This is a genomic window from Streptomyces sp. NPDC001492 (assembly GCF_053597275.1).
Genome location: NZ_JBSFHW010000024.1, coordinates 56,141 through 113,811, shown reverse-complemented (window position 1 = coordinate 113,811; position 57,671 = coordinate 56,141). Strand labels below are relative to the sequence as shown.

Below are 57,671 nucleotides of genomic sequence, written 5' to 3'. Positions count from 1 at the left end.
CACCTATCTGGCACTGATCCTGCCGAGCGCCATCAGTGTCTTCAACATCCTGGTGCTGCGCGGCTTCTTCATGGAGATCTCGCCGGAGCTCATCGACAGCGCGCGCATCGACGGCGCCGGGGACCTGCGGATCCTCTGGCGGATCGTCATGCCGCTGTCGCGGGCCGTCCTCGCGGTGATCACGCTCTTCTACGCCGTCGGCTACTGGAGCGCCTGGTTCAACGCGTCGCTCTATCTGAACGACCAGGACATGATGCCGCTGCAGAACGTCATGATCCAGCTCGTGCAGAAGCAGGAAGCGCCGGTCGGCCTGAGCCAGGCCATCAGGACCGGTCAGCTGTCCGGGCTCGCCATCCAGATGGCGGTCATGGTGATGGCCTTGCTGCCCGTGGCCGTGCTGTCGCCCTTCGTCCAGAAGCATTTCAGGAAGGGCATGCTCACCGGCGCCATCAAGGGCTGAGCCACACCTTTCGACTCCGCCGTGGCCGACCTGCCGCCATCAGCGGTCGGCCGCGGCGGTCCCAAACCTCCCGTTGCTCCCCACCCGCACAGAACGAGGTAGGTCATGCCCGCGTTCACTCCGAGCCGACGTGCCGTTCTCGCCGGTACCGCGGCGACCGCCGCGCTCACCGCCGTTCCGCTGCTCCCCGGGCGGGCGCTGGCCGCCACGCCGGCCGCCACCGCCACGCCGGCCTACCGCTGGCGCAACGCCGTCATAGGCGGCACCGGTTTCGTCACCGGCGTCCTCTTCCACCCCTCGGTCCGCGGCCTCGCCTACGCCCGTACCGACATCGGCGGTGCCTACCGCTGGGAGGACCGCACCGCCCGCTGGACCCCGCTGACCGACCATCTCGGCGCGGACGACTGGAACCTCCTCGGCGTCGAGGCCATCGCCGTCGACCCCGCCCACCCCGACCGCGTCTACCTCGCCCTCGGCACCTACACCCAGTCCTGGGCCGGCAACGGGGCCGTCCTGCGCTCCGAGGACCGCGGTGCCACCTGGACCCGCACCGACCTCGGCGTCAAGCTCGGCGCCAACGAGGACGGGCGGGGCACGGGTGAGCGGCTGCTCGTCGATCCCTGGGACAGCGACACTCTGTGGCTGGGCACCCGGCACGACGGGCTGCTCAAGTCGACCGACCGGGGGGCCACCTGGGCCGCTGCCGGCGGCTTCCCGGGCTCCCCGAGCGCCTCCGGGCAGGGCGTCACCTTCCTCGTCGCCGCCGGGCGCACCCGCTACGCCGGCTGGGGCGACTCCGACGGCAGCACCGCCCACCTCTTCCGCACCACCGACGGCACGATCTGGGAAGCCGTCCCCGGCGGGCCCACCGGCACGGCCGCCAAGGTGCCGATCCGTGCCGCGTACGACCGGTACACCCGCGAGCTGTACGTGACGTACGCGGACGCGCCCGGCCCCAACGGCCAGTCCGACGGCAGTGTGCACAAGCTGTGCACCACCAGCGGGAAGTGGACCGACGTGACCCCCGTGAGACCGGGCGGCACCACGTCCGACGGGTCCGCCGACACCTTCGGGTACGGCGGCGTCGCCGTCGACGCCCGCCGCCCCGGCACCGTCGTCGTCTCCACCAACAACCGGTGGGCCGAGATCGACACCCTCTACCGGACCACCGACGGCGGCCGCACCTGGACGTCCCTCAAGGACTCCGCCGTCCTCGACGTGTCCGAGACCCCTTATCTCAAGTGGGGCGCCGACAAGCCCAAGTTCGGATGGTGGATCCAGACGCTCGCCCTCGACCCGTACGACTCCCGGCACATCGTCTACGGCACCGGCGCCACCCTCTACGGCACCCGGGACCTGAGGAACTGGGCCCCGCAGATCCGCGGTCTGGAGGAGACGGCCGTGCGCCTGCTGATCTCGCCCCCGGCCGGGGAGGCGCATCTGATCAGCGGCTGCGGTGACATCGGCGTGCTGTACCACGAGCGGCTCACGGCGTCTCCGTCCCGAGGCATGGCGACCAACCCCGTGTTCGGGTCGGCGATGGGGCTCGCCCAGGCCGCGAACAAGCCGGCGTACGTCGTCCGTACCGGCTGGGGCGACCACGGCAACGGCGCATACTCGAACGACGGTGGGCAGACCTGGGCGCCCTTCGAGGCCCAGCCCGCCATCGCCAAGGACGGGCCGGGGCCGATCGCCGTGAGTGCCGACGGCAGCGTGCTGCTGTGGGTCTTCGTGCACTCGGACGGCACCAAGTACCCCGCCCACCGCTCCACGGACCACGGCGCCACCTGGTCCGAGGTCTCCTCCTTCCCGAAGGGCGCCACGCCGGTCGCCGACCCGGCCGACCCGACGCTCTTCTACGCGTACGACACCGACACGGGAACGCTGTACGCCAGCACCGACAGTGGCCGGACCTTCACGGCCCGGGCGATGGGACTGCCCTCCGGGGACAGTCAGTTCCAGCTGGTCGCCGCACCGGGCAGGTCCGGCGATCTGTGGCTGAGCGCCAAGGGGCAGGGCCTGCACCGGTCCACCGACGGCGGCGCGAGCTTCTCGAAGACCGCCGGCGTCGGCGCCTCGGAGTGCCTGGGTTTCGGCAGGGCCGCGAAGGGCGCCGACTACCCCGCCGTCTACCAGGTCGGCACGATCGGGACCGTCACCGGCGTCCACCGCTCCGACGACGAGGCGAAGACCTGGGTGCGGATCAACGACGACCGGCACCAGTGGGGCTGGATCGGCACGGCCGTCACCGGTGACCCGCGCATCCACGGCCGCGTCTACCTCGCCACCAACGGGCGCGGGATCCAGTACGGGGAGCCCGTCTGATGCCGGCGCTCAGCGACGCCACCCGCGGCCGCATCCTCTTCGGCGGCGACTACAACCCCGAGCAGTGGCCCGAGGAGACCTGGACCGAGGACGTACGGCTCATGCGGGAGGCCGGCGTCAACTCCGTCACCCTCGGTGTCTTCTCCTGGGCGAAGCTCGAACCCCGGCCGGGGGAGCGGGAGTTCGGCTGGCTCGACCGGCTGATGGACCTCTTGCACGCGGGCGGCATCGGTGTCGTGCTCGCCACTCCCACCTCCTCGCCGCCGCCCTGGCTCGGCCGGCTGCACCCCGAGACGCTGCCCCGCGACGAGGACGGCCGCACCGAATGGTGGGGCGGCCGCCAGCACTTCTCGCACTCCAGCGCCGCCTACCGCCGCTACGCGGCAGCCATCACCGAGGACCTCGCCGCCCGCTACGGCGGCCACCCCGCCCTCACCATGTGGCACATCAACAACGAGTACTGCACCTACGACTGGGGCGACGAGGCCGCCGCCCGCTTCCGCCGCTGGCTGCAGCAGAAGTACGGCACGCTCGGCGCCCTCAACTCCGCCTGGGGCACGGCCTTCTGGAGCCAGGGCTACGGCGACTGGAGCGAGGTCCTGCCGCCCCGCCACGCCCACTACCTGAAGAACCCGGGCCAGGTCCTGGACTTCAAGCGGTTCACCTCCGACATGCTCCTGGAGTGCTACATCGCCGAGCGTGACATCGTCCGCCGGCACACCCCCGCCCACATCCCGGTCACCACCAACTTCATGGCGCTGTGGGCCGGGCTGGACGCCTGGCGGTGGGCCGAGGAGGAGGACGTCGTCTCCGTCGACCTCTATCCCGATCCGCGCGATCCCTTCGGCGCGCAGCACGGCGCCCTCGTCCAGGACCTGACCCGCTCGCAGGCCCGCGGCCCCTGGATGCTGATGGAGCAGGCGGCGGGCCCGGTCAACTGGCGCGGCGTCAACCACCCCAAGCCGCGCGGCCTGGGCCGCCTCTGGTCCTTCCAGGCCGTGGCCCGCGGGGCCGACGCCGTCTGCTACTTCCAGTGGCGCCAGTCCCGGCAGGGCGCGGAGAAGTTCCACTCCGGGATGGTCAGCCATGCGGGGCCGGAGGGCCGTACGTATCAGGAGGTCGGACAACTCGGCGCCGAACTCGCCCGGATCGGCCCGGAGGTGACGGGCCGTCACAGCCGGAACGACATCGCGATCCTGCACGACTGGCACTCCTGGTGGGCCGGAGCCCACGAGGGCCGGCTCTCGACGCGGGTCGACCACACGCAGATCCTCACCGCCTGGCACCGCGCTTTGTGGCAGGCCCACCTCACCACCGACTTCGCCCACCCCGAGCACGACCTCACCGCCTACAAGCTGGTCGTCGTCCCCCAGCTGTACGCCCTCACGGACGCGGCGGTCGACAACCTCCTCGCCCACGTCCGCGGCGGCGGCACCCTCGTCTGCGGGTTCCTGACCGGTGTCACCGACGAGGACGACCGCGTGCGCCCCGGCGGCATGGACCCCCGGCTGCGCGAGCTGTTCGGCATCCGCACCCTGCACGAGTGGTGGCCGCTGGACGCGGACGAGACCGCCGAGACCGACGAGTTCCACGGGACTCTCTGGTCGGAGGAGATCGAGACCGCCGAGGACGCCTCGGTCGAGGCCAGGTACAAGGGCGGCGAGCTCGACGGCCTGCCCGCCGTGCTGCGCAAGGGCCGCGCCTGGTACGTCTCCACGCTTCCCGAGCCGCACGCGCTGCGCGACCTGCTGGCCCGGATCGCGGCCGGGGCGGGCGCCCGCCCCGTCCTCGACGGCCTGCCCGACCGGGTGGAGGCGGTCCGCCGCGGCGACCTGCTCTTCCTGCTCAACCACGGGCGGGAACCGGTGACCGTGCAGGTGCCGGGGACCCACCGCGACCTGCTCACCGGCGCGACAGTGGAGGGCGAGGTCACTCTCGGCCGGTACGGCGTGATGGTGTTGCGCTCATGAACACACCCATGAGCAAGCCGATGAACATCGTCCACGGAACCTGGGAGCCCGTCCCCGCCACCCGCTGGGAGGACGGCTTCCTGAGCGGCAACGGCCACCACGGCGCACTTGTGTTCGGTGATCCGAACGACGAACAGGTTGTCGTCACCCACCACACCCTCGTCCGCCCCAACGGCGCCGAGAAGGCCCGTCCACCCCGCCTCGCCGAGCAGCTACCGCTCCTCCAGGACAAGCTGCTCGCGGGCGAGCTGCACGCCGCCGAGACCTTCACCGACGGACGCGACCTCCAGTGGGTCCAGCCCTTCCACCCCGCCTTCCAGGTCCGGCTGCGCAGACCGGCCGGCGAGGAGCCGCGTCGCTACCGCCGCGCCGTCGACTTCACCACCGGCGTGGTGGAGGCGGTCTGCGAGGGCTGGAGCAGCCGGGTCTTCGTGTCCCGCGCCGACGACGTGATCGTCCAGCACATCACGGCCACCGACCTCGACATCGCCCTGGACCACCGCCTCCCGGGGGCGCCCCCGGACCTCGCCGTCGGCGACGGCGCGGTCCTCACCCCCGAAGGGGCCCTGCTCACCCTGCGCGTCCGCTACCCCGGCAGCGACACGGCGTACACCGGCGTCACGCTCGTCGTGGTCATGGGCGGCCGTACGACGCTCACGCCTCCCGGCGCACACGTCGCGGACGCGGAGTCGGTCCTGCTGCTGACCAGGGTGCTGCGCCACACCGGTGAGCTGGACACGACACCCCACGCCCAGGCCCTGCGCGCACTGCTGCCGGGCGGCGAGGACCCGTACGCCCTCCTCCTGGACCGCCACACGACCCTGCACCGCACGGCCTACGAACGCGTCCGTCTCGATCTGGACGCGGACCCGGCCGAGCGGGCCCTGCCCGGCTCGGAGCTGCTCGCCCGCCCCGACAGCCCCGCCCTCCTGGAGCGCCTCTTCGCCGCGGGGCGCTACCACCTGCTGTCCGCGAGCGGTCTGCTCCCGCCCCGCCTGGTCGGCCTGTGGACCGGCGACTGGAACACCGCCTGGTCGGGGGCGTTCACCAACGACGCCAACCTCAACCTCCAGACCGCGTCCGCAGCGGCCGGCGCGCTCCCCGAAGTCACCGAAGCCCTCGCTTCCCTGATCCATCGTCAGCTGCCCGACTGGGCGGAGAACGCCCGCGCGGTCTTCGGCGCCCGTGGCGTCGTCGCCCCCGCCCACACCGACGGCGAGTCCGGGCTGTCGTACCACTTCAGCCGCGAATACCCCCTGCACCTGTGGACCGCGGGCGCCGACTGGCTGCTCAAACCGCTCGTCGACCACGACGAGACGAACGGCACCCGGGACCCCCGTACCGCCCACGCCCTCGCCCAGGTCGCCCTGTTCTACGAGGACTTCCTCACCCGCACCGACAACGACGGGCATCTCGTCGTCGTCCCGTCCTACTCGCCGGAGAACCGCCCCGCGAACGCCAGTTGGGGCGCGATCAACGCGGCCATGGACCTGTCCGCCGCCCGGCACGCGCTGCTGACGGCGGCCGACTACCACCCGGACACCCCCGAGGCCGAGCGCCGGCGTGCCCTCGCCGACCGTCTGCCGCCCCACCGGATCAACGCCGACTGCGCCCTCGCCGAATGGGCCTGGCCCGGCCTCGACGACACCTACGACCACCGTCACCTCAGCCACCTGTACGGCGTCTGGCCGCTCGACGAGATCAACCCGTACGACACCCCGGACCTCGCGGCGGCCGCCCACCGTGCTCTCGAACTCCGCGGCGCCGAGAACGACTCCGCGCACGGCCATCTGCACCACGCCCTGGTCGCCGCCCGGCTGCGCGACGGCGAACGGGTCGCGCACGCCCTCGGCCAGGTGCTCAAGGGCGACTTCTTCCACACCTCCCTGATGAGCGCGCACTACCCGGACCGCAACGTCTACAACGCCGACGCCGCGCACACCCTGCCCGCCGTGCTGATCGAGATGCTCGTGCAGTCGACCCCCAACCGCCTGGTCCTGCTTCCCGCGCTCCCGAAGGCCTGCCCCAAGGGCCGGCTCCTCGGCCTCCGTACCCGGTTCGGCGCGGAACTCGACCTCACCTGGAACCCGCAGGAAGCGACGGCGGTGCTGCGCCCCACCCGTACGCACCGCGTCGAACTCAGGACTTCTTCCGGCACGCGGCCGCTCGACCTCGTCGCCGGAGAAGACCACGTCCTCGCCCTGAGGACGTGGTAACCACCCCCGCATTTCCCCCCACCCATGGAAGGGACACCATGGCAAAGAGCACTCTGCGCAAGGTCACCATGGCCGTACTGGCGCCGGCGATGGCCATCGGCGCCACCGTCGGCCTCGCGTCCGCCCCCGCCTCCGCGGCGGTCTGGAACTCCTGCGCCCAGTACGGCAGCACGAACCTGAACGGCTACACGCTCTACAACAACGTGTGGGGCTCCGGTGCCGGCAGCCAGTGCATCTGGGCCAACTCCGGCACCAGCTGGGGTGTCTGGGCCGACCACCCCAACACCGGCGGTATCAAGTCCTACCCGAACGCCACCAAGGTGATCAACAAGTCGATCACCTCGCTCGGTTCGCTCTCCAGCAGCTACAACGTCAGCGTCCCCTCGTCCGGCGCGTACGAGACGGCGTACGACATCTGGGACACCAACCACAGGTACGAGATCATGCTCTGGATGAACAAGACCGGCGCCGTCGGCCCGCTCGGCACCTCGCAGGGCAACGTCACGCTGGGCGGTCACTCCTGGACCGTCTACAAGGGCACCAACGGCTCCAACGACGTGTTCTCGTTCGTCCGCAGCTCCAACTCGGCCTCCGGCACGGTCGACATCCTGCCGATCCTGAAGTGGATCAAGGACACCAAGGGCTGGTTCGGCAACGTGACCATCGGGGATCTGCAGTTCGGCTTCGAGATCACGTCATCGTCCGGTGGCCTGAACTTCATCGTCAACAGCGAAAACGTCAGTAGCAGTTGATGTTGATGCGGACCGGGTGAGGTTTCATGGACCCCATGCAGATCCTCACCCCCCTCCGCACCACGCTGGCGGCCGCTGCCGCCGTGCTCGCCATACCGGGCACCGCGGCAGCGGCACCCACGTCCCCCTGGTCCTCCCCCCTGCACTCGGTGGCCTCCCTCGCCGCCGAACGCCTCGCCACCGCCGACCTGGTGGCCGCGGCCAAGTGGGGCACCGACAGCCCCATCGACGACCCCGCCCGCGAGCAGGTGGTCCTCGACAACGTCGCCGCACAGGCGAAGCAGATCGGCGCCGACCCCGACGAGGTCCGCCGCATCTTCCGCGACCAGATCGAGGCCAACAAGGACGTCCAGCGCGCCCTCTACGCCCGCTGGACCGCCCACCCCGACGAGGCCCCGACCACCAGGCCCGACCTGAACGTGGTCCGCCAGACCATCAACCGCATCACCACGGACCTGGTCCAGGCAGTCGCGGACACGACCCCCGACCGCACGTCCCTGACCTGCCGCCCCGAACGCACCCTGGCGGTGATCGAGGTCCACCACGAGAAACACCCGGACCTGGTCCACACGAAGGCCCTGGTCCGCTCCCTGGAGTCCGTCTGCAGGAACTGAACAGGCGGGGCATGTGACCGTGCGGTTCCGCCGCGCCCCTAAAGGGGCGCGGGGAACTGCGCGACAAGCCACGACGGCGCAGCAGTCGACAACGCACCTATAGCGGCACATCCTGCGAAGCAATAGGCAACTGCGCCCCGTCCCGCAAAAACAGCGGAATCCGATCCAACGGCGCCTCGACCGTCACGGTCGCACCACCCTCGTACGTCCGACCGGTCCACGCGTCCGTCCACGTGGCCCCCACCGGAAGATGGACAGTCCGGGCGCTCGCGCCAGCCGTAAGCACCGGCGCCACCAACAGATCCCGCCCGAACAGATACGCGTCCTCCACGGCCCAGGCCGCCGGATCCTCCGGGAACTCCAGGAACAGCGGCCGCATCACCGGCAGCCCCTCCTCGTGCGCCTCCCGCATCACGTCCAGGACATACGGCTTCAGCCGCTCCCGCAGCCGCAGGTACTTCTCCAGGATCGCCCCGGCCTCCTCGCCGTAGGACCACACCTCGTTGGGCCCGCCGGTCATCTCCGGCCCCAGCGGCATCCCCGGGTCACGGAACCCGTGCAGCCGCATCAGGGGAGACAGGGCCCCGAACTGGAACCACCGCACCATGACCTCGCGGTACGCCGGGTCCTCCGGGTCGCCGCCGTGGAAGCCGCCGATGTCGGTGTTCCACCAGGGGATGCCGGACAGGGCCGTGTTGAGGCCGGCCGCGATCTGGCGGCGCAGGGTCGGGAAGTCGGTGCCGATGTCGCCGGACCACAGGGCGGCGCCGTAGCGCTGACTGCCCGCCCACGCCGAGCGGTTGAGGGTGATGACCTCCTCGCCCTCGGCGCGCAGGCCCTCGTAGAAGGTGCGGGAGTTCTCCGCGGGGTAGCTGTTGCCGACCTCCAGGCCGGGGCCCGCCCAGTAGCGCAGGTTCTCCTGGAAGCCCGGCTTGAGCTCGGGCTCGCAGGCGTCCAGCCAGAAGGCCGTGATGCCGTACGGCTCCAGGTAGTTCTCCTTCACGCGCGACCACACGAACTCACGGGCCTCCGGGTTCGTGGCGTCGTAGAAGGCGACCTGAACGGTGGAGGCGACCTGCTTGTCCGGCCAGTCGGCGTGCGCCATCGGGCCGTACTGGGTGCCGATGAAGTAGCCGCGCTGCTCCATCACCGGGTGGTTCTCGCTCAGCGGTGACACGGACGGCCACACGCTCACCACCAGCTTGATGCCGAGCTCGTCCAGTTCACGGACCATCGCCGCCGGGTCGGGCCACTCGGCCGGGTCGAACTTCCACTCGCCCAGGTGCGTCCAGTGGAAGAAGTCGCACACGATGGCCGAGATGGGCAGCCCCCGGCGCTTGTACTCCCTTGCCACCGCGAGGAGTTCGTCCTGCGTGCGGTAGCGCAGCTTGCACTGCCAGAAACCCGCCGCCCACTCCGGCAGCATCGGGGTCCGGCCGGTGACCGCGCTGTAGCGGCGCTGGCCGTCCGCCGGGGTGCCCGCGGTGATCCAGTAGTCGATCTGCCGGGCCGAGTCGGCCACCCAGCGGGTGCCGTTGTGCGCCAGCTCCACACGGCCGATCGCCGGGTTGTTCCACAGCAGGGTGTAGCCGCGGCTGGAGGAGAGCACCGGGATGCCGACCTCGGCGTTGCGCTGGACCAGGTCGAGGACCAGGCCCTTCTGGTCGAGGCGGCCGTGCTGGTGCTGGCCGAGGCCGTACAGCTTCTCGTCGTCGTAGGCGGCGAAACGCTGCTCCAGCCGGTGGTGCCCGTTCCCGACGGCCGTGTACAACCGTGACCCCGGCCACCAGAAGTGGGCGCGCTCCTCGGCCAGCACCTCGTGGCCGTCGTCGGTGCGCAGGAAGCGGATCAGGCCCTCGGCGCTCACGTCCACGGTGAGCGTGCCGACCGTCAACTGCCCTTCCCCGTCACCGATCTTGATGCTGCTCTCGGTGGCCGGTGCCTCGTCGAGCAGGGCGCCCGGCAGGCCCTCGAGGATCGGGCCGCCGAGCCTGGCCCGCACCCTGACCGCGTCCGGACCCCACGGTTCGATACGGAGCGTCTCCTGACGGCCGCTCCACTCCAGCGCGCCGTCCCGCTCCCGGAAGGTGCCGACGGTGGGTGACGACTGGGCGAGGCTGACCTGGGGCTGGGCCCCGGCCCGGGGCTGGTTTTCGGCAGACTGGTTCACGAAGGGTGCTCCCGAAAGACATGAGGGTGCCCGCCAGGGGCACGGAAGAGCGGGATCAGGAAGTACCGGAGGGTGCCGGGCCCGTGCTCGCCCGCACCGTCAACTCCGGGGCGAGCAGCACGACTTCGTCCGTGCCCCGGCCGTCCAGCTTGGCGACCAGACGCTCCACGGCATGCCGGCCCATCTCCTGCGCGGGGATGGCGACGGACGTCAGCCGCACCGAGGCCTGCACGGCGACCTGGTCCGGGCAGACCGCGACCACCGACACGTCCTCGGGCACCGCACGGCCCTGCTGGCGGAGCAGGGCGAGCAGCGGTTCGACCGCCGACTCGTTCTGCACGACGAAGCCGGTGGTGCCCGGCCGCTCGTCGAGAATGCGGGCGAGGGTGACGGCCATGGCGTCGTACCCGCCCTCGCACGGCCGGTGCAGCAGCCGTACGCCCAGCTCCTGGGCGCGCGAGCGCAGTCCGTCGAGGGTGCGCTCGGCGAAGCCCGTGTGCCGCTCGTAGACGGCGGGCGCCTCTCCTATGACGGCGATGTCGCGGTGGCCGAGCATCGCCAGGTGCTCCACGCACAGCGCGCCGGTCGCCTTGAAGTCGAGGTCGACGCAGGTCAGGCCCGAGGTGTCGGCGGGCAGGCCGATGAGGACCGAGGGCTGGTCGGTGCCGCGCAGCAGCGGCAGCCGTTCGTCGTCGAGTTCGACGTCCATCAGGATCATCGCGTCGGCGAGCCCGCTGCCGGTGACCCGGCGCACCGCGTCGGGGCCCTCCTCGCCGGTCAGCAGCAGGACGTCGTACCCGTGCGTGCGGGCCGTGGTGGCGACCGCGATGGCGATCTCCATCATCACCGGTACGTACATGTCGGTGCGCAGCGGGACCATCAGCGCGATGATGTTCGACCTGCTGCTGGCCAGGGCCCGCGCGCCCGCGTTCGGGTGGTAGCCGAGCTCGCGGATGGACTGCTCCACCCGCTCCCGGGTGGTCGTGGAGATGGACCGCTTGCCGCTGAGGACATAGCTCACCGTGCTCGCCGAGACTCCGGCGTGCTGGGCGACCTCGGCGAGGGTGACCATCCAGCTCTCCAAGCGTGTGAAGCGCTTCGACAGTGCGCATTGCGAACAGGGGCGGGTGGGGGTGGTTCGACACTAGCTCTAGCGAGGGTGGGTGTCCATAGGGAGTCGAAGCGCTTCGACAGCTTTCTTCTCGGCTTTCTTTTCGAGGCGTTGTCCCACAGAAGAGGTCGTACCAGAAACATCCGCCGAACGGCTGCACAAAGGGTGGTGGCCTCGCCCCGAATCGGGTACATACGATCGGGTAGCACCCGTCGGTAACCAAAATGGACCAAGATCCCGATTCGCGGCGAGGTGGCCCCCATGTCCGCAGCACCCGCACCCTCTTCCCGACGCCCCACCGTCACCGAACGCGAGGCCCGCCAGGTGGCGGAGGCGGCCCGTGAACAGGACTGGCGCAAGCCGAGCTTCGCCAAGGAACTCTTCCTCGGCCGCTTCCGCCTCGACCTCATCCACCCGCACCCCACCCCGTCCACCGAGGACGTGCAGCGCGGCGAGCAGTTCCTCACCAAGCTGCGCGACTTCTGCGAGACGAAGGTCGACGGCGCGCTGATCGAACGGGAGGCCCGGATCCCCGACGAGGTGATCAACGGCCTCAAGGAACTCGGCGCCCTCGGCATGAAGATCGACACCAAGTACGGCGGCCTCGGCCTCACCCAGGTGTACTACAACAAGGCGCTCGCGCTGGCGGGCTCGGCCTCCCCGGCGATCGGCGTCCTGCTGTCGGCGCATCAGTCGATCGGCGTACCGCAGCCGCTGAAGCTGTTCGGCACGCAGGAACAGAAGGAGCAGTTCCTGCCCCGCTGCGCGCGCACCGACATCAGCGCCTTCCTGCTCACCGAGCCGGACGTCGGCTCCGACCCGGCCCGCCTCGCGACCAGCGCGGTGCCGGACGGGGACGACTACGTCCTTGACGGCGTGAAGCTGTGGACCACCAACGGCGTGGTCGCCGACCTGCTGGTCGTAATGGCCCGGGTGCCGAAGAGCGAGGGCCACAAGGGCGGCATCACCGCCTTCGTCGTGGAGACCAACTCGCCGGGCATCACCGTCGAGAACCGCAACGCCTTCATGGGCCTGCGCGGCATCGAGAACGGCGTCACCCGCTTCCACCAGGTCCGCGTCCCGGCGGCCAACCGGATCGGCCCGGAGGGCGCAGGGCTGAAGATCGCCCTCACCACCCTCAACACCGGCCGGCTCTCGCTGCCCGCGTCCTGCGTGGCCGCCGGCAAGTGGTGCCTGAAGATCGCCCGCGAGTGGTCGGCGGCCCGCGAGCAGTGGGGCAAGCCGATCGCCCACCACGAGGCCGTCGGGTCGAAGATCTCCTTCATCGCGGCGACCACCTTCGCCCTGGAGGCCGTACTCGACCTGTCCTCGCAGATGGCGGACGAGGACCGCAACGACATCCGGATCGAGGGCGCCCTGGCCAAGCTCTTCTCCTCGGAGATGGCCTGGCTCATCGCCGACGAGCTCGTCCAGATCCGCGGCGGCCGCGGCTTCGAGACGGCCGCCTCCCTCGCCGCCCGCGGCGAGAGGGCGGTCCCGGCCGAACAGGTCCTGCGCGATCTGCGCATCAACCGCATCTTCGAGGGCTCGACCGAGATCATGCACCTGCTGATCGCGCGCGAGGCCGTCGACGCCCACCTGACCGTGGCCGGCGACCTGATCGACCCGGAGAAATCCCTTCAGGACAAGGCGAAGGCGGGTGCGAACGCCGGGGTCTTCTACGCCAAGTGGCTTCCGAAACTGGTCGCGGGACCCGGCCAACTCCCGGTCTCCTACAGCCAGTTCAAGCACGGCGTGGACCTCTCCCCGCACCTGCGCTACGTCGAACGGCACGCCCGCAAGCTGGCCCGCTCCACCTTCTACGCCATGTCCCGCTGGCAGGGAAGGATGGAGACCAAGCAGGGCTTCCTCGGCCGCATCGTCGACATCGGCGCCGAACTGTTCGCGATGAGCGCGGCCTGCGTACGGGCCGAGCTCCTGCGCAGCCAGGGCGACCACGGCCGCGAGGCCTACCAGCTCGCCGACGTCTTCTGCCGCCAGTCCCGCATCCGCGTCGAGGAGCTCTTCGGCCGCCTGTGGACCAACACCGACGACCTCGACCGCAAGCTGGTCAAGGGCATCATGTCGGGCACCTACGAGTGGCTGGAGGACGGCATCGTCGACCCGTCGGGCGAGGGACCGTGGATCGCCGCGGCGGACCCCGGGGCCTCGGAGAAGGACAACGTCCATCGCCCCATCCGCTGACCTCCCGGCACCTCCTTGGAGGGATCCGCCGGTGTGTGATCTCCACGCCGGTCTCACCAGGGCTGTCCGGCGGATCAGGTCGGCTGCAGGGATCTGCACCTTGCGGCCGACCCGAGCCGGGGCATGGAGCTCCCCTACGCCTGAAGGCAGTGGGGGAGCGCGTACCAGGCCCGGCGGCGCCGAGCTGATCCGCCGGACCGCCCCCCAGGGCCCCTCCAACCTCCGCAGAGCCCGACAAGCCACCCACCCGAGCGACGCACTGTCCTCCCGGCGCCGCGGCTCGGCAACAATGGGGGAATGAGCGACAGTCCAGCCCCCCTCGCCGACCCGCATCTCGTCTACGACCCCGTGGCGGGAACCGGCCCGAAGGACGTGGTGATCCTCGGCTCCACCGGGTCGATCGGCACCCAGGCCATCGACCTGGTGCTGCGCAACCCCGACCGCTTCCGGGTCACCGGCCTGTCCGCCAACGGCGGCCGGATCGCCCTCCTCGCCGAGCAGGCGCACCGGCTGCGGGTACGGACCGTCGCGGTCGCCCGCGAGGACGCCGCAGAGGCACTGCGCGAGGCGCTCACCGCGCAGTACGGCGCGGGGGAGCCGCTCCCGGAGATCCTCGCCGGGGCGGAGGCGGCCACCCAGCTCGCCGCGTCCGACTGCCACACCGTTCTGAACGGCATCACCGGCTCCATCGGCCTGGCCCCGACCCTCGCCGCCCTGGAGGCGGGCCGCACCCTCGCGCTCGCCAACAAGGAGTCGCTCATCGTCGGCGGCCCGCTGGTCAAGGCGCTCGCCAAGCCCGGGCAGATCATTCCGGTCGACTCCGAGCACGCGGCCCTCTTCCAGGCGCTGGCGGCGGGCACACGGGCCGACGTACGGAAGCTGGTCGTGACCGCCTCCGGCGGCCCCTTCCGCGGCCGTACCAAGGCCGAGCTGGCGAACGTCACCGTCCAGGACGCCCTCGCCCACCCCACCTGGGCCATGGGCCCGGTGATCACGATCAACTCGGCGACCCTCGTCAACAAGGGCCTCGAGGTGATCGAGGCACACTTGCTGTACGACATTCCCTTCGACCGCATTGAGGTCGTCGTGCATCCCCAGTCGTATGTCCACTCGATGATTGAGTTCACGGACGGATCGACGATCGCCCAGGCGACGCCCCCCGACATGCGCGGGCCCATCGCCATCGGCCTCGGCTGGCCCGAGCGCGTCCCCGACGCGGCACCGGCCTTCGACTGGAGCACGGCGTCGACGTGGGAGTTCTTCCCGCTCGACAATGACGCGTTCCCGTCGGTGAACCTCGCCCGGCACGTGGGTGAGCTCGCGGGCACCGCCCCGGCGGTGTTCAATGCGGCCAACGAGGAGTGCGTGGAGGCGTTCCGCAGTGGCGCGCTGCCGTTCAACGGGATCATGGAGACCGTGACCAGGGTCGTCGAGGAGCACGGCACCCCGCCCACGGGAACCTCACTCACCGTGCCGGACGTCCTCGAAGCGGAGACCTGGGCGCGGGCCCGGGCCCGGGAACTGACGGCGCAGACGACTTCTGCCGCGGAGGCGCGTGCATGACATCCCTGATGATGATCCTCGGCATAGTGATCTTCGTGGTCGGTCTGCTGGTCTCGATCGCGTGGCACGAGCTGGGGCATCTGTCCACCGCCAAGCTCTTCGGCATCCGCGTGCCGCAGTACATGGTCGGCTTCGGCCCGACCCTGTGGTCGCGGAAGAAGGGCGAGACGGAGTACGGCTTCAAGGCCGTCCCGCTGGGCGGCTACATCCGCATGATCGGCATGTTCCCGCCGGGCGACGACGGCCGCATCACCGCGCGCTCCACCTCGCCCTGGCGCGGCATGATCGAGGACGCCCGCTCGGCGGCCTTCGAGGAGCTGCGGCCCGGGGACGAGAACCGTCTCTTCTACACCCGCGCCCCCTGGAAGCGGGTCATCGTGATGTTCGCGGGCCCCTTCATGAACCTGATCCTGGCCGTGGCGCTGTTCCTCACGGTCCTGATGGGCTTCGGCATCACCCAGCAGACCACCACCGTCAGCTCCGTCTCGCAGTGCGTCATCGCCCAGAGCGAGAACCGCGACAAGTGCACGAAGTCCGACGCCGCCTCCCCGGCCGCCGCGGCGGGCCTCAAGGCCGGCGACAAGATCGTGTCCTTCAACGGGGTGCGCACGGACGACTGGAACAAGCTCTCCGACCTCATCCGCGCCACCCCCGGCAAGGACGTGGCGATCGTCGTCGACCGCAAGGGCCAGGAGACGACCCTGCACGCGAAGATCGCCACCAACCAGGTCGCGAAGAAGGACTCCACCGGTCACGTCGTCCCGGGCAAGTACGTCACCGCCGGCTTCCTCGGCTTCAGCGCCGCCAACGGCGTCGTCCGCCAGGACTTCGGCGAGTCGGTGTCCTGGATGGGCGACCGGCTCGGCGAGGCCGTCAGCTCCATCGCGGACCTGCCCGGCAAGATCCCCGCCCTGTGGAACGCGGCCTTCGACGGCGCCCCCCGCCAGCCCGACTCCCCGATGGGCGTGGTCGGCGCGGCCCGGGTCGGCGGTGAGATCTTCACCATGGACATCCCGCCGACCCAGCAGCTGGCCACGGCCCTCATGCTGATCGCCGGCTTCAACCTCTCCCTGTTCCTCTTCAACATGCTCCCGCTGCTCCCGCTCGACGGCGGACACATCGCGGGCGCCCTGTGGGAGTCCCTGCGCCGCCACCTGGCGAGGGTGCTGCGGCGCCCGGACCCGGGGCCGTTCGACGTGGCGAAGCTGATGCCGGTGGCGTACGTGGTGGCGGGCGTCTTCGTCTGCTTCACCCTGCTGGTGCTGATCGCGGACGTGGTCAACCCCGTGAAAATCACCTAGGGAAAAGCAACTGGTCACGCGGAGTTCGCGGCGGCCCGGCACGCTCTGTGCCGGGCCGCCTTCCCATGAGTGGGTTTACGGGCGAGGGCGTCCCCCCGCCGGGTGTGTTCGAGGTGGGGGCGTGCTGGGGCCCGCGCCGGTGCCGTAATCTCGAAGCGAAGCCTGGAGCCCGATGATCCGGGACCGGACCTTGATCCACGACTTGGGGTTGCACAGCAGATGACTGCGATTTCTCTCGGCATGCCGTCCGTTCCGACCAGGGTTGCCGAGCGTCGGCAGAGCAGGCAGATCCAGGTCGGCTCCGTGGCGGTCGGCGGCGACGCGCCCGTGTCCGTGCAGTCGATGACCACGACCCGTACGTCCGACATCGGCGCGACCCTCCAGCAGATCGCCGAGCTCACCGCCTCCGGCTGCCAGATCGTGCGCGTCGCCTGCCCCACGCAGGACGACGCGGACGCGCTCGCCACCATCGCGAAGAAGTCGCAGATCCCGGTCATCGCCGACATCCACTTCCAGCCGAAGTACGTGTTCGCTGCCATCGAGGCGGGCTGCGCGGCCGTCCGCGTCAATCCGGGCAACATCAAGCAGTTCGACGACAAGGTCAAGGAGATCGCGCGGGCCGCCAAGGACCACGGCACCCCGATCCGCATCGGCGTCAACGCCGGCTCCCTCGACCGGCGCCTGCTCCAGAAGTACGGCAAGGCGACCCCCGAGGCCCTGGTCGAATCGGCCCTCTGGGAGGCGTCCCTCTTCGAGGAGCACGACTTCCGGGACATCAAGATCTCGGTCAAGCACAACGACCCGGTCGTGATGATCGAGGCGTACAAGCAGCTCGCCGCCCAGTGCGACTACCCCCTCCACCTCGGTGTGACGGAGGCCGGCCCCGCCTTCCAGGGCACGATCAAGTCGGCGGTCGCCTTCGGCGCGCTGCTCTCGCAGGGCATCGGTGACACGATCCGCGTCTCCCTCTCCGCGCCCCCCGTGGAGGAGGTCAAGGTCGGCAACCAGATCCTGGAGTCCCTGAACCTCAAGCAGCGCGGCCTGGAGATCGTCTCCTGCCCGTCCTGCGGCCGCGCCCAGGTCGACGTCTACAAGCTGGCCGAGGAGGTCACGGCGGGCCTGACCGGTATGGAGGTCCCCCTCCGCGTCGCCGTCATGGGCTGCGTCGTCAACGGCCCCGGCGAGGCCCGCGAGGCCGACCTCGGCGTCGCCTCCGGCAACGGCAAGGGCCAGATCTTCGTCAAGGGCGAGGTCATCAAGACGGTCCCCGAGTCCAAGATCGTCGAAACCCTCATCGAGGAGGCCATGAAGCTGGCCGAACAGATGGAGGCGGACGGAACCCCGTCCGGTGAGCCGTCGGTCTCGGTGGCGGGCTGAGGACACTTTTCGAGCGCCGGCCGGGGTTTGATCTTTCCAGCCCGTCCGGCGTTTGAGGACGAGGCCGTTCAGGCCGAAAAGCGGGGGCCCGGGGCGGCAGCCCCCAGACGGCACGGCAGCCAAGGCCCACGGGCCAACGGCCAGTACGCCAACCGGGGGCGGCACCGCCCGGCTTCCGCAGGTACAGTGCGGAGATCAGCAGAACCGCACGATGAGGCCCGCACGTGTTGACGCAGACCACCTCACGGGTGCTCGAACCGAGCGACCTGGACGCCGCGCTCGCCGTCCTCGACCGCGAGCCGGTCGCGAATGCCTTCGTGACCTCCCGGGTGCAGGTCGCGGGCCTCGACCCGTGGCGGCTCGGCGGCGAGATGTGGGGCTTCTACGAGGAGGGCATGCTGACCTCCCTCTGCTACGCGGGCGCCAACCTCGTCCCGATCTGCGCCGGCCCCCGCGCCGTACGCGCCTTCGCCGACCGCGCCCGCAGGGCCGGCCGCCGCTGCTCCTCGATAGTCGGCCCCGTCGAGGCCACCACCCAGCTGTGGCGCCTGCTCGAACCCAGCTGGGGCCCCGCCCGCGAGGTCCGCGCCCACCAGCCGCTCATGGTCACCGACCGGATGCCCGCGGGCATCGCCCCGGATCCCTACGTCCGCCGCATCCGCAAGGACGAGATGGAGACGATCATGCCGGCCTGCGTGGCGATGTTCACCGAGGAGGTCGGCGTCTCACCCCTCGCGGGGGACGGCGGGCTGCTGTACCAGGCCCGGGTCGCCGAACTCGTCGGCTCCGGCCGCTCGTTCGCCCGCCTGGACGAGCACGGCAAGGTCGTCTTCAAGGCGGAGATCGGCGCGGCCACCCCCCAGGCCTGCCAGATCCAAGGGGTGTGGGTCGCCCCTGAATACCGGGGGAGGGGGCTCGCCGCCCCGGGCATGGCCGCGGTCCTCCGCTACGCGCTGGCGGACGTGGCCCCGATCGTCAGCCTCTACGTCAACGACTTCAACACCCCCGCGCGAAGGGCGTACCAGCGGGTGGGGTTCCAGGAGGTCGGCGCGTTCATGAGCGTTCTCTTCTAGCCGCACTTCAAGCCGGACTTCCCGCCGCAGTTCACAGCACTGTTCTGAGCCTCGTACGGGACCTGTAGTCTCCCCGGCATGCTGCGCTTTCCCGGTCACGGACACCACCACCCCGAAGACGTCGTGATCGGCCCCCTCGACCTCTCCGCCCGGGTCGACGAGGCGCTCGCCGTGCAGGCCGTGGCCTTCGGACTCGGTTCCGACGAGGTCGCCGTACGACGGCAGATCGTCCTGCGGCACATGACGTACCCGGGAGCCCGCGCCCTCGGAGCCACCGTCGGGGGCCGCCTCGTCGGTTTCGTCTACGGCATGCCGAACGACCGTACGCACTGGTGGTCCACCGTCGTCGAGCCGTACCTCCGCGCGCAGGGGCACGACGGCTGGCTCGACGACTCCTTCGTGATCACCGAGCTGCACGTCCACCCGCGCCACCAGAACCTCGGCATCGGCCGCTCCCTGATCACGACCATCACCGACGGTGCCGACGAGCCCCGCTCGATCCTGTCGGCGATCGACGTCGACAGCCCGGCCCGCGGCCTCTACCACTCCCTCGGCTACCAGGACCTGGCCCGCCAGGTCCTCTTCCCGAGCGCCCCGAAGCCGTACGCCGTGATGGGCGCCCCCCTCCCCCTTCGGCGTCGTTAACGGATTTCCACCGGCACAGCAAGCCCGGCTAACCTCCATGCCATCACCGTTTCCCGGCAGGAGTACGAGAACCATGGCGAACGCACCGGTCCAGCGCATGTCCCAGTTGATGGCGAAGACGCTGCGTGACGACCCGGCGGACGCCGAGGTCCTCAGCCACAAGCTCCTCGTCCGCGCCGGCTACGTGCGCCGCACCGCCGCCGGCATCTGGAGCTGGCTGCCCCTCGGCAAGAAGGTCCTCGCCAACGTCGAGCGGATCGTCCGTGAGGAGATGGACGCGATTGGCGCCCAGGAGGTGCTGCTCCCCGCCCTGCTGCCCAGGGAGCCGTACGAGGCGACCGGCCGCTGGGACGAGTACGGCGCCGAGCTGTTCCGCCTCCAGGACCGCAAGGGCGGCGACTACCTGCTCGGCCCGACCCACGAGGAGATCTTCACCCTGCTGGTGAAGGACCAGGCGTCCTCCTACAAGGACCTGCCGGTCATCCTCTACCAGATCCAGCACAAGTACCGCGACGAGGCCCGCCCGCGGGCCGGCATCCTGCGCGGCCGCGAGTTCCTGATGAAGGACTCGTACTCCTTCGACACCGAGGACGAGGGCCTGGCCCAGTCCTACGCGCTGCACCGCCAGGCCTACCAGCGTGTCTTCGAGCGCCTCGGCCTCGACTACCGCATCTGCGCCGCCACCGCGGGCGCGATGGGCGGCTCCAAGTCGGAGGAGTTCCTCGCCCCGGCCGAGGCCGGCGAGGACACCTTCGCGGACTGCCCGAACTGCGACTTCGCGGCCAACACCGAGGCGATCACCTACGAGCTCAAGGCGGTGGACGCCGAAGGCGTGCCCGCGCTGGAGGAGATCCCGACCCCCGACACCCCGACCATCGAGACCCTCGCCGCCTTCCTGGAGGTCCCGGCCTCCGCCACCCTGAAGAACCTCCTCGTGAAGGTCGACGGCGAGATCGTCGCCGTCGGTGTCCCCGGCGACCGCGAGGTCGACATGGACAAGGTCGAGGCGCACTTCGCTCCGGCGGTCGTCGAGATGGTCACCGAGGCGGACTTCGCGGGCCGCCCGGACCTGGTCCGCGGTTACGTCGGCCCGCAGGGACGGGGCGAGAAGGTCAAGTACATCGCCGACCCGCGTGTGGCCCCCGGCACCGCCTGGATCACCGGCGCCAACAAGGCGGCCACGCACGCCAGGAACGTCGTGGCGGGCCGTGACTTCGAGGTGGACCAGTACGTGGACGTCGTGGTCGTCCAGGAGGGCGACCCGTGCCCCAAGTGCGGCACCGGCCTCAAGCTGGACCGCGCCATCGAGATCGGCCACATCTTCCAGCTCGGCCGCAAGTACGCGGACGCCCTGAAGCTCGACGTCCTCGGCCAGAACGGCAAGCCGGTCCGCGTCACCATGGGCTCCTACGGCATCGGCGTCTCCCGCGCGGTCGCGGCCCTCGCCGAGCAGACCGCCGACGAGCAGGGCCTGTGCTGGCCCGCCGAGGTCGCCCCGGCCGATGTGCACGTCGTCGCCGCGGGCAAGGCCCTGCAGATCGAACGCGCCCTCGACGTCTCCGAGAAGCTGCGGGCGGCCGGTCTGCGCGTCCTGGTGGACGACCGCGCGGGCGTCTCCCCGGGCGTCAAGTTCACGGACGCCGAGCTCATCGGCGTACCGAAGATCCTGGTCGCGGGCCGCCGCTCCGGCGAAGGCGTCCTGGAGCTGAAGGACCGCAAGACGGGCGAGCGCGAGGAGCTGACGGTGGACGAGGCGATCGCCCGCCTGAGCGCGTAAGGCGAAACTCCTTCAGGGCGCCCCGACTCTGGAGCGTCCTGAAGGAGTGCGGGGCTGTTTCGCCGATTTCCGCACGACGCTGAGTCGTCCCCTCATCATTTCCGACCACATGGGCAATACATGTGACAGACGGTGCACGGGTGAGGGGAGAGGGATGACTCTGAGGGAAGACGCGCGTGAGCTCCAGGGTGAACTGGCCGTCCTGCGCCGGGCGTTGCACCGGGAGCCGGAGATAGGGCTGCACCTGCCGCGCACACAGGAGAAGGTGCTGGCCGCGCTGGACGGACTGCCGCTGGAGATCAGCACCGGCCGTTCGCTCTCCTCGGTCACGGCCGTGCTGCGCGGCGGCGGCGCGCCCGACGGCCCCGTCGTACTGCTGCGCGGCGACATGGACGCCCTGCCCGTCACCGAGCGCACCGGCGCGGAGTTCGCCTCCCGGATCGCGGGCGCCATGCACGCCTGCGGCCACGACCTGCACACCGCCGGTCTGGTCGGCGCCGCCCGGCTGCTCGCCGACCGGCGCGAGAGCCTCGCCGGGGACGTGGTGTTCATGTTCCAGCCGGGGGAGGAGGGCTGGGACGGCGCCGGGCACATGGTCGAGGAGGGTGTGCTGGAGGCGGCGGGACGCCCGGTCGACGCCGCCTACGGGCTGCACGTCAGCTCGTCGACGTACCCCACCGGCGTCTTCGCCTCCCGCCCCGGCCCGCTGATGGCGGCCTCGGCGGGCCTGCATGTGCGCGTGGTCGGCGCCGGCGGCCACGGCTCGCGCCCGCACAACTCCCTCGACCCGATCCAGGCGGCCTGCGAGATGGTCACCGCCCTGCAGACGATGGTGACCCGGCGCTTCGACGTGTTCGACCCGGTCGTGGTCACCGTCGGCACCTTCCACGCCGGCACCCGGCGCAACATCATCCCCGACGACGCGGCCTTCGAGGCGACCGTCCGCACCTTCTCGCCGGCCGCCGCCGAACGCATCGCAGAGGTCTCCGTACGCCTCTGCCGGGACATCGCCACCGCCCACGGCCTCACCGCCGAGGTCGACTTCGTCCCCGAATACCCGGTCACGGTCAATGACGCCGGCGAACACGACTTCCTCGCCGACACCGTCCGCGAGGCGTTCGGGGAGGAGCGCTACGAGCAGCTCACCGACCCGATCACCGGCTCGGAGGACTTCTCCCGGGTCCTGGACCGGGTGCCGGGCGCCTTCGTCTTCCTGGGCGCCGACACCAGCGGCGACCCGCGGACCGCCCCCACCAACCACTCACCGCTCGCCGCCTTCGACGACGCGGTGCTGTCCGACGGGGCCGCCCTGCTCACCGAACTCGCCGTCCGCCGACTCGACCGTCTCACCGGGGAGGCACAGCGCGCCCGTACCACCTGACCCCCGCCGTGCCCGCGCCCGGCCCGGTCCTCATGCCGGTGGAGGTGCGGGCATGAGCGCAGTCCGTACGGTCCTCACGGGCGAAGGGCGAGCGAACTGCCGTAAGGGGCGCGGGGCTGCATCGACCTGCGCTGCACCGCCCTAGAGCCACCCGGCGAACTCCAGCAACAGCTCCGCGTCCTTGGCCCGCCCGACCCGCAGCGCCCGCACCCCGGACTCCACAGCCCGGAACAGCGTCCACCCCCGCAACCGCTCCTGATCCACATCCAGCGACTCGGCGAGCCGCTTCACCCGCCGCCGGGTAGTCGCCGCCCCCGCCGGCGAGGCGATCAGATCCTCCACCCGGTCCCGCACCAACCGAGCCAGATCGAACGCACACTCACCCACCACCGGATCGGGCCCCACGGCCAGCCACGGCATGCGCTCGCCGGCGAGAACCTTGCTCTGCCGAAACGTCCCGTGCAGCAGCCGCTGCTCAGGCGGGTCCGCCAGCAGCCCCTCGCGGGCGGCGAGCGCGGCGTCGACCAGCACGGCCACCGCGGTGAAGCCCGACGCAGTCGCCCGCATGGCCTCCGCCTGCCGCCCGGTCCGCTCGGCCACGGTCTCGAAGACATGCCCGCCCTCGTCGGCAGGTGGCTCCACCCACAGCCGCCGCAAGGTCCCCGCAGCCTCCAGCAGCGCCTTCGCCTCCGGCAACGAGCGCACCGACACATCCGGATGCAGCCGCTCCAGCAGCAGCACACCCTCCGTCGTGAACGGTTCGACCAGCTGTACGGCGCCCTTACCGCCCCAGTGCGCCAGCGCCGCCCGCTCGCTCTCCGGACGGGCCCGGGGCGGGGCCAGCTTCAGCACGGCGGGCGTCCCGTCGGGGCGCCGCACCAGCACGACCAGGCTGCTGCGCCCGCCGGGCACCTGCACCCGTTCCACGGTCAACTCGCGTAGCGCAACCGCCTGCCGGGCCGCCTCGGGCAGCTTCTCCAGCCAGTCGTCGCCGTCCGGTGCCGTCTCACCGAGCGCCCTGACCAGACGCTGCGGCGGTGCGAAAACCATGCGCGAGTCGTTCCCTTCCAGTACGCGTTACGCCGTGGGGGCCGGCGAGGCCGGGGCGGTGGCCGCCCGCTCGGCGAGCCCAGGGAAGGCTACGCTCTCGCCGCTCCAGCGCACCGCCCGCACCGCCGCCTCCCGCAGCGCCCCGGCGGCCGCGCGCCGCCGCTCGCCCCCGGTTGCCCGCACCAGGTCGGAGTAGACCCCCGCCAGCCGGTCCTCCAGTTCGGTGGCGAGCCGCACGGCCGCGGCCGAGTCCGGCACCGGGAACGGCAGCGCGTACCCCGCCGCCGCAGCCACCGGCGTGCCGCCCAGGTCCCGTACCTCATGGCTGAGCGCGTCCCGCCGGGCCCGGTGCGCGTCGTACGCCGCCCGGGCCTCCGCCCGCCGTCCGGCGCGGATCCGCCCGCCGACCACCCCATAGCCGTACACGGCCGCATGTTCGGCTGCCAGCGCCGCCTGCAGGGCCTTCAGTTCCTTCTCCCGGCTCACCCGGCACCCTCCGTCAGCAGATACACATGCGCCGCCCCGGCCGCCGCCACCGAGGCCAGCAGCCGCGCCAGCTCACCCGGCACGTCGAGAAGCGCCGCGATCCGCCGGTCGGCCAGAGCCCGCTCGGCGGCGGCAAGCCCGCCGAGGGCCTCCTTCTGGTTCGCGGGCACGGCGGCGGAAGGCGAAGCCGGATCCGGCGTCGCGGGGGAGGCCTTCGCCACCGTCCCCCCGAAAGCCTCCACATGCCGGCCGACCTCCGCCCGCAGCGCCCCCAACTGCTCCGCCACGGCGGGATGCGCGGCGATCACGGCGTCGTACCGCCCGAGCAGCCCCACGCTGTCCCGTGCGGCACGCGCGCGTGCCTTCTCCGTGACCGACGGACTGCCACCGGCACTCTCCTCGGACCCCCCGGCGGAGCACCCCACCAACAGGGCGGCCCCGGCGGCCGAAGCGAGCACGGATCTTCTGCGCGGCCCCGAGGGGGCACGCAAGGGTGGGGGGTACGACACGGCTGACGTCCTCGGGGGCCTCGTACGAACGCATGGGCGGGAAACCACCCCGCCGTGATCACGGTACCCGCGCCCGCGCCCGCCGGTGTTCATCGGCACCGCACGTCCGTACGTGGACGGCAACACACCCTGCGACCGGATACCCTTTGACCAGACACGCGACCCATCCCACAACAGCACACGCGGCCGAGGAGTCACCCGGATGAGCACCACCCAGAGCGAGAGGCTGCGAGAGCTCCTGGAACCGCTCGTCAGCTCCCAGGGCCTGGATCTCGAAGAGATCGCGGTGGACTCCGTCGGACGCAAGCGGGTGCTGCGCGTGGTCGTCGACTCCGACACCGGGGCCGATCTGGACCAGATCGCCGATGTGAGCCGCGCGCTCTCGGCGAAGCTGGACGAGACGGACGCGATGGGCGAGGGCGAGTACACCCTCGAGGTCGGAACCCCGGGCGCGGAGCGCTCCCTCACCGAGCACCGGCACTATGTGCGCGCGGTCGACCGGCTGGTGAAGTTCCAGCTGACCGACAGCGGCGAACTGGTCGCCAGGATCCTGAAGGTCGACGACGAAGGCCTCGACCTCGAAGTGCCCGGGGTGAAGGGCCGCAGGCCCACCAGCCGCAGACTCGCCTTCTCGGACATCGACAAGGCGCGCGTGCAGGTCGAGTTCAACCGCAAGAACGAGAAGGAAGAGGAGGCGTAGCCGTGGACATCGACATGAGTGCCCTGCGGGGCTTGGTACGGGAGAAGGAGATCTCCTTCGACCTGCTGGTCGAGGCGATCGAGTCGGCCCTCCTCATCGCCTACCACCGCACCGAGGGAAGCCACCGCCACGCGCGCGTGAAGCTCGACCGGGAGACCGGACACGTGGTCGTGTGGGCGAAGGAGGACCCCGAGGACCTCGAAGAGGGCCAGGAGCCCCGCGAGTTCGACGACACCCCGTCCGACTTCGGTCGTATCGCCGCCACCACCGCCAAGCAGGTCATCCTGCAGCGGCTGCGCGACGCCGAGGACGACGCGACGCTCGGCGAGTACGCCGGCCGCGAGGGCGACATCGTCACCGGCGTGGTCCAGCAGGGCCGCGACCCGAAGAACGTGCTCGTGGACATCGGCAAGCTGGAGGCCATCCTGCCGGTGCAGGAGCAGGTGCCGGGCGAGACGTACCCGCACGGCATGCGGCTGCGGTCGTACGTCGTACGGGTGGCGAAGGGCGTCCGCGGCCCGTCCGTGACCCTCTCGCGCACCCACCCGAACCTGGTGAAGAAACTCTTCGCCCTGGAGGTGCCGGAGATCGCCGACGGCTCCGTGGAGATCGCCGCGATCGCCCGTGAGGCCGGTCACCGCACCAAGATCGCCGTACGGTCCACCCGTTCGGGCCTGAACGCCAAGGGCGCCTGTATCGGCCCCATGGGCGGGCGGGTGCGCAACGTCATGGGCGAGCTGAACGGCGAGAAGATCGACATCGTCGACTGGTCGGACGACCCGGCGGAGATGGTCGCCAACGCGCTGTCGCCGGCGCGGGTCTCCAAGGTGGAGGTCGTGGACCTCGCCGCCCGCTCCGCGCGCGTGACGGTGCCGGACTACCAGCTGTCGCTGGCGATCGGCAAGGAAGGGCAGAACGCCCGCCTCGCGGCCCGGCTGACCGGCTGGCGGATCGACATCCGCCCGGACACCGAGCCCGCCGAGGACCCGCGTGCGGAGCAGCGCGGGGAATAGATCCAAGCCGCGGATGGCTTAGATCACGACAGTTGTATGCGCGGAACTGTTCGATTCTTGCCCCAAAGGGGTGGGGTCGCCACGGGGAGGTAGACTTAAGGGTGTCTGGCCGGACGCGTGCCCGCGCATGCCCTGAGCGCACCTGTGTGGGGTGCAGGCAGCGAGCGGCCAAGACGGATCTGCTGCGCATCGTGGCGGTCGAGGGCGAATGCGTCCCCGATCATCGCGGTACGCTGCCCGGCCGGGGTGCGTATGTGCACCCCGCCCTGGTCTGTCTCGACCTGGCGGTACGCCGCCGGGCGTTCACGCGGGCGCTGCGCGCCCCGGGAGCGCTCGACACAAAGGCGTTGCGCCTCTATGTCGAGCAGGCAACACCGTAAGACGTGGTCGTACGGAACCTCCGTGCGGCCCTGGTACCCCGCGAGTTGGAAGTAGGTCGAGATTGCGATGAGCACTCGATGAGCACGCGATGAGTACGCCCATGAAGTAGCGACGGTCCGGACGCAACCCGGACCTAAAAGGAGCGAAGTGGCTAAGGTCCGGGTATACGAACTCGCCAAGGAGTTCGGGGTTGAGAGCAAGGTCGTCATGGCCAAGCTCCAAGAACTCGGTGAATTCGTCCGTTCGGCGTCTTCGACCATCGAAGCGCCCGTCGTCCGTAAACTGACGGACGCCCTCCAGCAGGGCAACGGAGGCGGCAAGTCCGCCCCCGCACGCAAGGCTGCCCCGGCGAAGCCGGCAGCCCCCTCTCCGGCGCAGGCAGCCCGTCCGGCCGCCCCGCGCCCGCCGGCCCCCAAGCCGGCCGCCGCCGAGAAGCCCGCGGCTCCCGCCGCGCCGGCCGCTCCCGGCCCCCGTCCCACCCCGGGCCCGAAGCCCGCGCCGCGGCCCGCCCCGGCGTCCCCGGCTCCGACCACGCCCGAGTTCACGGCGCCTCCGGCGGCTCCCGCCGCCCCGGCTGCCTCCCAGGGCCAGGGCTCCGGCCCGCGTCCGGGCGCCCCGCGTCCGGCAGGCCAGGCCCCGCGTCCGGGTGCCCGTCCCGGCGGCCCCGCTCAGGGCGGCCAGGGTCGCGGCGACCGCGGTGACCGTCCCGGCGCCCCGCGTCCGGGTGGCCAGGCGCCGCGTCCCGGTGCCCGTCCGGCCGGTCCCCGTCCGGGCAACAACCCCTTCACCTCCGGTGGCTCCACCGGCATGGCGCGCCCGCAGGCGCCCCGTCCGGGTGGTGCCCCGCGTCCCGGTGGCCCGGGTGGCGCACCCGGCGGCGCTCCGCGTCCGCAGGGTGCCGGCCAGGGCGGTCCGCGTCCCCAGGGTGCGGCGGGCGGTCCCCGTCCGCAGGCTCCGGGCGGCGCGCGTCCGACCCCGGGCGGCATGCCCCGTCCGCAGGGCGGTCCCCGTCCCGGCGGCGGCCCCGGCGGCCCGCGTCCGAACCCCGGCATGATGCCGCAGCGTCCGGCTGCCGGCCCGCGTCCCGGCGGCGGTGGCCCCGGCGGCCGCGGTCCCGGCGGCGGCGGTCGTCCCGGTGGCGGCGGCGGTCGTCCGGGTGGCGGCGGCGGCTTCGCCGGTCGTCCCGGTGGCGGTGGCGGCGGCTTCGCCGGTCGTCCCGCCGGTCCCGGTGGTGGCGGTGGCGGCGGCTTCGCCGGTCGTCCCGGCGGCCCCGGTGGTGGCGGCGGTGGCCGTCCCGGCTTCGGCGGTCGTCCCGGTGGTCCGGGCGGTCGTGGTGGCACGCAGGGCGCCTTCGGTCGTCCCGGCGGTCCCGCGCGTCGCGGTCGCAAGTCGAAGCGGCAGAGGCGCCAGGAGTACGAGGCCATGCAGGCCCCGTCGGTCGGCGGCGTGATGCTGCCTCGCGGCAACGGCGAGTCCATTCGCCTGTCGCGCGGTGCCTCCCTCACCGACTTCGCGGAGAAGATCAACGCCAACCCGGCGTCGCTCGTCGCGGTCATGATGAACCTCGGCGAGATGGTCACGGCCACGCAGTCCGTCTCCGACGAGACGCTGCAGCTCCTCGCGGGCGAGATGAACTACACGGTTCAGATCGTCAGCCCCGAGGAGGAGGACCGCGAGCTGCTCGAGTCCTTCGACATCGAGTTCGGCGAGGACGAGGGCGGCGAAGAGGACCTGGTCGTCCGTCCGCCGGTCGTGACCGTCATGGGTCACGTCGACCACGGAAAGACCCGACTGCTCGACGCCATCCGCAAGACGAACGTCATCGCGGGCGAGGCCGGCGGCATCACCCAGCACATCGGTGCCTACCAGGTCGCGACCGAGGTCAACGACGAAGAGCGCAAGATCACCTTCATCGACACCCCGGGTCACGAGGCGTTCACCGCCATGCGTGCCCGTGGTGCGAAGTCGACCGACATCGCGATCCTGGTCGTCGCGGCCAACGACGGCGTCATGCCGCAGACGGTCGAGGCGCTCAACCACGCCAAGGCGGCCGACGTCCCGATCGTCGTCGCGGTCAACAAGATCGACGTCGAGGGCGCCGACCCGACCAAGGTGCGCGGTCAGCTCACCGAGTACGGGCTGGTGGCCGAGGAGTACGGCGGCGACACGATGTTCGTCGACATCTCCGCCAAGCAGGGTCTGCACATCGACTCCCTGCTGGAGGCCGTGGTCCTCACCGCGGACGCCTCGCTCGACCTGCGGGCCAACCCGAACCAGGACGCGCAGGGCATCTCCATCGAGTCCCGCCTCGACCGCGGCCGTGGTGCCGTGTCGACGGTCCTCGTCCAGCGAGGCACCCTGCGGGTCGGCGACACGATGGTCGTGGGCGACGCCTACGGCCGAGTCCGCGCCATGCTCGACGACAACGGCAACAACGTCGCCGAGGCCGGCCCGTCGACGCCGGTCCAGGTCCTGGGCCTGACCAACGTCCCGGGTGCGGGCGACAACTTCCTGGTGGTGGACGAGGACCGTACGGCCCGTCAGATCGCCGAGAAGCGCGCCGCCCGTGAGCGCAACGCCGCGTTCGCCAAGCGCACGCGCCGTGTCTCCCTCGAGGACCTGGACAAGGTGCTCAAGGCCGGCGAGGTCCAGCAGCTCAACCTCATCATCAAGGGTGACGCTTCTGGTTCCGTCGAGGCTCTCGAGTCCTCCCTGCTCCAGCTGGACGTCGGCGAAGAGGTCGACATCCGCGTCCTGCACCGCGGCGTCGGTGCGGTCACGGAGTCGGACATCGACCTGGCGATGGGCTCGGACGCCATCGTGATCGGCTTCAACGTCCGTGCGGCAGGCCGCGCGGCGCAGATGGCCGAGCGCGAGGGCGTGGACGTCCGCTACTACTCGGTCATCTACCAGGCGATCGAGGAGATCGAGGCGGCCCTCAAGGGCATGCTCAAGCCGGAGTACGAAGAGGTCGAGCTCGGTACGGCGGAGATCCGCGAGGTCTTCAAGTCGTCCAAGCTGGGCAACATCGCGGGTGTTCTCATCCGCTCCGGCGAGGTCAAGCGCAACACCAAGGCGCGCCTGGTCCGCGATGGCAAGGTCATCGCGGAGAACCTCAACATCGAGGGTCTGCGTCGCTTCAAGGACGACGTCACCGAGATCCGCGAAGGCTACGAGGGTGGTATCAACCTCGGAAACTTCAACGACATCAAGGTCGACGACGTCATCGCGACGTACGAGATGCGCGAGAAGCCGCGCGTCTGATCCAGCACGCGATCGGGGCCGATCGGCGGGGAAGTTCCTCCACGGAATTTCCGTCGATCGGCCCCGGCCGTTGCGTGTACGGTTCCCGTATCGGCGTCGGCGCGGCGCCCGTACCCCGAACCGGCGGGACATCCGGACACACATGTATGTGGGGACTCTGTCCTTCGACCTGCTCCTCGGCGACGTCCACTCGCTCAAGGAGAAACGCTCTCTCGTCCGTCCGATCGTGGCCGAGCTCCAGCGTAAGTACGCGGTGAGCGTGGCGGAGACGGGCAGTCAGAACCTCCATCGCAGGGCCGAGATCGGGCTCGCGATGGTTTCCGGGGACACGGGACACCTCTCCGACGTACTGGACCGCTGCGAGCGGCTGGTCGCCGGGCGGCCCGAGGTGGAGCTGCTCTCGGTTCGACGCAGGCTCCACAGCGACGAAGACTGAAGCAAGAAGTAAGTACTTAAGGAGACGGACCAGTGGCCGACAACGCGCGCGCCAAGAGGCTGGCGGACCTCATCCGAGAGGTGGTGGCCCAGAAGCTGCTGCGCGGGATCAAGGACCCGCGGCTCGGCTCACACGTCACCATCACGGACACCCGGGTCACGGGTGACCTGCGGGAGGCGACCGTCTTCTACACGGTGTACGGCGGCGACGAGGAGCGGGCGGCCGCGGCCGCCGGGCTGGAGAGCGCCAAGGGCGTGCTCCGCTCCGCGGTCGGGGCGGCCGCGGGTGTGAAGTTCACGCCGACGCTGACTTTCGTGGCGGACGCGCTGCCCGACACCGCGAAGACCATCGACGACCTCCTCGACAAGGCCCGCCAGTCCGACCAGAAGGTGCGCGAGGTCTCGGCCGGTGCCACCTACGCCGGCGAGGCGGACCCGTACAAGAAGCCGGGTGAAGACGAGGACGACACCGCCGAATGACCCAGAAGAACCGGACGCCCGACGGGCTTGTCATCGTGGACAAGCCGTCGGGCTTCACCTCGCACGACGTGGTCGCCAAGATGCGCGGCATCGCCCGCACCCGACGGGTCGGGCACGCCGGCACCCTCGACCCCATGGCGACGGGCGTGCTCGTCCTCGGCATCGAGCGCGCCACCAAACTGCTCGGTCACCTCGCGCTGACCGAGAAGGAGTACCTGGGCACGATCCGCCTCGGGCAGACGACCCTGACCGACGACGCAGAGGGCGAGATCACGGGGTCGGTCGACGCCTCGAAGGTCACCCGCGAGGCCGTCGACGCGGGGATCGCCAAGCTCACCGGCAACATCATGCAGGTGCCGTCCAAGGTCAGCGCCATCAAGATCGACGGCGTGCGCTCCTACAAGCGGGCGCGGGAGGGCGAGGACTTCGAGATCCCCGCCCGGCCCGTCACCGTCTCGTCCTTCGCGGTGTACGACCTCCGGGACGCCGTCGCCGAGGACGGCACCCCGGTGCTGGACCTGGTGGTCTCCGTGGTCTGCTCCTCCGGCACCTACATCCGGGCCCTGGCCCGCGACCTGGGCGCCGACCTGGGCGTCGGCGGCCACCTCACCGCCCTGCGCCGCACCCGGGTGGGCCCGTACAAGCTGGACGCGGCGAAGACGCTCGACGAGCTCCAGCAGGACCTGGCGGTGATGCCGATCGCGGAGGCGGCCACGGCCGCGTTCCCGCGCTGGGACGTGGACACCAAGCGGGCCCGGCTGCTCACCAACGGCGTACGGCTGGAGATGCCCGAGGTGTACGCGGGCGGCGGCCCGGTGGCCGTCTTCGACCCCGAGGGGCGCTTCCTCGCGCTCGTCGAGGAACAGAAGGGCAAGGCGAAGAGCCTGGCCGTCTTCGGCTGAGCGCTCCGCTGGGGGTGCGGTGATGGGTCGTCTTTTCGTCTGCGGCGCGGTCGTGGCTGGGCGCGCCCACGCGGCGGAGCCGCACATCGATACAGCCACGCGCCCCTGAAGGGGCGCTGTCGAACCGTTGCGTACTTCGCCCGTGGAGCGGCGGTCACGGGGTTGTGCCCGCCGCTCCACGGTCCCCCCTCGGTTCCCCCACCCCTAGGGTGTATCCACCGACCCCCGCCTGTTCACCCGTCCGGGCAGGCGCTCGGAGTGAACCGAGGGAGCGGAAGGGGGCGCGTTCGCCAAGTGATCTGTCCCGCTGATCATCGCGGCCCTAACGTCGAACCGAGGGCACAGATGTACGGCGGGGAGGCGCGAACATGGCGGGACGGGGCCCGCGGACCGGGGGCGGACACCGGTCGGCGGAGGACACGCGAACCGGACACACCCCTGACGGGGGACAGGTCGCCCGCGACGCCGCCCTGGTCCGCGTCCACGATCTCGCCGGCCGCCCCCGCGGCACCGGCTTCGTCGCCGACCACCACGGCACCGTCATCACCAGCCATGAGGCCGTCGACGGCCTGCCCAGGCTCGTCCTGCACACCGCCGACGACCGCACCTGCGTGGTGACCGCGGACGCGGTGACCCCGCTGCCCGGCCTGGACCTGGCCCTCGTACGCACCGAGGGCCTCGGCGTCGACCCGCTGCCGGTCACGGTCCGGGACCGGGTCGAGACCGGCAGATACGTCCGCCTCGCCGCCGGCTGCTGGCGCGAGGCTCGTGTGCTCGGCGCGACCTCCGTGACGTACGCGGCGACGGACCGCTTCCATCTCCTCGACGAGGCCCTGGAGTTGGCGATCGGCACGACCGGCCGGGACGCCCTGCGGCTGGGCGGCGGAGCGGCCGGCGGACCGGTCCTGGACGCCGAGACCGGCGCCGTGGTCGCCGTCCTGGGCACCGCACTGCAGTCCGGCAACCGCGACGTCGGCTTCGCGGTCCCGCTGCGTCCCGCACCGAGCGGCCCGCTCGCCGCCCTGCTCGCCCGGAACGCGGAGACCGTGCCCGCGTACGGAGCCGACCTCAACCTGGCCGGTGTACTGGAGCTGACGGCGACGTCGGTGGGGCAGGACGGCCCGCCGGGGACGCTGGAGGGCCAGGTCGGCCGGAAGGGCGTCGAGCCGGTCGAACGGGCCGGGACGGCAAGGGAGTTGGCCGCGTTCGCGCGGGGCCCGGCCACCGTCCTCGGTCTCGTCGGGCCACCGGGCAGCGGTCGTACGACGGAACTCGCGTCCCTCGCCGCCCGCCGCAATCGCGGCCCCGAACCGGCCCCCACGCTGTGGCTGCGCGGCGCCGACCTGAAGGAGGACGACACCTCGGTCGAGGACGCGGCCGCCCGGGCGCTGGCCCGCGCCGCCCGCATCGTCGCGGCGGCGAGGTCCACCTGTGCGGCCGCCCTGGGCGACACCGGCCCGAACCGCCTGGCCCAGGCCGCCCGCGCGGCAGACCGCCCCCTGCTCCTCCTCCTGGACGGCCCCGAAGAAATGCCGCCCGCCCTGACCCACCGCCTACGGGAGTGGACCGAGGGGACGGCGCAATGGCTGCGGGAGACGGGGACGAAACTCGTGGTGGCGTGCAGGGCGGAGTACTGGGAGGCCTTTTCGGTCGCTGCCGGCACGCTTTGTGGCGCCGGTCCGCACATTCCAGCCCGGCCGGCGTCTGAGGACGAGGCCGTTCAGGCTCAAAGCGGGGATCCGGGGGCGGCAGCCCCCAGGGACGGGACGGGTAGCGACGGCGGGGGCGACCTCCCCTGCGTACGCCTCGGCGACCTCACGGAGGACGAGGCCCGCAGAGCCCGCGCGCGCTACCGCATCCCCGAGGGCACCCTCGAAGCCCCCGACGCCCGCCACCCCCTCACCCTCCGCCTCCTCTCGGAGGTCCACGCGGCCCTCCAGGACGCCCCCACCGCCCGCGTGGACCGCAACGACGTCCTCGCGGCCCACCTCGACCTGATGTGCCTGCGCATCGCCGTCAGACTGGCCGCCGAGAACGGCCTGCGCGGCACGGCCGTACGCCGTCTCGCCGCAAAGGTCTCCGGCCAGGTCCACGAGGCCGCCCGCCGCAGCCTCGGCCCCGGGCACGGCGAGCTGGACCGGAAGACGTTCGAGGCGGTGTTCCCCTGGGGAGGGGCCCCCGCGAGACTGGGCGGCGGCACCGGCTGGGCGTCCGCGGTCCTCACCGAGGGCCTGCTCGTCCCCGCCGGCAGCGGCTACCGCTTCGCCCACGAGGAACTCGCCGACTGGCTCCAGGGCATGCACCTCGACCTCGACGAGGCCCTGCGCACCCTGGTCCACCACGGCCGTACCCCCGACGGCGGCACCCGCGCCCTTCCCGTACCGCACCACCGCATCGGCCCCGTCGTAGAGGCCCTGCTGCTCCTCGCCCGCCAGGAGGGAACCGCTCAACTCGCGGTAAGAATGGAGGAGTTGGCCAACGTCCTGGATGCGGACCCGGACTCCTGGTGGCCCGCACGCCTCCTCACCGAAACCCTGCTGCGGGTACCGGACGCCACCCCGTACCTGGCGGTCCTGCGGCGGCTCGCCGACCGGCTCGTGACAGCACGCCGGCAGAGCTGTCCGAACTCCCGGGAGACCAACGACGATTCCCGTCCCGCCCCCACCGCCACGGCCCCTTTCGCTCCCGGCTTCTGGACCGCCCTGCCGCTCCCGCAGACCGAACGCCTCGACCTGCTGCGCCATCTGCTCCTCGCCGACGGCCCGCCGCAGGACACCGGCCCCCGCTTCCTGGACGCCGTCTCCCGGCTGCTCGCCGCCGACCCCGCCGCCGTACAACCCCTCCTCACCCGCTGGTTCGACGACGACCGCCCGCTCCCCGCAACCCCGCACGCGACCGTGGCCAAGGCGGCGCAGGCACTGCTGCACACCCACCGGCACCTCGCTCTGGACGACCTGACCGAGGTGCTGGTCGAGAGTGCGCACCCGAGGGCGGACGAGTTGCTCGCCGTGCTCGCCGAGGACGAGCCGTCCACCATCTGCCGGGCCGTCGACCGGTGGGCGCACGACGAGCGGCCCGCGCGGCGGGTGGCGGCGGTGGCGTACGGCCTGCGCGCCGCCCCCCACGTCCGTACCGACGCCGACCGCGAACTCCTCCGCTATGCCGCCCTCGCCCTCCTCGCCCGCCCCGCCGACTGCACCTTGCACGGCGGCGCGCTCGCGCTCCTCGTGCGCGATCCACGCACGCGTGCCCGCCATCTGCCGCAGGCGCTGCGCCAGTTCGCGGCCGGCGACCCGCACGTCCCGCCGAGCGCCCTGGTCGCCGCCCTGACCACGCACCCGGAACCGGTCCTGGACGCCTTCCGTGAGCGTCTGCGCGGGCCGGACACCGGTCAGGCACTGCGCACACTCGCCGACGTCACCACGCCCCCACTGGCCCGCAGGGTCGCCACGCTGGTGCGGGAGGCGGTGGAGCGGCGCCCGGAGACCGCCGTCGACGTGGCCGCGTACGTCGACCGGAGGCTCGACCAGGGACCGGAGGCACGCGCCGTGCTCTTCCCCCTGGTCACGGGTCTGCTCGACGGCGGCCCCGAGGAGGTGCGGGCCGCGCTCGCCGCCGTACTCGCCGCTCCCGGCACCCCCGCCTCCCGCCTGCTGCGCCGCGAACTCCTCGACTTCCTCCTGACCCACGAACAGCACCCCGCCGTCCTGGACGCCCTGCTGCACACCGCGGCGCCGCGCGGCGGCGACGACCTGCGCGAGCTCGTGCACCGCACCGGCCTGCTGCTCGTCCGCACCCCGGACGGCGCGAGCCGTTTCGACCGCACCCTGGTCGACCTCGGCCGGCAGGTCCCCGGCTTCGCCGCCCGTATGTCCGGCTGGCTCACCGAGGCCCCGCAGGCCTGGTCGGCGGTGGTGGGCCCCGGCGCCCGCCGCATGATCGAAAACCTGGCGGGCGCCCGCGTGCCGGTCTGAGCAGCACACCAAGCAGGCGGGGCGATCTGCTGCGGTTCGGTAGCGCCCCTTGAGGGGCGCGGGGAACTGCGCGACCAGCCCCGACGGCGCCGCAGTCGAACGACGGCATACAACGGCATACAGCGGCACTACCCGCGGAGCGCCTGGCGTGCGTCGGGTCACAGCCCCCATGCCGATGCGGGCCGTTCGGACCGGGCATGGCACCCTTAGACCTGCGTAAGAGGTCGGTAGACACGGACACGGGTTCGAGGAGCGGTCACAGTGCAGCGCTGGCGTGGCTTGGAGGACATCCCCGAGGACTGGGGGCGCAGCGTCGTCACCATCGGCTCCTACGACGGAGTCCACCGCGGTCACCAGCTGATCATCCGGCATGCCGTGGACCGCGCGCGCGAACTGGGCATCCCGTCCGTCGTCGTCACCTTCGACCCGCACCCCAGCGAGGTCGTCCGCCCCGGCAGCCACCCGCCGCTGCTGGCCCCGCACCACCGCCGCGCCGAGCTGATGGCGGACCTCGGCGTGGACGCGGTCCTGATCCTTCCCTTCACCACCGAGTTCTCGAAGCTGTCGCCGGCCGACTTCGTCGTGAAGGTCCTGGTCGACAAGCTGCACGCCAAGGCGGTCGTCGAGGGCCCGAACTTCCGCTTCGGGCACAAGGCCGCGGGCAACGTCGAGTTCCTCGCCGAGCAGGGCAAGGTCTACGACTTCGAGGTCGAGGTCGTCGATCTGTATGTGCGCGGGGAGGCGGGCGGCGGCGAGCCGTTCTCCTCCACCCTGACCCGGCGCCTGGTCGCCGAGGGGGACGTCGAGGGCGCCGCCGAGATCCTGGGCCGTCCGCACCGCGTCGAGGGCGTCGTCGTACGGGGCGCTCAGCGGGGCCGTGAGCTGGGCTTTCCGACCGCCAACGTCGAGACCCTGCCGCACACCGCGATCCCGGCGGACGGCGTCTACGCCGGCTGGCTGCACGTCCAGGGCGAGGCGATGCCGGCCGCGATCTCCGTCGGCACGAACCCGCAGTTCGACGGGACCGAGCGCACGGTGGAGGCGTACGCCATCGACCGCGTGGGCCTCGACCTGTACGGCCTGCACGTGGCCGTCGACTTCCTGGCCTACGTCCGCGGTCAGGCGAGGTTCGACTCCCTGGAGGCCCTGCTGGAGCAGATGGCCGAGGACGTGAAGCGGTGCCGCGAACTGGTGACGGCCGCCGAATAGCCGTACCCGCAGCTTTTCCTACGACGCCGAAGGGCGGCCGGTGCCTGAGAGCACCGGCCGCCCTTCGGCGTTGCCGTACCGCTACTGCTGCTGTGTCCAGCCGGGCGGGATGGCGCCCTGCTGCGGCGGCTGGCCCTGCTGCGGGTCCTGGGGCGGCGGCTGCTGCCAGCCCTGGCCCGGAGCCGGCTGCTGCGGGGGCTGCCCCCAGCCCTGCCCCGGCTGCGGGGCGCCGCCCTGGCCGTAGAGCTGCTGCTGGGGGTCCTGTGGCGGGGGCGCGTACCCCTGCTGGGGCTGCTGCGGGTACTGCATGTTCGGGTTGCCGAAGCCCTGCTGGGTGCGGGCGAAGTCCTCGGCGATGAGGGCCGCGAGATCGAAGTAGGCCTCACGCGTCTTGGGCCGCATCATCTCGAGGTCCACCTCGGCGCCCGCCGCGAGATGCTCGTCGAACGGGATCACGACGACCCCGCGGCAGCGGGTCTCGAAGTGCGCGACGATGTCCTCCACCTTGATCATCTTGCCCGTCTCGCGGACACCGGAGATCACGGTGACCGACCGCTGCACGAGATCGGCGAAGCCGTTCGCCGACAGCCAGTCGAGCGTGGTCGAGGCGCTGCTCGCACCGTCCACCGAGGGGGTGGAGATGATGATCAACTGGTCCGCGAGGTCGAGGACTCCGCGCATCGCGCTGTAGAGCAGACCGGTACCCGAGTCGGTGAGGATGATCGGGTACTGCCGGCCCAGCACATCGAGCGCACTGCGGTAGTCCTGGTCGTTGAAGGTGGTGGAGACCGCCGGGTCCACGTCGTTGGCGATGATCTCCAGGCCCGAGGGCGCCTGCGAGGTGAAGCGGCGGATGTCCATGTAGCTGTGCAGCTGCGGGATCGCCTGGACGAGGTCGCGGATGGTCGCGCCCGTCTCGCGCCGGACCCGTCGGCCGAGCGTGCCGGCGTCCGGGTTGGCGTCGATCGCCAGGATCTTGTCCTGGCGCTCGGTGGCGAGCGTGGCGCCGAGCGACATGGTCGTCGTGGTCTTGCCGACGCCGCCCTTGAGGCTGATCACCGCGATCCGGTAGCAGGACATCACCGGCGTACGGATCAGACCCAGCTTCCGCTCCCGCTCGGCCTGCTCCTTCTTGGCGCCGAGCTTGAACCGGGACGGGGCCTGGTTGTTCTTGCGGGCCTTCGGCTGGTTGCGCAGCAGCCGGTCGGAGGAGAGCTCCACGGCCGCGTTGTAGCCGAGCGGGGTCCCCGGCGCGGCCTGCTGCTGCGGGGGCGCACCGGGTCCGGCCTGCGGGCCGGGCGGGGCGGTCCAGCCCTGGTTGCCGTACGCACCGGGTTGCTGCTGCTGGGGCGGCTGCGGCTGCGGGGCCTGCTGCGGAGGCTGCTGCTGTGGTGCCGGCTGCTGCGGATAGCCGTAGCCCGGCTGCTGGGGCGGGTAGCCGTAACCGGCCTGCTCGGGCTGCGGCGGGTAGCCGTAACCGGCAGGCTGCGGCTGCCCCGGCTGGGGCTGCGGCGGTGCGGGCTGCTGCGGCGGCTGGGCGGCCTGGGGCGGCTGCTGCGGGTAGCCGTATCCGGCGGCCTGCGGCTGCGGCTGGCCGGCCTGGCGCGGGTCGGCCGGTGCGGGCTGTCCGCCCTGCGCCGGGTAACCGGGCTGTGGCTGGGCCGGGCCGAACGTGCCCTGCGGCGGTGCCTGGTGGGCCGGCTGCCCCGGCTGCGGCTGGGCAGGGGGCTGCCCGGGCGCCTGGGGGTAGCCGTAACCGGCCGCGGCCTGCGGGTCCGGCTGCGGCACTGCCTGGCCGGGATGTGCGGGTGCGAACCCCTGCGGCAGCGGGGGAAGTCCCGGGGCGGCCTGGGGCGGGGTCGGGGCCTGCGCGGTGGGCTGTGGCTGTGGCTGCGGCTGGGCGACGGGCGGGGGAGCGGTGGGTGCTGCCTCCGCCTCGGCCTCCGGCTCTGCTTCCGCCGTGGCCGGCGCGGGGGAGTCCGTCTCGGGCGCCGACTCGCCGGCACCGGCAGCGGTCGCGGCGGGGTCGCCCGGCTCCGGCTCGTCGCCGTGCGGCGCCTCCGGCTCGACGTCGTCGTCGCCATCGCCGAACAGGCGCGCGGCCTCGGCGTCGGCGGCCGCGTGGTTGAGCTCGGGCTCCGGCTGCTCGGGGGCCGCCGCCGGGGCGGCGGCCCGGGCGTCCTCGTCGACCGGGTGCAGCACGGGGAAACCGGGCGCGGCGGCCGAGGGCGCGGCAGGCGCCGGCTGCTGGGGTGCGGCGGGCGGCGTCGGCTGCTGGGGCGCGGCGGCCGGCTGCTGTGGGGGCGCGGCGAAACCGCCCGACGTGTCCTGGCCGGACTGCGGCGGTGCGCCGGCCCCCGGCTGCTGCGGGTAGCCGTACCCGCCGGGCGTCGCCGCGGGGGCGGCGCCCGGCGCGGACTGCTGCGGCGGGAATCCGTAGCCGCCCGTGCCCTGCGCCGGAGCGGGCTGCGCGGGCTGCGACGGGGGTGCGGGCTGCTGTGGTGCGGCCTGGGCGGGCGGCTGTGCCGGTGCGGGGGCGGGTGGCGCGGGACGCTGCGGTGTGACGCCCGGGGGCCCCGTGGGTGCTCCGATGGGCGGCCCGCTCGGGGGCGGCGGCGATTGCCGCCCGCCGTCCTGCTGGCCGCCGGACGGGGAGCCACCCTGCGTGCTTTGGGCGTACCAGGCGGGCGGCTCGTAGACGATCTCGAACTCGCCGGTGAGATCCACCTCGTGATCGTCCCCGTCCGAGGAAGGGCTGCCGCCGTTGTACTCGGACCGATCCCTGTTCACTGCTTGCCTCCTGGTCAGCCACTGCTGCTGAGCTGGTCGTCGTCGCGGTCGGGCGGACCGAGTGGCGAGTCCCACGCGACTGCGATCGTCACCGCACCACCAGAAGCCTAATCACTCGCATGGCGGGACGGAAAAGCCCCCATGGTGCGAACCCAACAGCCTCACGGGTGCGCCCGGTTCGCGCCGTTCGCACCCTTCCCCCGGTGACGACGACGCGTCAGTCCATCCGTCGGGCCACGCCGAGCAGGCCCGTCTCCGCATCGGTGGGTTCGGTCATCACGAACTTGTGGTGCTTGCGGGTGCACCACAGGGCAGCGGCTTCGTGCAGCGCCGGCAGGTGCTGCAGATGCTCGTTCGGGACACCCAGGGTGTCGCGTACGACCTCGATCTCCTGCGGCGAGATCTGCTGGATGCCGACCAGCTGCGCCTGGGCCAGCCACCGCGGCGCGTGTTCGCTGACGTACGGCAGGACCGTGACCACGGCCTGCCACGGCACCGAGGTCACCCGCCCACGCGGCGGACGCACACCGCAGTCCCGGATCAGCACCACCGGACTCGACACCGACGGCCCCTGCGCGGGCACCCGGCCCACCGGATAGACCGTCACACACTGCTGGCCGCCGCCCGCCGCCTGCGCCAACTGCTGCCAGACCTGCGGACGTCCGGTCTCGACGCCCACGCGCGCGCCCGTCGCGGCGGCGCGCAGCGCCAGCACCTGGGCGAGCCACAGACCACCCACGAGGACGACGTCGAAGGCGGTCGGCCGGGACAGGCCCAGCACCGCGGGCTGCGCATCCGGGTCGGTGCCGATGAGTACACCGTCGTCACCGATGGGCATGCTGATCGCCGCGAGTTCGTCGGCGGTGACGACATGCCGGTTGCGGCGCGGCCCGCGCAGCCCGAACCCCGGGCTGGCGATGCGCCGTTGCTGCTGCGGGGTCTCCGGCTGCCGGATGATCGGGATCATGCCGGTGTCGGTCGGCGAGGCGACGTGGGCCGGCGTCGTACGGCCGGGGGTGTTGCCCTGCTGTCCCGGTGGCATGGTCTGCGGGGGGTAGGACATCAGTAGGTACCTCCGAGCGGCAGGGTGGCGAGGGCTCCGGGGACCTGTTCCCGGTCGAGACGGACCAGACCGGCCTTCGCGGCACCGGCAGCCCGTTCCAACTCCCTTCCCACCTGGCCGAGTTCGCTGTCACCGCGGGCGGTGACCCGGATGTGCCCGGTGAGCGAGACACCCCTGTTGCCGGCCTTGCTCAGGGTCATGCTGAACGTCGTGGCGAGCACCGGCAGCGAGGTGAGCCGCGTGACCAGCTCGGGCAGCGCCACACCGCCGTTGCCCAACTGCGGCCAGCGGGAGACCCAGTACGTCGCGTGGTACCGGTCGTCGACCCGCCAGGACTTGACCGCCTCGACGGTACGGCGCTGGGGCGCCCGTCCCTCCTGGCCGTGCTGCGCGTTGGCGCGCGGGTTCAGGCAGCTGGACGTCGCCAGCGCCTGCACCAGCTCGTTCTCGTCCAGGATGGTCGCCTTGAAACCGGCGCCGGCCAGCCTGCTGGACAGCTGGTCCGCCACCCGCAGCAGCGCCTTCTGCGCCCCGGGAACACCGTCCCCGCGCGCCTGCACCGCCTCCGGGCACAGCTCCGGGTCCAGCTTGAGGGCGACCCAGGTCAGCCGCAGCGCGGGCGAACCGACCTGCGCCTGCAGGGGGCCGTACGAGCGCGCGGCGAGCGACTGCGCGGGCAGATGCGGCGCGGGCGCCGGCTGGGTGTGCTGCACGACCTGCGCGGAGGCGAGCCTGATGCCGTCGACCTCCAGGGCGTCCTGGATCAGCCGCAGCGGCAGCTGCCGGTGGGCCGCGGCGGGCCGCAGCGGCTCGTCGGCCGGCTGCACGAAGAGGACGGCGGTCAGGAAGGTCCCGTCGCCGATCATGCCGATCGCCCGGTTGTCACGCGACACGAAGTTGTACGTCCGCAGGGCCGGGTCGCATTCCACGACCGGCGCCAGCATCGCGTCGGTCCCGGGCGGGACGGGCAGCTTGGCGTCGCGTTGGCGCTGCCGCATCGCGCGCGTCGTCTCGTACCACTCGGGCAGCGGACGGCGGCCACGGCGCAGCACCGCCAGCAGAAGCAGCAGCACCGCCACGGCGCCGGCCGGCGCCAGCAGCCAGGACGTGTCGGCGGCCCAGGCGGCCAGCATCACCGCGGCCGCGAGTTCCACCAGGATGAGCTGCTGCAACCGGACCGGGCCCAGACCGCCGGGGCGGGGCAGCGTGCGCGGCGACGCGGCGGCGGGGGCGGCAGGAGCGGCCGGGGAGCGACGTCTGTCGCCGGGCCCTCCCTGTTGCTGCTGTGCGCGGCGACCGCGCCGAGTGCTCGTAGCGCTGCTCATCCCCCGGGACATCCCTTTCGAGAACTATGTGGCCGCTCACCGGGCCATCACTGGTCCATGAAGCTGGGCCATGACTGGGCTCACAACATCCGTGTGGGCGGCTCACGGTACCCGCTGCGACACATGAGGCGACACACGGGACACCGAAACCACAGGTGGCCAGCCTTTCACGGGCCGGGCCCGCATGGTGAAGCGCTGTGGTGAAGCTCTGTGAAGATGCGGGGGCGGCCCCAACACCTGGTGAACCGGCGTCCGGTGGCGCAGGGCATAGTAGGTGCCTGCGCGGCCGAGCAGGTGCCTGCGCGGCCGAAGCTGCCTTGCGAACGCGATCCGGCGGCACAGGCACGATCGAGCGGTATCGGGCAGCACAGTCACGATCGAGCAGTACAAAACGGGAGAAACGGGGACCATGGCAAAGCGTCAGGACGAGCTCGCCGCCTACAACTTCGCTCGCAAGCGCACCGTCGCGGCGTTCCTGGCACCGTCGCCGGGCGGCTCGGAGGAAGGCGCACCGCGTCCCATGCGCACGGTGACGCCCAGCCTGGCGCTCGGCGTCGTCCTGGTGATCGGCTTCATCGCCTACGGCGTGATCAAGCCGGCCGCACCGGCGGGCTGGGACAAGCCCGGCGAGTACATCATCGTCGACAGCGACTCCACGACCCGTTACGTCGTCATCAACGACAAGACGTCGAACGGCAAGAAGGTCGCGACGCTGCACCCGGTGCTCAACTACGCCTCCGCCAAGCTCCTCCTCGACAAGGGCAAGGGCAGCGTCCTGGAGGTCTCCGGCAGCGAGATCGACAAGAGCGACCTCCCGCACGGCGCGACCATCGGCATCCCGTACGCCCCCGACCGCCTGCCCTCCAAGGACGACGCGGAGAAGGCGAAGACGTGGGCGGTGTGCGAGCGCCCGGCGCCGGGAGGCTCGGCCGACTCCATCGACCGCGCCGTCTTCGTCCTCAATGCCGACGACGCCAAGACGCTGGACAACTCCGGCAAGGTCGACGCCGGTGAGGCGCTGTACGTCAAGGACAGCAAGACCGGTGCGCGCTATCTGATCGACCGGGCGGGGAACCGTTTCCTGCTCGGTGGACCGGGGCTCAACCAGACGACCATGGCGCAGCTGCTCGCGGCCGTCATCGGCCAGTCCGCCGAGCCGCAGCCGGTGAGCCAGGAGTGGCTGGCCACCTTCAACGACGGCGGGGCCATCACCTTCCCGACCGTCCCGGGCGCGGGCCGGACGACCACGGCCAAGGGCCTGCCCACCGGGGCGACCACGGTGGGCCAGGTACTGGAGTCGGAGGACGCGCAGGGCAAGCAGTACTACGTGGTCCTCCAGGACAAGGTCGCCTCCGTCACCCCGTTCGTCGCGGAGCTGCTCAAGCAGTCGCCCCAGGCCCAGGCGGCCACGGCCGCCAAGGTCCCCCAGAACGTCATCATCGCGGCCAACGGCGGCGCTCCGGAGAAGTTCTACGGGGACAAGGGCTGGCCGGCGGACGTCCCGCACCAGGCCAACCCCGCGTCCACGGCGACCGGCCAGGCCCGCACCACCTCGTGCAGCGTCTACGACGGCACCTTCGGCGCCGACAAGAAGCCGCATCTGGCCGCCTGGGCCGGAACGGCGTACCCGAAGAAGGTCGTCTCCGGTTCGGTGAGCGCCTACGTCTCCTCCGGCTCGGGCCTTCTCTTCAAGGAGCTCACGGGTGTCGCGGGCGGCGGCGGCGCGCAGTACCTGCTGACGGACACGGGTCTGCGCTACTCGCTGCCGTCGAACAACGACAGCGCGGCGAAGGGCAGCGGCGCCGGCTCGTCCGCCTCGACCGGGTCGTCGCAGAACGCGAGCGAGACGGACAAGGCCCGTACACGCCTGGGCTACGAGGACATCACCAACCCCGCGCTGGTTCCGCAGACTTGGGCGGAGTTCATCCCCAAGGGCCCGACGCTGGACACGGGCAGCGCCTCGCAGGAACAGAGCCAGTGATCGTGGAACCCCGGTGGGCCGGCCGGCGATTGACGCCGGTCGCCCGCCAACGGGCGGACAAGTCCGGGCACTTGAGCGTGCCGGGCCTGTTGATCACAAGATGATCGCTCAAGTGTGTGAGCCGTGTAACTGATTGGTCTTGCCTGTGGATGTGAGACAGGCTGACGATAGAGTGTTTGCAGCGCTCAACGGTGCGAAGTCTCCGGGCACCAAGTAGGTTTCCCGGATCAGACAACATGAACGACGACATGGGGGAAGGTCATCATGGCCGGCCAGTTCCGGGTAACAGAGGACGAACTCACCAAGCTCTCCGGCGACATCAGCACCGCCAACGGCCAGCTGCAGGGCGAGATCCGCCGTCTGAACGGTGTCATCGAGCAGATCGCCGGCGGCTGGAAGGGCCAGGCGGCCACGTCCTACCACCAGCTGCAGGAGCGCTGGAACCAGGATGCGAAGAAGATGAGCGACATCCTCAACGACATCAAGGAAGCCGTGGACTCCACGCGGAGCAACTACTCCGCGTCGGAAGAGCAGCAGAACTCCGAGATCAGCAAGATCATGTCGGACTTCGGCTGAGCCGTATCCGGCTCCGACCGATCCACTGGGCCCATTGAGCCCACTGGGTCCACTGATCCTGATCGATCCCGAACGACTTCCCAAACGATTCTTCCTGAAAGGGAATGACGATGTCGATCCTCGTCAATTACGCAACCATCACCAACGCCTCCACGGACGTGCGTACGACCGCCGGGCGCATCAAGCAGCAGCTCGACGACCTCGAGGCCGCGGTCAAGCGCGTCGCCGCCACCTGGGAAGGCGAGGCGCAGGAGGGCTACCAGCGCAAGCAGACCGAGTGGGACAAGACCGCTCAGGACCTGCACAACACGCTGCTGAAGATCTCCACGGCGCTGCAGAGCGCGGCCGAGAGCTACCAGGCCACTGAGAAGAGCAACGCCTCTTCCTGGGGCTGAGCCAGTCGGCGACCCGAGGCGCCTGAGGGATCCGAGGGACCTGAGATGAAGAGAATCGGCCCAGCCGACGCCACGGTGTCGACTGGGCCGAGCTCTGCTTCAGGGTCGCACACAGCAAATCCCGCAAATCTTCACATCCGTTTATTGGTACGTCCGTCACCGGTACATCCGTCACCGGTACGTCGAGGAAGCCCTGGGGGCCTGGACATGAGGGGCCTGAACGTGGAGGGCCGCAGAGCCCGTTCGCGTAGCCGCAAGGACCGCAACAGTGGAACCCGCGCACTGCAGCGGGTTTTCGGCGTGCTTGCGGTGACCGGGTTGTGCGTGGTGTCGGCGCCGCCGGCATTCGCATCCGACGGTCCTGCCTCCGGCGGGGCGAAGTTCGGCCTGGCGGCGAGCTCGGAATGCGTCTTCGACGGCCCAGTCATCAAGTCCACGCCCTGGTCGCTCCAGCGGGTCCTCCTGGACCAGCTGTGGGGGCAGGCGACGGGCAAGGGCGTGACGGTCGCGGTGATCGACACGGGCGTGGACAGCTCGAACCCACAGCTCAGCGGGGCCATGGCCGGCGCCGGCAAGACCTACGTCGGCGGCGCCGCGAACAAGGACATCGAGGGCCACGGCACCCGGGTGGCGGGCATCATCGCCGCCCGCCCGATCGACGGCACGGGCTTCGAGGGCATAGCCCCGGAGGCCAAGATCCTGTCCTTCCGCTACACGGGCGGAGAGAACAAGCAGGGCAACTCGAGGACCATGGCCCAGGCGATCCACGACGCGTCCGTCTCGGGCGCGAAGATCATCAACATCTCCTCGGACACCGCGGACAAGCAGGACAACCAGGGACTACGGGACAGCGTGGCGGCGGCCGTGAAGAGGGGCGTCCTGATCGTGGCGGCCGCCGGCAACGACGGAGCCGACGGCAAGTCCGCGAACACCTACCCCGCGTCGTACCCGGGCGTCCTGGCGGTGGCAGCCTCCGACCGCAACGACGAACGCGCCTACTTCTCCCAGTCGGGAGACTTCGTGGACGTCGCGGCACCGGGCGTCGACATGGTCTCGACGGTCCCCAAGGGAGGCCAGTGCACAGCCGACGGCACGAGCTTCGCAGCGCCGTATGTCGCGGGCGTCGCGGCGCTGCTGAAGCAGAAGCACCCGGGCTGGACGGCGGCTCAGATCTCCACCCGCATCGAGGAGACGGCCCAACGGCCGAGCCGCGGCCCCAACCGCTACATCGGCTGGGGCGTGATCGACCCGGTGGCCGCGTTGTCGGACGACTCAAAACCGGCCTCGACGCCGACACCTGATCCAGCGGTGAAGGCCGGCTCCGGCGGGGTCGTCCCCATGGCGGTGACCATGGGCGAGAGCGAGGCGGAGCGGGAGCGCCGGACAGCCATTTATGTGGTGGGGGCGGGGCTTGCGCTTGTGTTGGTGGTTGCGGGGAGTGGGGTGGCTGTGCGGGACTGGCGGAGTCGGAGGGATGGTCGTGTTGGGCGGGTTGGGTAGCTGGGGCCTCTGGCCTGGCTGCCCAACTCGGGCGATGACTTGGGCACCTAGCGGTGCTGACAACTTGAGTTACAGGGGAGAGGACAACGGGGTATGAGCGACGGGATGCGGGTTGATCTGAGCGCTCTGGATGAGGTCATCCGGAAGCTCTGGACGTTGCTAGACGATATGGACAAGGCGGGGCAGACGTCGCGCTATAACACGGAGATCCCGATGGATGCGTTCGGGAACACGTGCCAGTTCTTGGAGGCTGGGGATCTACATGCTGCCCACAAGGACGCGAAGAATGAGCTTGAGAAAGTCATTGGGGGACTTCACGGACTCATTGACAGGTTCAGTACGAGCACTTCCAAGGTGAAAGACAAGTACACCGAGCAGGAGTACGCGAACAAGCAGCAAATGGGTGGTAATTCCGGGGGCTCGAGCGGTGATTGGGCCAAGTAGACCGATCGAGAATCACCTACAGAGGGGAAGCGTTCAAAATGTCCGGTGAGCAAGGGCTGCCGAAACCAGTCATTGAGCAAGAGACGTGTATTGCAGGACGTCCTCAGACAAAGACTCAATTCATCGACCACTCGCTCAAAGAGCTCAAGCAGATGCTTGACGGTACCAACCCTGGGGCGATCGAGGAGGTCGGCCGTCACTGGGGCAAGGTCAACGAGATTCTCGCCGGTGGCGAGAGCGGCGGAATTGCTGGCTTGCTCGACAAGGCGGTCGACAACGTTCTGCAGCACTGGGAAGGTGAAGCAGCCAGGAGTTTCGAGAAGAAGGCTCGCGAAATCGCGCAGAGCATCCGAAACGCAGCTTGGCACGCGGACCTCAACAGCACCCAGATGGCCGACGCCGGCCACCAGCTGCGTACGTATAAGCAGCAACTGGACGATATTCATGAACCCAGCACCATGGACAAGATCGGTGACGCCGCTACCGACTGGAGTTGGGACAACGGCGAATCGGTAGCCGGTGATCTCCGTGATGGCAAGCTGACCACTGCTCAGATTGCACAGAAAGATGAAGGCAAGATCGGCGCCAGCCGAGAAGCCCAGCTCAACGGTGTTGCCGTCATGGAGAATCTGGGCGCTCAATACATGCGCATCACGCGGAACTTGCAAAACAACCAACCAATCCACGGTGAGCCCCCGGGCCATGTCAAGGAACCCACCCAGAATGTGGAGTATCCACCGCCTGTCGTCACTCCCGGGGTTGGTACGTCTCGTCCCAGCGGTTCGGGGTCAGGTAGTAAGCCCTGGAGCGCAGGGCCGACCACCAGCGTGAAGCCCGCCCCTACGGTTCCCCGCGACCCCGGCATCACGGGAGGCACGCAGCTTCCAACAACGAAGACAAGTCTCCCGACGACCGGGACGAATGTGGACAGTATCTCCACCGGTATGACGGGGGCTGGGCCTGGCCCTAATACGGGTGTCCCCAGCGCCGGCAGTGGCAACTTCGGCGTCAGCGGAGGCCCGGGTTCCGGCGTCGGTGCTCCCGGCGGCACGACTGGCCTCGGCGGGGGTATCGGCTTCGCGGGTGGCCGCGGGGGCATGACCGGTGGCGCAGGGGCAGGCCGCGGTGCCGGAGGCCGAGCCGGCATGGGCGGCATGGGTGGCGGAGCCGGCGCGGCCGGACGAGGCGGAGCCGGCGCCGGCGGTCGTGGGGCCCTCGCTAGAACCCGTGGCGGTGTGGTTGGTGCGGCCAAGGGGGCAGGCAAGGGCGCGGGTGGCGGTGCTGGCTTGCACGGCAGCCGGGGCGGAACGCAGGCAGGCGCAGCCGGGGCTGGAGGCAAGGGGCGAAAGTCCAAGAAAGAGAACAGCCAGGGCGACCGTCCCGACTACCTGGTCGAGGACGAGGAGACCTGGATCTCGGAAGAAGACCGCAACCGGAACGTACCCCGGACGATCGAGTAGGGCACACTGGCGAGCCGCACGAAGTCCGCGTGCGGCTCGCCCGCATGAGGGCTGGCGGAACGGGTCGTAGCTGAGTGAGGAGCAAGGAAGTGGGTTTCAAGCGAGTCTGGTCTACGACGGGAGTCGTGGCGTTGACAGGAGCTTTGCTCCTTACTGCGGCCCCAGTTGCCTCAGCTGACTACGTTAGGGATCAGCAGTGGGCCTTGAACGTGTTCTCAATGAAGGACGTTTGGGCTAAGTCCCAGGGACAGGGCGTCACAGTCGCTGTTGTCGATTCCGGAGTTGACGCCAGCCATCCTGATCTGACTGGTCAGGTCCTTGAGGGCAAGGACTTCACCGGTGGTGGGAATGCCCAAGAAGATACCCTGGGTCACGGAACAGCGATGGCGAGTATTATCGCTGGTCACGGCCATGGTGCGGGGAACTCCTCCGGCGTGATGGGACTAGCGCCGAAGGCCAAGATTCTGCCCTTGCGCACCCTTCGGAAGCAAAACGATAGGAACCTTGACGAGACATGGGGTGCCGCAGTTCGATATGCGGTGGATCAGGGTGCAAAGGTAATCAACCTCTCCTTCGCAAATGACGGTGGTAAGACGCTAAGCGCCGGTCGTGAAGCGATTGCGTACGCGCAAGCTCATGATGTTGTCGTTGTCGCAGGTGCAGGTAATGATGGGTTTTCTTCTGTAAGCGAGCCGGCCGCACTTCCAGGTGTTGTTTCGGTCGGTGCCGTGGACAAGAAAGCAAATCGCTGGGAAGACTCGAATACTGGAAAAGGACTGGCACTTACAGCTCCTGGCGTGGACATTGTCAGTGCGGACCCGGAACAGTCCAATGGGTATGGCCGGAATGACGGTACTTCAGATGCCACAGCCTTTGTGTCTGGTGCTGCCGCCTTGGTCCGAGCCAAGTACCCCGATCTCACCGCAGGCCAAGTCATCAACCGTCTAATCAAATCGGCCACCTTCGCCCATCACGCGGGATTGAAAGCGCCCGACGAAGAATATGGCTATGGCATCGTCCGTCCCTACTCGGCGCTTACGATGAACATCCCCGCCGGCCCCAAGACGAACCCTCTCGGCCAACTCGATTCATCGAACTCCACATCCACTGAGGCTGCCAAGGGAACGGATTCTCCGACCCAGGCTAAAGAGAAGTCCTCCTCCAATAATGTCCTCGTCATCGCTGGCGGCATCGCTGCCATCGTGGTCATCGGTGCAATCATTTTCGCGGTAGCCCGCCGCCGCGGCGGCGGTAATGGTGGCTCCGGCTCCGGCGGTGGAGCCCCTCAGCAGCCCACGTACCCGTCTGGCCAGCAGCCGTACCCCAATGCGGCACCCAACCAGGGGTACCCGGCTTCTCCGGGACAGTCCCCTCAGCACCCCAACCCGTACAGCCAGCAGCCCCCGCATCAAGGGCAGTAGGAGTAGCTCACCGTCCAGTGGCGGCGCGGTTGTGGTTATTGCAGTCCTCCACGGCACAAACAACGACGGCGCAGCGAACCATCCCGAGAACAAGAATGGAACCTCCCCAATGGGCGCCATCGTCCTTCTCATCGGCGTTGTTGGCCTCGCAGCCGTGATCGCAGCCGTCGTCTTCGCTGTAACCCGCAGTCGCCGCAACTCCGGGATGCGAGGCCCCGTCGGCGGGCCTTACCCGCAGAACATGGGCTACCCGCCCCAGCAAGCGATGCCCCCGGCCCAACCGCCGTACTCCGCCCCAGCTCCCAACCAGGGGCACGGGTACCCCGCTCCTCCCGCACAGCCTCCGCAGCACCCGAATCCCTACGCACAACAGCCCCCGTATCAGGACCAGTAGGTTCCTTCTTTGATCGGGTGAGAGCGAATAGAGCGCGGCCGTACTGACGGCTCTGCCTTGTTCGGTGCGAGGTTTCCTGACGATCGTGTGAAGGATTCTCGGCGAGTTATGGGGCCCCCGGAGAGAGGTTTGTCGATCAGCTGAGCCGCTTGGGTCCGATACATACAGAACCGAGCGAAGAGAACCTGGACCACGGAGACTGCGCAAAGGCGAACATCGGGCAACTAGAACTATTTCGCCCATCGTCGCCGGCCTACTCTCCCTGGAGAGGCAATGCTGAAAGAGCATGCTCAGCTCCGTGAATAGCCAGAGCTATGCCCGCTCACGGACGGGGCTATACTCATTCATTGCCGACGTGCTCGCGTCAAATGTGGCCACCTTCCGCTCCACGCGAAACGTAAAGGACATGGGGGATAAGACGTGTCAGCCGGGACAGAAATCGAGGACCCTGCAGCGCTCAATCGTGCAAGCTCGGGCGCGCGCGAGATCGCAGGGCAGACGCGAACCGCTGGCGCTCATCCAGTGGACGAGACGCGTACGACATCCCAGGACTTCGGCGCAGGCAACTGGGACGGCGGGCTGGGCGGAGCCCTCACCGGCCTGACGGAGACCTGGTCGTCGCAGGTCTCCGCGCTTGCGGCCGGCTGCGACAGCCTCGCCACCCAGTGTGGCGGCACGGGACTGCTGTATCAGCGCACCGAAGCCGCGAACACGCAGACCATGAACTCCCTGGCGAGTGACTTCGGCTGAGGCAGGCCCTCCACCCACCGCCACCGCCTAGTTCCAGCCTGACAAGACTCACGACTTCACGGGGACTCGCCGAGCTCATGCCGACGTACGAGCAGCTGTATCACCTCAACCTCAGCAACCTCAAAGCGGCCGCTGACCGCTGGGAGGAAACCGTCACCAAGTTCAAGGGGCTGCACACGGCATACGGTGATCAGGTCGCCCGCCCCTTCAAGCAAGCTGGCTGGACGCAGCCGGTCCTGACGGCGGCCAAGGCCGACAACGACGTGCGTGCTGCCCACCAGGAGTTCGCGGACGCCCACAAGGAAGCGCAGGGCATTGCCGGTGTCCTCACGACACTCCACACGGAGCTGAAGAAGGCGAAAGACGACCTCCACCACCTCGCCAACGTCGAGGCCAAGGAGCAGGATCTCGTCGTCAGCCCCACCGGCGTCGTCACCCCGCGCAACGACATGTCCCAGGACCCCATGCGCCACCACGACCCCGACGCCCAGGACATCATCCGCCAACAACACGAGGCTTGCGACGCCTTCGCCCGCCGCATCGAACGCGTCCTCCAGCGAGCAGCCGACGCCGACGACACCGCCTGCTGGGCCTTGCGCCGCGACCTCGGCGGAAACAAGACCGACTTCAACTCGAAGGTCGTCACCTCACTGGACAACGCCGACGCCACGCACGCGGCCGAGCTGATGAGGAAGGGCGACAAGCTCACCGACGGCGAGCTCAAGGATCTCAACCATTTGATGAAGGCCAACCAGAACGACCCGGCCTTCGCCACTGACTTTTACAAGCAGCTCGGCCAGGAAGGCGCTCTCCGGGACTACGGCCAGCTCGCCCTGCAGACCAGCGGCGCCAGCGACGAACGCAAAGAACTGCTCCAGCAGATGCAGCAGAACATGGGCAACACCCTGGCCACCGCCACCGACCCGGACAACAAGCCCCACCTGTCCGAGCAGTGGACCGCCGACCTGCGCAAACTCGGCACGCAGCACATCCAGCTGTACGACGGCAGCATGAGCGAGGGCCCCTACGGCTACCAGCTCCTGGGCGGCATCCTCCGCTACGGCGACTACGACTCGTCCTTCCTCACCCCCATCGCGGAGCACGTCACCCAACTCCACGACAAGGACCCGTACTTCTTTGCCGGCACGAAGAACGACATCGGCGACCCCAAGTACGGCTTCAACCCTTCTGGCAAGAACGGCGCCGGCTACGACCCCATGAACAGCGTCCTGGAGGCCCTGGGACACAGCCCGCAGGCCGCCACTGATTACTTCACGCCGCCGATGGAGGCATACGCCGAGGACGGCACTCACAAGGGCGAGCTGTCCGAGATCCATGGCGCGAGTAACTACCTGGACTACCTCGTCAACAAGGACTACCAGTCCTTCCCTGACATCACCGGCCACGACCCCGACGCCGCGAAGAAGTCCATGAGCGACTTCCCCGACTCGCTGGGCCACGCCCTCGAAGCAGCCACGACTGGCCGTCCCGCCGGCGCCGACCCTTCCACCGGCTCGCTTGCCCACACCCAGGATCAGGCTGCCCTGGCCGCCCAGGTGATCAACAAATTCAGCGGCCCCGATGCCGGAGGACTGCTCAACAACGACGACGGGACCGCCCCCTACGCAGCTGCAAGCGACAGTCTTGGCAACATCGGAGGCGACTACATGGGCGACATTCAGCGCTCAATCAGCGGCCAGGACAGTTTGCCCGTCCAAGGTGCGAACGCTGATCTGGACCCCGAGGCGACCAAGGAGTTCCTCTACCAGGTCAGCCAGGACCCAGACGCTTACGCTGCAATCACCGGTTCTCAGCAGGCTTACACCTCTGCCGTCATCGACGCAGAAATCAAGGGCCCACAGGACAGCGAAGTTTCCCTCGCTCAGCGCGTCTCTTCCGCCGCTCATCCTGGAGCCGAGGTGGCAGGCATCATGAGCGCGGCCCGCGCTCACGCCGTTCACGACACCCACGCGCACGACGACGCCGATTACAACGAACGCGTCGACACCGCGAACAAGTGGGTTGGTCGCGGTCTCGGACTCGCGACTGGGAAAATCCCCGTGGCCGGCGACGCTGTCGGCTGGGTGGTCGAGGACGTCCAGGAAAGCGTGGCCAGCAGGCTGTACCGGGACACCACCAGCGAGGCCCAAAGCGAGGCGGGGCGCAACTACACCAACGGCGAGTCGGCTTTGCGTGAGTCTGTCCGCGCCGACATCGCCCGTTCCGGAGGGAGTGAGAACTTGCAAAACGCCGTGGGCCGAGAGGTCGACCAAAGCCACACCACCGGTGCCGAATGGGGGGACCAATATCATGGCTGACCGCCGCCCCAGCCGCCGTATCGGCTGCACATTGCTGCCACTCGCCGCGCTTCTGCTTACGGCTTGCTCTGGGGAAAAGAAACCTGAAGTCGAATACACCCTGCCTGACACCTTGTGTGGAGTGCGCGTCGGGAAGAAGGCCATCGAGCCCCTCTTCCCGCCCGGCAGCAAGCTGTCGAAAACCGGCGACTCCCTCGTTAACGGCAAGTACGCCTCGGGGTGCGACTATGCGGTCGACAACCACAAGACGCTCCTCGTAAGCACCTTCTTCCACGCGGACGCATCAACTGCCCGCGTGATCGCCACGAACAGGGCCACCGACTACGGCCGTGGGCGCAGCGATAAGGTCACAGTCGACGCTTCCGGCGACGTTGGCTTGTACTCTCGGGGTGCTGTGGCGGTGGAAGCGTGTCCCGGCTACAAGTCCGACCCGTCGGACGGTCTACCCCGAACCAGCTTCTCCGTGGAGATCCTTACGTTTTACCCCAAGGACCTGTCCAAGAGGGGAAAGGCGCTCACACAGCTGCTGAAGAAGATCGTCCCCATCGTGGCAAAGGCCAACGGCTGCTGACCTTGTGCCGTTCACCGATCCGGTGCGGTTACGTGAAGGATGGAGGAGCGTGGCTCACCATCCGAATATGGCATGGGCGACATCCACGAATGGCACGCCGTTGCCCTTCAGCAACCTAAAAGCCGACACCTGTTCTGACATAGAAGCCCCGTAGTGCCTTATCGGCCGACGCCCAGCCGGCTCGTCAGAGACTCGGCTCCGCGACCATGGCGATCCAATTCAGGACGTCTACGGGGATGGCGACCATGATGGCGTGAGCTGGTGTGGAACCTGGAAGGTACGACCAGCAGCCCAACCCCCGTGCCCAACGGCCTTCTTGCGAGAATGGTTGTCATGGTTGCGATCGGCAATGCGTATGTGCGCGGAGGATGCGATGAGTGATCCCGTAGACCCACGGCTGTCCTACTCCATGGTCTCCGACGCGACGCCGATGCCGTCGCCGTCACCTGGACCGACACCGGACCCGGACCCAGTACCGGCCGAGCCGAGCCCGTCACCTTCCGGCCCTGAGCCGACACCGTCGCCCACGGGACCGAACCTGCCCCCTCCGTGGGGATCGGATCCGGATGTCGGAGTGACCTCCTCGTTTCTGCGGGACTGTGCGGATGCCTGTGACGAGGCTTCTCTGACGGTCTGGAAGACATTGGGGGAGGCGAAGGACGCAGCCGAGGACCTCGCGAGGGCAGCCCACGGATTCGGATTCGTGCAGAGCATCGACGACATGCACGAGCGCTGGGAGCGCCTGAACCAGGAGATGCGCGACCGGCTGAACCGCGCCTCCGACAACTTCCGCAGCAGCGCGGATGCCTACGACGGCAACGAGACCCGTATGGCGCACGACATCTCCGGCATCTACCGCTGAAGGGCAGAGCAGTGGTCACCTTCTCACAACTCCTGGAGTTGGACGTCGCCGGCCTGGAGAGGTTCGCCGACCGGTGGAACGACGTGATCCACCGAAAGATCAGGCAGGCCCGTGAGGGATTCCACGACGACGTTGTGCGCAAGTTGCACAGGGACCATTGGAGGGGTGAGGGCGGAGAGGCGGCTCAGAAGTACTGCGACCGTATACAGGTCGGCTTCGACGCGCTCGACGCAGAGGTCAAGTCCCTGAGCAGGTTTCTGGACGAGGAGGCAGACGGAGCACGCGGAACCGGAGGTACCGACGGTTTGGAAGGCTGGCAGCGGGTCGCGCGCGAGCTCGACAGCAATGCGCATGAAGCGGGGATGAAGATAGCCGATGACGGTGTTGTCGAGTGGTCAATCCTGATCGACCGTGACGACCCGAGCGGCGAGGCGAAGTACCAGGAGAAGAAGCAGGCTGCTGATCTAATCCAGCTCCGGGCCCAAGAAATTCTGAGCGAGGTGAACAAGATTGATGAGTGGCTCACGACGAGCCTCAAGGTGATCTTCGGTACGCCGCACAACTTCGAAACAGAGGACCGTCGGTACAACGTTTTCGAACCCACCGTCAAAGACCGGATGGTGCGCAACCAGCTCAATAACGTCGGCGCAGCGGCGGCCGCTCGAGGCTGGGTCAATGCCGCCGGCCTGGTCAAGCACTATCTCGACGGCTCAGGCAAGACTGTCGAGGTGGAGCCGCAGCAGATGATGCGGGATATTCCGCAGTTCCATCGCGACGTGGACAAGACGTTGGAGCAGGATGTGCGGAAGCGCCCCGACGGCCCGTTCACCACTGAGTGGGGGTCGACAGCCCCGAACACCGCGGACGGCGACTCCAGCATGGATTGGTACTACGCCCTGAACCATTTCCAGTACCGCCTTGTCGGAGAGAAGCACGGCGACGAGATCACGTACCAGGTGGAAGTGAACAAGCGCTACGACTGGGGCGTGCCCAGTGAACACCGGCGCACCCAGGAGAAGTTCGGGGGTCCGTTCAAGATGGAACTTGAGCAGGCCGATCTTGCGCACCTCAACTCCGTCGGCCTGGCTCGTGACTTCGACGTCGTGGGCACCTCCGACACGATCAGGACTTCCGCATGAGTCCCCGGTACATCGGTCAGCACACCGGACGTGAAACGAAGGCAGGCGCGTCGGACGGAGCGGGGACGGACACGGGCCGCACATACCGTCATCGCTCTTGGCTGCGGCGTCCCTCCGGTAAGAAAGCGGTGCTGTGGCTGCTGATGTCGGCCTGCGTCGCCTTTGTGCTCTACGCGGCCTGGGGGCTCGTCCAATCCATCGACGATCTCGACAAGCCACCGGACGGCGATTGGTTGTGCTCAGGGCATTCGATGACGTGCGAGCCCTGATCATTCAGCGAGGTCGCCCATTCCGGCAGCGTTTTCTCAATCTGGCCCGGTGACAGGCGTCGTCCGGATTGTGACCGGCTGACAGAGAGGCCGTCGGCGGACTTCGAAACCAGCGAAGGAACTTGCGCCAGACCCCCCTTCAAGTCGTCAGAGCCCCCTGCTGGCTGGACGCGAGGCGACAGCGGGCCGTGACTAGGATGATCGCTATGGACGGCCAGGGGATGCCCGCGTGGGACGGAATCGCGAGGCGCGAGGTGCTGTCCGCGACTGATCTGGCGGTCCGCGACCGGCTCGCGGACGCGGCGCGGGATGGGAACTGGTACGTCGTGCTGCAGCTCGCGCACGCCCATCCCACCCTGGTCAACAGCCCTCGTCCCGGCGGTGCCAGCGGATACGCCGCCCTGCACCAGGCGGCCTGGCACGGAGTGTCCGCGGACACGATCCGCTTGCTGAAGGGCTACGGGGCCTGGTCCGGTCTGCGCGCGAGCGATGGATTCCGCCCCGTCGACATCGCGGCCCAGCGCGGCCACCGTCACCTGGTCGATCTCCTGCAGCCGCAGGTACACCATCCCCTGTCGCCGCAGATCCTTGATGGTCTTCAGCAACAGCTGGAGCGCCTGTTGCACTACCGCGGCCGGGACCCAGTTGGTCGCCTCGGCCTGTGTCTGCCGCAGGTGGAAGTCCTCACGGAACTGGCCGAGCCGGCGTTGTGGTTCCCGCTGCCCGTCGGCGGCTTCTCCATCCGGCTGGAGGGGAATGAGCTGTCGGTAACCAACGCACCCGGAACCGTCGGCACCATCGCGGAGAACACCGACCGTGTCACAGTAAACGGCGCCAGCCTTGCCGAGGGGCGGTCCCTGTAGCCGTACTGCGCGGCTCGGCTACACGCCTGCGGCGGCCTGGCGCAGCGTGAGCCGCGTCTCAGGTCGGCCACCCGGGTTGATGATCAGCATCAGCTCCGGATCCTGTGTGCCGGCCAGCTCGACGCCGGTCATCCGCGCCCACCGCCGCTCGCCCGCTGGCAGGTGGCCCTCGCTGGAGTACACGGGCAGGACCAGCTGACCAGCCGC

Annotated in this window: 45 protein-coding genes (2 of these 45 running past the window's edge); 36 read left to right on the top strand and 9 right to left on the bottom strand. The window is 70.0% G+C overall.

Annotated elements, in window-relative coordinates; genetic code table 11:
- From ACWC1K_RS28765 to ACWC1K_RS28740, 6 genes are all read left to right on the top strand, one after another.
- On the top strand, nucleotides 1-460 hold the 3' portion of the coding sequence (locus ACWC1K_RS28765) for a carbohydrate ABC transporter permease (RefSeq protein ID WP_450835549.1). 476 nt of this gene lie to the left of the window's left edge; only the last 460 of its 936 coding nucleotides appear in the window; the start codon falls outside the window, past its left edge; the stop codon is at nucleotides 458-460.
- Between the two features lie 105 nt (nucleotides 461-565).
- Nucleotides 566-2,785 carry a 1,4-beta-glucanase gene (locus ACWC1K_RS28760; RefSeq protein ID WP_450835547.1) on the top strand — a complete coding sequence of 740 codons (2,220 nt, stop codon included), beginning with the start codon at nucleotides 566-568 and terminating at the stop codon, nucleotides 2,783-2,785.
- Nucleotides 2,785-4,755, top strand: coding sequence for a beta-galactosidase (locus ACWC1K_RS28755; protein ID WP_450835545.1), 1,971 nt, complete (start codon nucleotides 2,785-2,787; stop codon nucleotides 4,753-4,755). The genes ACWC1K_RS28760 and ACWC1K_RS28755 overlap by 1 nt, the downstream gene beginning before the upstream one ends.
- Before the next feature lie 20 nt (nucleotides 4,756-4,775).
- Entirely contained in the window at nucleotides 4,776-6,971 is a 2,196-nt protein-coding gene (locus ACWC1K_RS28750; RefSeq protein ID WP_450835592.1) for a glycosyl hydrolase family 95 catalytic domain-containing protein, read from the top strand.
- A 38-nt stretch (nucleotides 6,972-7,009) separates the two neighbouring features.
- Nucleotides 7,010-7,723, top strand: a complete 714-nt coding sequence (locus tag ACWC1K_RS28745; protein WP_450835543.1) for a glycoside hydrolase family 12 protein — start codon at nucleotides 7,010-7,012, stop codon at nucleotides 7,721-7,723.
- A 35-nt stretch (nucleotides 7,724-7,758) separates the two neighbouring features.
- On the top strand, nucleotides 7,759-8,337 hold the full coding sequence (locus ACWC1K_RS28740) for a chorismate mutase (RefSeq protein ID WP_450835590.1): 579 nt from the start codon (nucleotides 7,759-7,761) through the stop codon (nucleotides 8,335-8,337).
- Between the two features lie 97 nt (nucleotides 8,338-8,434).
- Here ACWC1K_RS28740 and ACWC1K_RS28735 read toward each other — a convergent pair whose 3' ends face one another.
- Nucleotides 8,435-10,507, bottom strand: a complete 2,073-nt coding sequence (locus ACWC1K_RS28735; protein ID WP_450835541.1) for a glycoside hydrolase family 31 protein — start codon at nucleotides 10,505-10,507, stop codon at nucleotides 8,435-8,437.
- Nucleotides 10,508-10,562: 55 nt separating this feature from the next.
- Complete coding sequence (locus ACWC1K_RS28730; RefSeq protein WP_450835539.1) at nucleotides 10,563-11,579, bottom strand: LacI family DNA-binding transcriptional regulator; 1,017 nt, start codon at nucleotides 11,577-11,579, stop codon at nucleotides 10,563-10,565.
- 300 nt (nucleotides 11,580-11,879) lie between these two features.
- Here ACWC1K_RS28730 and ACWC1K_RS28725 point away from each other — a divergent pair, with 300 nt between their 5' ends.
- The 8 genes from ACWC1K_RS28725 to ACWC1K_RS28690 all read left to right on the top strand — a co-directional run bounded on the left by ACWC1K_RS28725 (nucleotide 11,880) and on the right by ACWC1K_RS28690 (nucleotide 22,940).
- A complete protein-coding gene (locus ACWC1K_RS28725) occupies nucleotides 11,880-13,823 on the top strand; it encodes an acyl-CoA dehydrogenase family protein (protein ID WP_450835537.1) in 1,944 nt (647 codons plus the stop codon).
- A 297-nt stretch (nucleotides 13,824-14,120) separates the two neighbouring features.
- Nucleotides 14,121-15,386, top strand: coding sequence for a 1-deoxy-D-xylulose-5-phosphate reductoisomerase (dxr, locus tag ACWC1K_RS28720; protein ID WP_351480251.1), 1,266 nt, complete (start codon nucleotides 14,121-14,123; stop codon nucleotides 15,384-15,386).
- Between the two features lie 8 nt (nucleotides 15,387-15,394).
- Nucleotides 15,395-16,687 (top strand): M50 family metallopeptidase, encoded by a 1,293-nt coding sequence (locus ACWC1K_RS28715; protein ID WP_450835588.1) that lies wholly within the window; start codon nucleotides 15,395-15,397, stop codon nucleotides 16,685-16,687.
- A gap of 219 nt (nucleotides 16,688-16,906) precedes the next feature.
- Nucleotides 16,907-18,064 (top strand): flavodoxin-dependent (E)-4-hydroxy-3-methylbut-2-enyl-diphosphate synthase, encoded by a 1,158-nt coding sequence (gene ispG / locus ACWC1K_RS28710; protein WP_115905551.1) that lies wholly within the window; start codon nucleotides 16,907-16,909, stop codon nucleotides 18,062-18,064.
- Nucleotides 18,065-18,288: 224 nt separating this feature from the next.
- On the top strand, nucleotides 18,289-19,137 hold the full coding sequence (locus ACWC1K_RS28705; RefSeq protein ID WP_450835535.1) for a GNAT family N-acetyltransferase: 849 nt from the start codon (nucleotides 18,289-18,291) through the stop codon (nucleotides 19,135-19,137).
- 78 nt (nucleotides 19,138-19,215) lie between these two features.
- Nucleotides 19,216-19,782 (top strand): GNAT family N-acetyltransferase, encoded by a 567-nt coding sequence (locus ACWC1K_RS28700; protein WP_450835533.1) that lies wholly within the window; start codon nucleotides 19,216-19,218, stop codon nucleotides 19,780-19,782.
- A gap of 73 nt (nucleotides 19,783-19,855) precedes the next feature.
- Nucleotides 19,856-21,559: a proline--tRNA ligase gene (locus ACWC1K_RS28695; protein ID WP_450835531.1), complete on the top strand. Its 1,704-nt coding sequence runs from the start codon at nucleotides 19,856-19,858 to the stop codon at nucleotides 21,557-21,559.
- A 154-nt stretch (nucleotides 21,560-21,713) separates the two neighbouring features.
- Nucleotides 21,714-22,940 carry a M20 metallopeptidase family protein gene (locus tag ACWC1K_RS28690; protein WP_450835529.1) on the top strand — a complete coding sequence of 409 codons (1,227 nt, stop codon included), beginning with the start codon at nucleotides 21,714-21,716 and terminating at the stop codon, nucleotides 22,938-22,940.
- A 141-nt stretch (nucleotides 22,941-23,081) separates the two neighbouring features.
- On the opposite strand, the gene ACWC1K_RS28685 is transcribed toward ACWC1K_RS28690, so the two are convergent.
- From ACWC1K_RS28685 to ACWC1K_RS28675, 3 genes are read right to left on the bottom strand one after another with little or no spacing between them, the layout of a single operon-like run.
- Nucleotides 23,082-23,990: an aminoglycoside phosphotransferase family protein gene (locus ACWC1K_RS28685; protein ID WP_450835527.1), complete on the bottom strand. Its 909-nt coding sequence runs from the start codon at nucleotides 23,988-23,990 to the stop codon at nucleotides 23,082-23,084.
- 27 nt (nucleotides 23,991-24,017) lie between these two features.
- Nucleotides 24,018-24,476 (bottom strand): ferritin-like domain-containing protein, encoded by a 459-nt coding sequence (locus ACWC1K_RS28680; RefSeq protein WP_450835525.1) that lies wholly within the window; start codon nucleotides 24,474-24,476, stop codon nucleotides 24,018-24,020.
- On the bottom strand, nucleotides 24,473-24,985 hold the full coding sequence (locus ACWC1K_RS28675) for a hypothetical protein (protein WP_450835524.1): 513 nt from the start codon (nucleotides 24,983-24,985) through the stop codon (nucleotides 24,473-24,475). The genes ACWC1K_RS28680 and ACWC1K_RS28675 overlap by 4 nt, the downstream gene beginning before the upstream one ends.
- 202 nt (nucleotides 24,986-25,187) lie before the next feature.
- Here ACWC1K_RS28675 and rimP point away from each other — a divergent pair, with 202 nt between their 5' ends.
- The 9 genes from rimP to ACWC1K_RS28630 all read left to right on the top strand — a co-directional run bounded on the left by rimP (nucleotide 25,188) and on the right by ACWC1K_RS28630 (nucleotide 37,343).
- Nucleotides 25,188-25,685: a ribosome maturation factor RimP gene (rimP, locus tag ACWC1K_RS28670; RefSeq protein ID WP_450699742.1), complete on the top strand. Its 498-nt coding sequence runs from the start codon at nucleotides 25,188-25,190 to the stop codon at nucleotides 25,683-25,685.
- Nucleotides 25,686-25,687: 2 nt separating this feature from the next.
- Nucleotides 25,688-26,698: a transcription termination factor NusA gene (nusA, locus tag ACWC1K_RS28665; protein WP_450835522.1), complete on the top strand. Its 1,011-nt coding sequence runs from the start codon at nucleotides 25,688-25,690 to the stop codon at nucleotides 26,696-26,698.
- A gap of 101 nt (nucleotides 26,699-26,799) precedes the next feature.
- Nucleotides 26,800-27,078 carry a YlxR family protein gene (locus tag ACWC1K_RS28660; protein ID WP_450835521.1) on the top strand — a complete coding sequence of 93 codons (279 nt, stop codon included), beginning with the start codon at nucleotides 26,800-26,802 and terminating at the stop codon, nucleotides 27,076-27,078.
- A gap of 148 nt (nucleotides 27,079-27,226) precedes the next feature.
- The gene (infB, locus tag ACWC1K_RS28655; RefSeq protein ID WP_450835519.1) at nucleotides 27,227-30,343 is read left to right on the top strand and encodes a translation initiation factor IF-2; all 3,117 of its coding nucleotides are present in this window, start codon (nucleotides 27,227-27,229) and stop codon (nucleotides 30,341-30,343) included.
- Nucleotides 30,344-30,485: 142 nt separating this feature from the next.
- On the top strand, nucleotides 30,486-30,779 hold the full coding sequence (locus tag ACWC1K_RS28650; protein WP_242775834.1) for a DUF503 domain-containing protein: 294 nt from the start codon (nucleotides 30,486-30,488) through the stop codon (nucleotides 30,777-30,779).
- Between the two features lie 32 nt (nucleotides 30,780-30,811).
- Entirely contained in the window at nucleotides 30,812-31,258 is a 447-nt protein-coding gene (rbfA, locus tag ACWC1K_RS28645) for a 30S ribosome-binding factor RbfA (RefSeq protein ID WP_450835517.1), read from the top strand.
- Nucleotides 31,255-32,160, top strand: a complete 906-nt coding sequence (truB, locus tag ACWC1K_RS28640; protein ID WP_450835516.1) for a tRNA pseudouridine(55) synthase TruB — start codon at nucleotides 31,255-31,257, stop codon at nucleotides 32,158-32,160. Before rbfA ends, truB begins: the two co-directional genes overlap by 4 nt.
- Before the next feature lie 368 nt (nucleotides 32,161-32,528).
- On the top strand, nucleotides 32,529-36,134 hold the full coding sequence (locus ACWC1K_RS28635) for a trypsin-like peptidase domain-containing protein (RefSeq protein ID WP_450835514.1): 3,606 nt from the start codon (nucleotides 32,529-32,531) through the stop codon (nucleotides 36,132-36,134).
- Nucleotides 36,135-36,395: 261 nt separating this feature from the next.
- Nucleotides 36,396-37,343, top strand: coding sequence for a bifunctional riboflavin kinase/FAD synthetase (locus ACWC1K_RS28630; protein WP_450835512.1), 948 nt, complete (start codon nucleotides 36,396-36,398; stop codon nucleotides 37,341-37,343).
- 81 nt (nucleotides 37,344-37,424) lie between these two features.
- Here ACWC1K_RS28630 and ACWC1K_RS28625 read toward each other — a convergent pair whose 3' ends face one another.
- The 3 genes from ACWC1K_RS28625 to eccE form a co-directional block, all read right to left on the bottom strand.
- The gene (locus tag ACWC1K_RS28625) at nucleotides 37,425-40,133 is read right to left on the bottom strand and encodes an SCO5717 family growth-regulating ATPase (RefSeq protein ID WP_450835510.1); all 2,709 of its coding nucleotides are present in this window, start codon (nucleotides 40,131-40,133) and stop codon (nucleotides 37,425-37,427) included.
- A 217-nt stretch (nucleotides 40,134-40,350) separates the two neighbouring features.
- Complete coding sequence (locus tag ACWC1K_RS28620) at nucleotides 40,351-41,196, bottom strand: hypothetical protein (RefSeq protein WP_450835509.1); 846 nt, start codon at nucleotides 41,194-41,196, stop codon at nucleotides 40,351-40,353.
- Complete coding sequence (gene eccE, locus ACWC1K_RS28615; RefSeq protein WP_450835507.1) at nucleotides 41,196-42,521, bottom strand: type VII secretion protein EccE; 1,326 nt, start codon at nucleotides 42,519-42,521, stop codon at nucleotides 41,196-41,198. The genes ACWC1K_RS28620 and eccE overlap by 1 nt, the downstream gene beginning before the upstream one ends.
- Nucleotides 42,522-42,930: 409 nt before the next feature.
- Here eccE and eccB point away from each other — a divergent pair, with 409 nt between their 5' ends.
- From eccB to ACWC1K_RS28550, 13 genes are all read left to right on the top strand, one after another.
- Nucleotides 42,931-44,502 (top strand): type VII secretion protein EccB, encoded by a 1,572-nt coding sequence (gene eccB, locus ACWC1K_RS28610; protein ID WP_450835505.1) that lies wholly within the window; start codon nucleotides 42,931-42,933, stop codon nucleotides 44,500-44,502.
- A gap of 264 nt (nucleotides 44,503-44,766) precedes the next feature.
- The gene (locus tag ACWC1K_RS28605) at nucleotides 44,767-45,078 is read left to right on the top strand and encodes a WXG100 family type VII secretion target (protein ID WP_030944974.1); all 312 of its coding nucleotides are present in this window, start codon (nucleotides 44,767-44,769) and stop codon (nucleotides 45,076-45,078) included.
- A gap of 104 nt (nucleotides 45,079-45,182) precedes the next feature.
- Nucleotides 45,183-45,473, top strand: a complete 291-nt coding sequence (locus ACWC1K_RS28600) for a WXG100 family type VII secretion target (protein WP_450835503.1) — start codon at nucleotides 45,183-45,185, stop codon at nucleotides 45,471-45,473.
- 207 nt (nucleotides 45,474-45,680) lie between these two features.
- On the top strand, nucleotides 45,681-46,973 hold the full coding sequence (mycP, locus tag ACWC1K_RS28595) for a type VII secretion-associated serine protease mycosin (RefSeq protein WP_450835501.1): 1,293 nt from the start codon (nucleotides 45,681-45,683) through the stop codon (nucleotides 46,971-46,973).
- A gap of 93 nt (nucleotides 46,974-47,066) precedes the next feature.
- On the top strand, nucleotides 47,067-47,417 hold the full coding sequence (locus tag ACWC1K_RS28590) for a hypothetical protein (RefSeq protein ID WP_450835499.1): 351 nt from the start codon (nucleotides 47,067-47,069) through the stop codon (nucleotides 47,415-47,417).
- A 38-nt stretch (nucleotides 47,418-47,455) separates the two neighbouring features.
- Nucleotides 47,456-48,877 carry a WXG100 family type VII secretion target gene (locus ACWC1K_RS28585; RefSeq protein WP_450835497.1) on the top strand — a complete coding sequence of 474 codons (1,422 nt, stop codon included), beginning with the start codon at nucleotides 47,456-47,458 and terminating at the stop codon, nucleotides 48,875-48,877.
- A gap of 218 nt (nucleotides 48,878-49,095) precedes the next feature.
- Nucleotides 49,096-50,298, top strand: a complete 1,203-nt coding sequence (gene mycP, locus ACWC1K_RS28580) for a type VII secretion-associated serine protease mycosin (protein WP_450835495.1) — start codon at nucleotides 49,096-49,098, stop codon at nucleotides 50,296-50,298.
- 916 nt (nucleotides 50,299-51,214) lie between these two features.
- Complete coding sequence (locus tag ACWC1K_RS28575; protein ID WP_450835493.1) at nucleotides 51,215-51,442, top strand: hypothetical protein; 228 nt, start codon at nucleotides 51,215-51,217, stop codon at nucleotides 51,440-51,442.
- A gap of 77 nt (nucleotides 51,443-51,519) precedes the next feature.
- A complete protein-coding gene (locus ACWC1K_RS28570) occupies nucleotides 51,520-53,760 on the top strand; it encodes a hypothetical protein (protein ID WP_450835491.1) in 2,241 nt (746 codons plus the stop codon).
- Nucleotides 53,761-53,881: 121 nt separating this feature from the next.
- The gene (locus ACWC1K_RS28565; protein ID WP_450835489.1) at nucleotides 53,882-54,331 is read left to right on the top strand and encodes a hypothetical protein; all 450 of its coding nucleotides are present in this window, start codon (nucleotides 53,882-53,884) and stop codon (nucleotides 54,329-54,331) included.
- A gap of 703 nt (nucleotides 54,332-55,034) precedes the next feature.
- Nucleotides 55,035-55,193, top strand: a complete 159-nt coding sequence (locus ACWC1K_RS28560) for a hypothetical protein (RefSeq protein WP_450835488.1) — start codon at nucleotides 55,035-55,037, stop codon at nucleotides 55,191-55,193.
- 11 nt (nucleotides 55,194-55,204) lie between these two features.
- Nucleotides 55,205-56,332: a hypothetical protein gene (locus ACWC1K_RS28555; protein WP_450835486.1), complete on the top strand. Its 1,128-nt coding sequence runs from the start codon at nucleotides 55,205-55,207 to the stop codon at nucleotides 56,330-56,332.
- Nucleotides 56,333-56,807: 475 nt separating this feature from the next.
- Nucleotides 56,808-57,464, top strand: coding sequence for a hypothetical protein (locus ACWC1K_RS28550; protein WP_450835484.1), 657 nt, complete (start codon nucleotides 56,808-56,810; stop codon nucleotides 57,462-57,464).
- Between the two features lie 18 nt (nucleotides 57,465-57,482).
- Here ACWC1K_RS28550 and ACWC1K_RS28545 read toward each other — a convergent pair whose 3' ends face one another.
- Nucleotides 57,483-57,671, bottom strand: partial view of a hypothetical protein gene (locus ACWC1K_RS28545; RefSeq protein ID WP_450835482.1) — the 3' end only. 441 nt of this gene lie beyond the right edge of the window; 189 of the gene's 630 nt are visible here — the last part of the coding sequence; its start codon lies beyond the right edge, outside the window — the gene reads right to left on this strand; it ends in the stop codon at nucleotides 57,483-57,485.

What these genes read in the sequence shown, in the direction of transcription:
- ACWC1K_RS28760 (WP_450835547.1), top strand. Translation starts at nt 566, where the DNA reads ATGCCCGCGTTCACTCCGAGCCGACGTGCCGTTCTCGCCGGTACCGCG.
- ACWC1K_RS28755 (WP_450835545.1), top strand. Translation starts at nt 2,785, where the DNA reads ATGCCGGCGCTCAGCGACGCCACCCGCGGCCGCATCCTCTTCGGCGGC.
- ACWC1K_RS28750 (WP_450835592.1), top strand. Translation starts at nt 4,776, where the DNA reads ATGAACATCGTCCACGGAACCTGGGAGCCCGTCCCCGCCACCCGCTGG.
- ACWC1K_RS28745 (WP_450835543.1), top strand. Translation starts at nt 7,010, where the DNA reads ATGGCAAAGAGCACTCTGCGCAAGGTCACCATGGCCGTACTGGCGCCG.
- ACWC1K_RS28740 (WP_450835590.1), top strand. Translation starts at nt 7,759, where the DNA reads ATGCAGATCCTCACCCCCCTCCGCACCACGCTGGCGGCCGCTGCCGCC.
- ACWC1K_RS28730 (WP_450835539.1), bottom strand. Translation starts at nt 11,579, where the DNA reads ATGGTCACCCTCGCCGAGGTCGCCCAGCACGCCGGAGTCTCGGCGAGC.
- ACWC1K_RS28725 (WP_450835537.1), top strand. Translation starts at nt 11,880, where the DNA reads ATGTCCGCAGCACCCGCACCCTCTTCCCGACGCCCCACCGTCACCGAA.
- dxr (WP_351480251.1), top strand. Translation starts at nt 14,121, where the DNA reads ATGAGCGACAGTCCAGCCCCCCTCGCCGACCCGCATCTCGTCTACGAC.
- ACWC1K_RS28715 (WP_450835588.1), top strand. Translation starts at nt 15,395, where the DNA reads ATGATGATCCTCGGCATAGTGATCTTCGTGGTCGGTCTGCTGGTCTCG.
- ispG (WP_115905551.1), top strand. Translation starts at nt 16,907, where the DNA reads ATGACTGCGATTTCTCTCGGCATGCCGTCCGTTCCGACCAGGGTTGCC.
- ACWC1K_RS28700 (WP_450835533.1), top strand. Translation starts at nt 19,216, where the DNA reads ATGCTGCGCTTTCCCGGTCACGGACACCACCACCCCGAAGACGTCGTG.
- ACWC1K_RS28695 (WP_450835531.1), top strand. Translation starts at nt 19,856, where the DNA reads ATGGCGAACGCACCGGTCCAGCGCATGTCCCAGTTGATGGCGAAGACG.
- ACWC1K_RS28690 (WP_450835529.1), top strand. Translation starts at nt 21,714, where the DNA reads ATGACTCTGAGGGAAGACGCGCGTGAGCTCCAGGGTGAACTGGCCGTC.
- ACWC1K_RS28685 (WP_450835527.1), bottom strand. Translation starts at nt 23,990, where the DNA reads ATGGTTTTCGCACCGCCGCAGCGTCTGGTCAGGGCGCTCGGTGAGACG.
- rimP (WP_450699742.1), top strand. Translation starts at nt 25,188, where the DNA reads ATGAGCACCACCCAGAGCGAGAGGCTGCGAGAGCTCCTGGAACCGCTC.
- ACWC1K_RS28650 (WP_242775834.1), top strand. Translation starts at nt 30,486, where the DNA reads ATGTATGTGGGGACTCTGTCCTTCGACCTGCTCCTCGGCGACGTCCAC.
- truB (WP_450835516.1), top strand. Translation starts at nt 31,255, where the DNA reads ATGACCCAGAAGAACCGGACGCCCGACGGGCTTGTCATCGTGGACAAG.
- ACWC1K_RS28635 (WP_450835514.1), top strand. Translation starts at nt 32,529, where the DNA reads ATGGCGGGACGGGGCCCGCGGACCGGGGGCGGACACCGGTCGGCGGAG.
- ACWC1K_RS28620 (WP_450835509.1), bottom strand. Translation starts at nt 41,196, where the DNA reads ATGTCCTACCCCCCGCAGACCATGCCACCGGGACAGCAGGGCAACACC.
- eccE (WP_450835507.1), bottom strand. Translation starts at nt 42,521, where the DNA reads ATGAGCAGCGCTACGAGCACTCGGCGCGGTCGCCGCGCACAGCAGCAA.
- eccB (WP_450835505.1), top strand. Translation starts at nt 42,931, where the DNA reads ATGGCAAAGCGTCAGGACGAGCTCGCCGCCTACAACTTCGCTCGCAAG.
- ACWC1K_RS28605 (WP_030944974.1), top strand. Translation starts at nt 44,767, where the DNA reads ATGGCCGGCCAGTTCCGGGTAACAGAGGACGAACTCACCAAGCTCTCC.
- ACWC1K_RS28600 (WP_450835503.1), top strand. Translation starts at nt 45,183, where the DNA reads ATGACGATGTCGATCCTCGTCAATTACGCAACCATCACCAACGCCTCC.
- mycP (WP_450835501.1), top strand. Translation starts at nt 45,681, where the DNA reads ATGAGGGGCCTGAACGTGGAGGGCCGCAGAGCCCGTTCGCGTAGCCGC.
- ACWC1K_RS28590 (WP_450835499.1), top strand. Translation starts at nt 47,067, where the DNA reads ATGAGCGACGGGATGCGGGTTGATCTGAGCGCTCTGGATGAGGTCATC.
- ACWC1K_RS28585 (WP_450835497.1), top strand. Translation starts at nt 47,456, where the DNA reads ATGTCCGGTGAGCAAGGGCTGCCGAAACCAGTCATTGAGCAAGAGACG.
- mycP (WP_450835495.1), top strand. Translation starts at nt 49,096, where the DNA reads ATGAAGGACGTTTGGGCTAAGTCCCAGGGACAGGGCGTCACAGTCGCT.
- ACWC1K_RS28570 (WP_450835491.1), top strand. Translation starts at nt 51,520, where the DNA reads ATGCCGACGTACGAGCAGCTGTATCACCTCAACCTCAGCAACCTCAAA.
- ACWC1K_RS28550 (WP_450835484.1), top strand. Translation starts at nt 56,808, where the DNA reads ATGGACGGCCAGGGGATGCCCGCGTGGGACGGAATCGCGAGGCGCGAG.